Origin of the sequence: Pseudomonas grandcourensis, assembly GCF_039909015.1 — a bacterium.
Taxonomy (GTDB): domain Bacteria; phylum Pseudomonadota; class Gammaproteobacteria; order Pseudomonadales; family Pseudomonadaceae; genus Aquipseudomonas; species Aquipseudomonas grandcourensis.
Map to the genome: position 1 here is coordinate 5,492,007 of NZ_CP150919.1, position 57,671 is coordinate 5,549,677.

The window sequence follows — 57,671 nt, forward strand, 5'->3', positions numbered from 1 at the left end:
GGCATATCGAAGACTGGCAGGCCACCGAGTTTCGTACCAACCAAGTCATCCCTCTGCCCCGCACCGGTGCGGCACCAGGGCACCTATTGTTGGTGGCCACGAGCGAACTGCCAATGGCGTTCTACACCGGGACCCTGACGGCCAGCCTGGGGATTCTGATCTTCAGCGTGCTGCTGTGGCTGATCATTGCCCGCCAGATCAAGCGCCTGATTACCCGGCCGATCCACCAGCTCGAAGAGTTGTCCCGGCAGGTCACCCGTGAAGAAAACTACGCACTGCGTGCTTCGCGCGGAAACCACGATGAAATCGGCAGCCTCGCCGAGGCGTTCAATACCATGCTCTCGCGGATTGAGGCCAGGGAGCAGCAACTCAAGCGGGCCAGGGACGACTCCCAGGCAGCCTACGACCAGGCCCAGGGTCTGGCGGAAGAAACCCGCCACACCAACCGCAAACTGGAGCTCGAAGTCCAGGTGCGCAGCAAGATCGAGAAAAAGCTCACCGGTTTCCAGAACTACCTCAACAGCATCATCGACTCCATGCCGTCGGCGCTGATCGCCCTCGACGAACAACTCTACGTGACGCAATGGAACCAGGAGGCCAGCGCCCTCTCCGGCACGCGCCTCGATGAAGCCTTGAACCAGCCTATCTTCCTCGCCTTCGAACCGCTCAAGCCATTCCTGCCGCAACTGAAGGAAACGGTCGAGCAGCATACGGTGGCCAAGATCGAGCGTGTCACCTGGCTCAAGGATGACGACCCCCGCCACTACGCCCTGACTTTCTACCCGTTGATGGGCGGTGCCGGGCGTGGCGTGGTAATCCGGATCGATGACATCACCCAGCGCCTGTCCCTGGAAGAGATGATGGTGCAGTCGGAGAAAATGCTTTCGGTGGGTGGCCTGGCCGCCGGCATGGCCCACGAGATCAACAACCCGCTGGGCGCGATCCTGCACAACGTGCAAAACATTCGCCGGCGCCTGTCGCCCGATTTGCCGAAGAACCTCGAAGTGGCCGAACAGGCCGGCATCGAACTGGCGACGGTCAATCAGTACCTGCAAATCCGCGAAGTGCCACAGTTGCTCGACGGCATCCAGCAGGCCGGTGCCCGGGCGGCGAAAATCGTCACCCACATGCTCAGCTTCAGCCGTCGCAGTACCCGCCAGATGGCCCCGTGCGACCTACCCGCCCTGATCGACCAGGCAGTGGAGATCGCTGGTAACGATTTCGACCTGGCGATCGGTTTCGACTTCAAGGGCCAGGCCATCATTCGCCAGTTCGATCCGGCCCTGGGACCGGTCCCCGGCACCGCCAACGAACTGGAGCAAGTGCTGCTCAATCTGTTGAAAAACGCCGCGCAAGCCATTCACCAGCGCGAAGACGACAGCGAGCCGGGGCGGATCATCCTGCGCACCAGGCTGAATCCGCCATGGGCGGAAATTCAGGTCGAGGACAACGGCATCGGCATGAGCGAAAACGTGCGCAAACGGACCTTCGAACCCTTCTTCACCACCAAGGAAATCGGCCAGGGCACCGGGCTTGGCCTGTCGGTGTCGTACTTCATCATCACCAATAACCACAAGGGGCAGATGGAAGTGCAATCGACCCTGGGCCAAGGCACTAGCTTCACCTTGCGCCTGCCTCTGGCGAGCACGCCGCCCGTTTCGCAACAACTCAATCTGCTATCGAGGTAACCATGGGCTTTCGTTTGTCGAAGATTTACACCCGCACTGGCGACAAAGGCGAAACCGGGCTGGGCGATGGTCGTCGCGTACCGAAAGATCACCCGCGCATTGAAGCAATTGGCGAGGTCGATACGCTGAACAGCCAGGTTGGGGTGCTTCTGGCCGGGCTGGCGGCCGAAACTGGACAGTTTCCAGGCTTGAACGAAGTGATCGAGGTATTGGCTCCCTGCCAGCATCGGTTATTTGATCTGGGTGGCGAACTGGCGATGCCGGTGTATCAGGCGCTGAATGCAGCGGAAATCGAACGCCTGGAAGCGGCGATCGATGTGTGGAATGAAGAGCTGGGGCCGCTGGAAAACTTCATTTTGCCCGGCGGTTCGACGCTGATTGCCCAAGCCCATGTCTGCCGCAGCCTGGCACGCAGCGCAGAGCGGCGCTGTCAGCAGCTCAATGCGATTGAGCCGTTGGCCGGGGTTGGCCTGGCGTACATCAATCGGTTGTCGGATTTGTTGTTCGTGGTGGCGCGGCTGATTGCCAAGCGTCAGGGTGTGGCGGAGATTCTTTGGCAACCTGCGGCGAAGCCTGAGGTTTAGCCGGCGCCTCTCAGGGCCCCTTCGCGAGCAAGCCCGCTCCCACAATCCACTTTGGGAGCGAGCTTGCTCGCGATGAGGCCATTTGCATCACTGGGAGTCAGGCCAAAACGCCCGAATCCCCGCCACACCCTGCGCACCCGCCGCCCAGGCTTTCTCGACCTCAGCCGGGCCAACACCACCGAGCAGGAACACCGGCTTGCTGAAGCCCTCGATCAAGCTCGATGCCAGCTCCCAACCCAATGGCTCGGCGCCTGGGTGAGTCAGGGTTGGCTGCACCGGCGACAGGGTCACGAAATCCACCCCCATCTGCTCGGCTAGCGCCAGCTCTTCAGCGTTATGGCACGATGCCGCCAGCCAGCGCGATGCCGGTAGCGGTCGGCCCGCCGCTGCGTACTTGCGCAGTTGCGCCGAGGTAATGTGCCAACCGGCGGACGGGAAGTCGCCCAGCCATTCGAACGGCCCCTTGATCATCAATTGCGCCTTGCCGGCACACAGGCCTACCGCATCCACGGCCAGGTCGCGGTACTTCGGGTCGTAACCGTTCGGTGCACGCAGCTGGATCAGCTTGATGCCGCCGGCAATGGCCTTCTGGATGCCGCGCAGCATGGCCGGAGTTTCCAGGTCTTCCGGGGTGATCAGGTACTGGGCAGGTAATTTCGCGGCCGCGACGATCGGCTGATTGGCCGCCGGGAACTCGTAATTCGACAAATCACGCGGCGCAACCCAGGCCAGCGGTTGTCCCTCGGCACCGTGGGGCTCGCCGGTAAACGCCGAGACTTCCCAGACATCCAGCAATACCTGTTTGTCCGGGTAATCGTGCCGGACCTTGATCAGCGGGCGCGCCGCGCCGACCACGATGCCCAGCTCTTCATGAAGTTCACGGGCCAGTGCGGTTTCGACCGACTCATCGGCCTCGACCTTGCCGCCTGGAAACTCCCACAGGCCGCCTTGGTGCTGTGAATCCGCACGACGGGCGATCAGGATTTGGCCACTGCCATCGCGAATGACGGCGGCGGCGACATGGACTCGTTTCACTTTTCCAGCTCCTCCAGTCCAGCCTTCTGCCAGGCCTTGAACGCTGGCCATTGGTAGAGGGTTTCAACATAGGCTTCGTCAGCCACGGACAGTTTCACCCGATAGGTGCGCAGGCGCACGGCGATGGGTGCAAAGAACGCGTCGGCCAACGTGAGACGGCCAAACAGGTACGGACCGCTCTCGGTCGCAGCGGCACGACACTCGGCCCACAACGCTGACATGCGCTCGATGTCCGCCTGGACATCGGCCGGGACCGGCGACAGCGCGGCGTCATGGCTCAGGTCGAACGGCATGTTGCCGCGCATGGCGAAAAAGCCACTGTGCATCTGCGCGCACGCCGAACGCGCCTGGGCACGGGCGGCAGTGTCTTTGGGCCACAGGCTCGCGTCGGGAAACTGCTCTGCCAGGTATTCGGCAATCGCCAGGGAGTCGGCGATGGTGCCGTGTCCGGTTTTCAGCAGCGGGACTTTACAGGTCGGCGAATGCTTGAGCAGACGCTCACGGGTGTCTGGCTGGTTCAGCTTGATCAGTTCTTCGGTGTAGGAAGCGCCAGCCAGATCGAGGGCCAGAGCGCCGCGCAGGGACCAGGAGGAATGCAGTTTGTCGCCGATGATCAGGTGCAGGCTCATGTTCGGGACCTTTAGATTTAGGGACAAGCCAGTCTAGTGGCTGACCGGCAAACCGCCATCGCGAGCAAGCTCGCTCCCACAGTGACCGCGTTGGACACAACATTCGTGTACGCCACTGAACCTGTGGGAGCGAGCCTGCTCGCGATAGGATCGACTCGGTCTTACGTACGGTACTCGGCGTTGATCTTCACGTATTCGTGGGACAGGTCGGTGGTCCAGATGGTTTCGCTGCAATCGCCACGACCCAACTCGATACGGATGGTGATTTCTTCCCGCTGCATAACCGCCGCGCCCTGGGCTTCGGTGTAGGTCGACGCGCGCGCGCCACGGCTGGCGATGCACACGTCGCTGAGGAACACGTCGATCTTGCTCACGTCCAGGTTCGGCACACCGGCACGCCCCACGGCCGCCAGGATACGGCCCCAGTTCGGATCGGAAGCGAACAACGCGGTCTTGATCAGCGGCGAGTGGGCCACGGTGTAACCGACGTCCAGGCATTCCTGGTGATTGCCGCCGCCGTTGACTTCAACGGTGACGAACTTGGTCGCGCCTTCACCGTCGCGAACGATGGCCTGGGCCACGTCCATGCACACTTCGAACACCGCTTGCTTGAGCTTGGCAAACAGCTCGCCTTCGGCACGGGTGATTTCCGGCAGCGCGGCCTGACCCGTGGCGATCAGCATGCAGCAGTCGTTGGTCGAGGTGTCGCCGTCGATGGTGATGCGGTTGAACGACTTGTTGGCGCCGTCCAGCATCAGATTTTGCAGCACATCGCGGGAGACTTTGGCGTCGGTGGCGATGTAGCCGAGCATGGTCGCCATGTTCGGACGGATCATGCCAGCGCCTTTGCTGATGCCGGTCACGGTGACGGTCACACCATCGTGCTGGAACTGGCGACTGGCGCCTTTTGGCAGGGTGTCGGTGGTCATGATGCCGGTGGCGGCAGCTTCCCAGTTGTGGATCGACAGGTCGTCGAGGGCTGCTTGCAGCGCGCCTTCGATTTTCTCGACCGGCAGCGGCTCGCCGATCACACCGGTGGAGTACGGCAGCACCTGGCTGGCATCGACACCGGTCAACTCGGCCAGCTTGGCGCAAGTGCGCTCGGCGGCGGCCAGGCCAGGCTCGCCGGTGCCGGCGTTGGCATTGCCGGTGTTGGTCAGCAGGTAACGCACAGGGCCTTGCACGCGTTGCTTGGCCAGGATCACCGGTGCGGCGCAAAAGGCGTTCAGGGTGAACACGCCGGCAACCGTGGAGCCTTCAACACAGCGCATGACCACAACATCCTTGCGCCCCGGGCGCTTGATGCCGGCCGAGGCGATACCGAGTTCAAAACCGGCAACCGGGTGCAACGTTGGCAAAGGACCAAGACCAACAGCCATGAATGCGCTCCTTTATAAATGATGTCTGCACCGTTTCAGCAGAACGGTGGTTCGAATGGTAAAACGCCGCGACGGCAGAAGCCGGTCGCGGCGCGGGTATTTCAGCGATTGAAACGGGTTTTACTGAATCTGCCCGTGGCAATGCTTGAACTTCTTGCCCGAACCGCAGTAGCACAGCTCATTGCGACCCAGCTTCTGCTCGTTGCGAACCGGTGCGGTGGCGAGGGCAACATCGACCTCTTCACCCAACACTTCCGGGTGCTCAAGGCCTGGAGCCTCTTCATGCAGGAACTGCATGCGAGCGGCCAGTGCCTCGGCTTCCTGACGCAGGCGCTGCTCTTCTTCGATCGGATCTTCGCGGCGAACCTGAACGTGGGACAGCACACGGATCGAATCGCGCTTGATCGAATCCAGCAACTCGGAGAACAGGGTGAACGACTCGCGCTTGTATTCCTGCTTCGGGTTCTTCTGGGCATAGCCACGCAAGTGGATACCGTGGCGCAGGTGGTCCATGGTCGACAGGTGGTCTTTCCACAGGTCGTCCAGCACGCGCAGAACGATTTGCTTCTCGAAGGTGCGCAGCGCTTCGGCGCCCGCCTGGTCTTCTTTCTCGTTGTACGCCGCGATCAGTTCCTGCATCAGTTTCTCGCGCAGGGTTTCTTCGTACAGGTGATCGTCTTCGTCGAGCCATTGCTGGATCGGCAGCGCCACACCGAAGTCGCTCTGCAACGCAGCTTCCAGACCGGCCACGTCCCACTGCTCAGGCAGCGATTGTGGAGGAATGTGCGCGCTGACGGTGGCGTTGAGCACGTCCTGACGGAAGTCAGCGATGGTCTCACCGATGTTGTCGGCGGCCAGCAACGTGTTACGCATGTGATAGATCACTTTACGCTGTTCGTTGTTGACGTCGTCGAACTCGAGCAGTTGCTTGCGAATGTCGAAGTTGCGGCCTTCAACCTTGCGCTGGGCCTTTTCGATGGCGTTGGTCACCATGCGGTGCTCGATCGCTTCGCCAGGCTGCATGCCCAGGGCCTTCATGAAGTTCTTCACCCGGTCAGAGGCGAAGATGCGCATCAGGCTGTCTTCCAGCGACAGATAGAAGCGGCTGGAACCGGCATCGCCCTGACGACCGGCACGACCACGCAGCTGGTTGTCGATACGACGCGATTCGTGACGCTCGGAGGCAATCACCTGCAAACCGCCCGACTCGAGCACTTGCTGGTGACGTTTCTGCCAGTCGGCCTTGATCTGGGCAATCTGCTCAGGGGTCGGGTCTTCCAGGGAAGCGACTTCCACTTCCCAGTTACCGCCCAACAGGATATCGGTACCACGACCGGCCATGTTGGTGGCGATGGTCAGTGCGCCCGGGCGACCGGCCTGGGCAATGATCTCGGCTTCCTTTTCGTGGAACTTGGCGTTCAGGACCTTGTGTTCGATGCCTTCCTTCACGAGCAGGCTGGACATGTGCTCGGAGGTTTCGATGGTGGCGGTACCGACCAGAACCGGACGGCCCGCGGCCATGCTTTCCTTGATGTCGGCCACGATTGCCGCGTATTTCTCGTCGGCGGTCAGGAACACCAGGTCGTTGTAGTCTTTACGGGCCAGCGGCTTGTTCGGCGGAATCACCATGACCTGCAGGCCATAGATCTGGTGGAACTCGAACGCTTCGGTGTCGGCCGTACCGGTCATGCCGGACAGCTTGTTGTACAGACGGAAGTAGTTCTGGAAGGTGGTCGACGCCAGCGTTTGGCTTTCGGCCTGGATGTTCAGGTTTTCCTTGGCTTCGATGGCCTGGTGCAGGCCTTCGGACAAGCGACGGCCCGGCATGGTACGGCCGGTGTGCTCGTCGACCAGTACGACCTGACCGTCCTGCACGATGTATTCGACGTTGCGATGGAACAGCTTGTGTGCGCGCAGACCGGCGTAGACGTGAGTCAGCAGGCTCAGGTTGTGCGCCGAGTACAGGCTCTCGCCTTCAGCCAGCAGGCCGATGCGGGTGAGTGTTTCTTCGACGAACTGGTGACCGGCTTCGTTGAGTTCGACCTGGCGGGTCTTCTCGTCGACGGTGTAGTGGCCGGCCTTGGTGACTTCGCCTTCCACTTCTTCGACGTGCAACTCAAGCGTCGGGATCAGTTTGTTGACCTCGATGTACAGCTTGGAGCTGTCTTCGGCCTGACCGGAAATGATCAGCGGGGTACGGGCTTCGTCGATGAGGATGGAGTCGACTTCGTCGATCACGGCAAAATTGAGTTCACGCTGGAATTTTTCTTCCATGCTGAACGCCATGTTGTCGCGCAGGTAATCGAAACCGAATTCGTTGTTGGTGCCGTAAGTGATGTCGGCAGCGTAGGCCGCGCGCTTCTCTTCCGGTGGCTGGAATGGCGTAACCACGCCGACCGTCATGCCGAGGAATTCATACAGCGGGCGCATCCAGTTGGCGTCACGGCGGGCCAGGTAGTCGTTCACCGTTACAACGTGCACGCCTTTGCCGGACAGCGCGTTGAGGTAAACGCCCAGTGTTGCCACCAGGGTCTTGCCTTCACCGGTACGCATTTCCGCGATCATGCCTTCATGCAAGGTCATGCCGCCGATCAGCTGGACATCGAAGTGGCGCATGCCCATGACACGCTTGCCGGCTTCACGGGCGACCGCGAAGGCTTCTGGCAGCAGTTTGTCGAGGGATTCCCCTTTGGCGATGCGGGCCTTGAACTCGCTGGTCTTGGCACGCAATTGATCGTCCGAAAGGGCCACCATTTGCTCTTCGAAGGCATTGACGAGTTGCACCGTCTTGAGCATGCGTTTGACTTCACGCTCGTTCTTGCTTCCAAAAAGTTTCTTTAACAAAGGCGCAAACATATCGGCAGGATCTTCCACACTAAAGGGATGGAGGGCGGCCCCGTGAGTCGCCCGTGCAGCCCTCATGGCCGCATGCGAACGAGCATTCTACCCGGAAACGATGGAGAGGAAAGTGGCGATATTCCACGATGCTGGCACAGCGCTTTGACGGGGCTCACTTAAAATAAGGGCGTTTTGCTCAACTTCAAGCCGTTCAAGGCAGAAGTTAGTTGTTGATTTAATGGGCAAAGCACCCACAAAAGCAATGGGCGGGTGCATTCGGTGCTTTCTGCTACCATGGCGGCTCTGTTACTTCAGGTGTCTGATCATGGCATTTCGCCCACTTACGGCCAAAGTACCTGCCGTTCTACTACGCGAAGCCAAGCCGCTGAAGGCCATTCTCGGCCACGCTCAACGCCTGGGTCATCTGCAACGTTTGCTCGAAAGCCAATTGCAACCCGCCGCTCGCGAGCATTGCCACGTGGCTTCCTGGCGTGAAGGCAGTTTGTTGCTGATTGTCACCGACGGTCATTGGGCAACCCGCCTGCGCTACCAGCAGAAGCGCCTGCAACGGCAACTGCAGATGTTCGACGAGTTCGCCAATCTGACCCGGATCCTGTTCAAAGTTCAACCGCCGACCGTTCAGCAAGGTGCGGCCGGGCATACCATGGATTTGTCCAACGACGCGGCAGCGACCATCCAGGCCACGGCCGACGGGATCAGCGACCCGAATTTGCGGGCCGCGCTGGAGCGGTTGGCGGCGCACGCCAAAACCAAAACCTGACACAGAACCCATGTGGGAGCGGGCTTGCTCGCGATATCGGTATGACATTCAACATATAGGTTGACTGATATGCCGCCATCGCGAGCAAGCTCGCTCCCACATTTGATTGAGTCCGCTCGCTATCGGCGTTTGCTGCCGCCCAGTAATGAGCCCATCAAGCCGCGCACCAACTGTCGGCCAATCTGGTTCGCCGCCTGTTGCATCGCCGATTTCAGCGCCTTCCCTGCCGCTGTGCCAAGGAACTCTCCGGCCTGCTCGGTGAAACTCGGCTCCTGTTTGCCCTGCTCCGCTTCGGGCTCAGGTGCCAGCCCCTTGCGCCCCATAAGCACCTCATAGGCCGAGTCACGGTCTATCGGCTTGTCATAACGCCCTTTCAAAGGCGATCCGGCAATCAACGCCGTGCGCTCGGCATCGGTCAAAGGCCCGATCCGCGATTGCGGCGGTGCCACCAGAACCCGCTGAACCATTTCCGGCGTACCCTTTTCCTGCAGGGTGCCGACCAGCGCCTCACCGATCCCGAGCTCGGTCAACACCGACAACGCATCTAACGCCGGGTTCGGGCGGAAACCTTCGGCCACTGCGCGCAGGGACTTCTGCTCCTTGGCCGTGAACGCACGCAGACCGTGCTGGATGCGCAAGCCCAACTGCGCCAGCACATCATCCGGCAGGTCACCCGGCGACTGGGTGACGAAATACACGCCCACGCCTTTCGAACGAATCAGCCTCACGACCTGTTCCAGACGATCACGCAATGCCTGGGGCGTGCCGTTGAACAACAGGTGAGCCTCGTCGAAGAACAGCGCCAGCAGCGGTTTGTCGGCATCGCCACGCTCCGGCAACTGTTCGAACAGCTCGGCCAGCAGCCACAGCAGGAACGTCGCGTAGACTTTCGGCGCTTCATGTACCAGGCGGCTGGCATCCAGCAAATGAATGCGCCCACGGCCATCCGCAGTGGGCTGGAGGATGTCTTCGAGTTGCAGCGCCGGCTCGCCGAACAAGGCTTCGGCGCCCTGTTGCTCCAGGGTCGCCAGTCGTCGCAACAGTGCCTGGCTGGAGCCGGTGGTCATCAACGCCGCATCGTCGCCCAGCAACTGGGGGTTGTCCCGCAGGTGATTGAGCAACGCTTTCAGGTCCTTGAGATCGAGCAACAACAGGCCTTCACGGTCCGCCACCTTGAAAGCGGCGTACAGCGCCGACTGCTGACTGTCGCTCAGCTCCAGCAGGCTGCCCAGCAGCAGCGGCCCCATTTCACTCAAGGTTGTGCGTAAAGGATGACCGGACTGACCGTGTACGTCCCACAACGTCACCGGATAAGCCTGAGGCTTGTGGTTGAGCCAGGGCATGCCGGCAATCCGCTCGGCGATCTTGCCCTGGGGGTTGCCGGCGGCGCCAAGGCCGCACAGGTCACCCTTGATGTCGGCAGCGAACACCGCCACACCGGCATCGCTGAAGGCTTCGGCCAGTCGTTGCAAAGTGACGGTCTTGCCGGTGCCGGTCGCGCCCGCGATCAAACCGTGGCGGTTCGCCAGGCGCATGGCCTGGGCAATCGGCTGCCCTTCGAGATCTGCGCCGATAACGAGTTGCAATGAGTCAGGCATTTGGTCACCCATGATTAATCTTTGGTCCTACACGGCCGATAGAAATAACGACAAAGCAGTCAGACACGATCTGGTCGGAAATTTCCCTAAGGAGAGTCGGAAAATTCACTTGCTTTCAACCTTGCCCGTCGTGCGTCCCTTTATAAAAGCACGCGCTGGACATTAAGACCTTAGCGGAACCCCAAGCCATGAACAAAAATCTGCGTTTCAGCCATAAAATCCTGCTTGCCGCCGCCCTCATTGTGATTGCCGCCTTCGCCTCATTCACCCTGTACAACGACTATTTGCAGCGCAATGCCATCCGCGAAGACCTGGAAAATTATCTGCAGGAAATGGGCGGAGTTACCGCTAACAATATCCAGACCTGGTTGAACGGGCGCAGCCTGCTGATTGAAAACCTGTCACAAACTGTCGCGCTCAACCCCGATGCCGACAACGTTTCCAGCCTGCTTGTACAAAAAGCCGTCACCTCGACCTTCATGGGCGCCTACCTCGGCAACAAGGATGGCTCGTTCATCATTCGCCCGGACAGCAAGATGCCCGATGGCTATGACCCGCGTGCACGCCCTTGGTACAAGAGCGCGCAAGGCAGCAGCGGTTCGGCATTGACCGAGCCTTATATTGATCTGGCCTCCGGCCAGCTGGTGATTTCCATTGTCGACAGCGTTATCAAGGACGGCCAGAACATCGGCGTGGTCGGTGGCGACCTGAGCTTGCAGGTGATCGCCGACAGCCTTGGCACGCTGGATTTCGACGGCATGGGTTATGCCTTCCTGGTCAGCTCCGACGGCAAGATCCTGGTACATCCTGACAAAGCGCTGGCGATGAAGTCCCTCAAGGATGTCTACCCGCAAGACACGCCGGCCATCAGCAGCGCAATGAGCGAAATCCAGGTCGACGGCAAAACCCGCATCGTGACTTTCACCCCGATCAAAGGCTTGTCGTCGGTCAACTGGTACATCGGTGTGTCGGTCGACAAGGACAAAGCCTACTCGATGCTCAGCAAATTCCGCGCCTCGGCTGTCGTTGCGACCATCATTGCCGTGGCCATCATCATCGCCCTGCTCGGCATGCTGATTCGCATCCTGATCCAGCCGCTGCACGTCATGACCCGCGCCATGGCCGACATCGCCGACGGCGAAGGCGACCTGACCAAGCGCCTGACCATCCAGAACAATGACGAATTCGGCACCCTCGGTACCGCGTTCAACCGTTTCGTCGAGCGCATTCACGGCTCGATCCGCGAAGTGTCCTCGGCCACCGGGCAAGTCAATGAAGTGGCATTGCGCGTGGTGGCCGCTTCCAACTCGTCGATGTTCAACTCCGACCAGCAAGCCTCGCGCACCAGCAGCGTCGCGGCTGCCATCAACCAACTCGGCGCCGCCGCCCAGGAAATTGCCCGTAATGCCGCTCAGGCTTCGAACCAGGCCAGCGATGCCCGCAACCTGGCCGAAGACGGCCAGCAAGTGGTAGACCGCAGCATCGCGGCGATGAATCAACTGTCGAGCATGCTCAGCGCATCGAGTTCCAACATCGAATCGCTGAACAGCAAAACGGTGAACATCGGGCAGATTCTCGAAGTGATCACCAGCATTTCCCAACAAACCAACTTGCTGGCGCTCAACGCCGCCATTGAAGCCGCCCGCGCCGGTGAAGCCGGTCGTGGATTCGCCGTGGTGGCGGACGAAGTGCGCAACCTGGCACACCGCACGCAGGAATCGGCGCAACAGGTGCAAACCATGATCGAGGAGCTGCAGGTCGGCGCCCGGGAATCGGTCAGCACCATGATCGACAGCCAGCGCCACAGCCAGGACAGCGTGGAAATCGCCAACCTCGCGGGTGAACGCCTGAACAGCGTGACGCTGCGTATTGGTGAAATCGACGGCATGAACCAGTCGGTGGCTACCGCGACCGAAGAACAGACCGCCGTGGTGGAGTCGATCAACGTCGACATCACCGAAATCAACACGCTGAACCAGGAAGGTGTGGAAAACCTGCAATCGACATTGCGCGCGTGCTCGGACCTTGAGCAGCAAGCGGCGCGGTTGAAGCAGTTGGTAGGCAGTTTCCGTATCTAGCGTCTGAACTGGCCCCTTCGCGAGCAGGCTCGCTCCCACAAAGTTGTCACTGAACCTGTGGGAGCGAGCCATGCCGCTGCTGATGAAGTTGATAAAACTCAGGCAGGCTTGGGCTTGTCCTCGGATTCTTGCTGCAACTGTTCCCACAACCGCGCGGCGTCAGGAAACTCCGTACCGGTTTCAGGCCCCATGTCATCCGGGTCGTAGCGGCTCAGGCAACCCTCGCCCAGCGTGGCGGGAGCCTTGGAGGTGGCTTTGTCCAGTGGATCGGCCATGATCATGTCCTCGGTGCAGAAACGGCGAAGGGCCTGAAGCGATTGAACGCCCAGGCCCTTCGAATTTCAACTGTGACGTACGTCTGTCAGAAGACGACGGTCTTGTTGCCGTGCACCAGCACGCGGTCTTCCAGGTGATAACGCAGGCCACGGGCCAGCACCATTTTCTCGACATCGCGGCCGAAACGCACCATGTCTTCGATGCTGTCGCTGTGGCTGACGCGCACCACGTCCTGCTCGATGATCGGGCCGGCATCCAGCTCTTCGGTCACATAGTGGCAAGTCGCGCCGATCAGCTTCACGCCGCGCAGGGAGGCCTGGTGGTACGGCTTGGCACCGACGAACGACGGCAGGAAGCTGTGGTGAATGTTGATGACCTTGTGCGCGTATTCACCGCACAGCTCGGGCGGCAGGATCTGCATGTAGCGGGCCAGCACCACCACTTCGGCGTCGTGCTGTTTGACCAGGCGCGAAACCTCGGCGAAGGCCGGCTGCTTGTCCTGCGGATTGACCGGGACGTGGTAGTACGGAATACCGTGCCACTCCACCATGCTGCGCAAGTCATCATGGTTGGAGATCACACAGGAAATTTCGCAGTCCAGCTCATCGCTGTGCCAGCGGTGCAGCAAGTCGGCCAGGCAGTGCGACTCGCGGCTGGCCATCAGGACCACGCGTTTCTTTTGCTCGGTATCGGTGATGCGCCAGTCCATCGAGAACTCTTCGGCGATCGGGGCGAAGGCTTCACGAAACGCTTCGATACCAAATGGCAGGGAGTCGGCACGGATTTCGTGACGCATGAAGAACCAGCCACTGAGGTTGTCCGAGTGATGGCTCGCTTCAGTGATCCAGCCGTTGTGTGATGCCAGAAAGTTACTGACTTTGGCAACGATGCCAACACGGTCCGGGCAAGAAATCACCAGACGAAAAGTGCGCATGAGGGGGAAACTCCAGAACTTCGCAAAGGCCGCCATTCTAGCGATTGCGCAGCAAAACTGCAGTATTGTTGACGCTTCGCCCTGCCGGAAGGTCGGTGCGGCAGGGTGGGCAGTACCGGTACCGGTTCGCCCGGATGCTCTAGCGGTACAGGTCAATTGTTAATTTATGTATATCTGACAGACCGGGACCACACTAATAACTGCATTACCAATGTGTGCCAAAACCCCGGCAATTAAATTAAATAAACTTGCCTTAAATGTTTACTTGATGAAACACCGTGACTATTATTGCCGCACTGTCACCTGCCATCCAGCGTACAACATAAGGTAGTCACCATGTCCTTGATCAACGAATATCGCGCCACCGAAGAAGCTATCAAAGAGCTGCAAGCCCGTTTGAAGAATCTGTCCCAAGACGACAAACTGCAAACCGAGCTGGAATTCGAAGGCAAACTGCGCACCCTGATGGGTGAATACTCCAAGTCCCTGCGTGACATCATCGCGCTGCTGGATCCAGAATCCAAAACCAAGGCACCACGCGGCGGTGCAGTGAAAACTACCGGCACCAAGCGTGCTCGCAAAGTTAAACAATACAAAAACCCGCACAACGGTGAAGTCATCGAAACCAAAGGTGGCAACCACAAGACTCTGAAAGAGTGGAAAGCCAAGTGGGGCGGTGACGTGGTGGAAGGCTGGGCTACCCTGCTGGGCTAAGCCTCAGAGCTTGTCGCAGATGGATCCGTGACAAAAAATAACGCCAGCAAATGCTGGCGTTTTTTTATGCGTGGCATTTAAGCCCTGGCATGTTCGATTTCAAAGACTCAAACGCTGACGCAGTCCCTGGACATAATCCTGCCACTCGCTGAGCACCCCCTGCTGAAACGCAGTAGCACTAACGCTCAATTGGGCCGCGGCTTCGACAAAACTATCAAGGGTATTTGGCGCCCCCCATTCAGGGTCTGACAAACGTTTCTGACAGAATATTCGCCAGCGCTCTTGCTCTTCGAAATTCAACGTATCGGGAAAGTTGCGTGCGCGATATCGAAACAGCAATTCAGGCAAACGTTCGTCATCGAAAGGCCACTGCTCTTGTGCCAATTGCAGCGGGTCAACGGTTCTGACTTGTTCACACAATCGCCGATCCCGGTCACCGATAAATCCATCGTATAACTGTTGCTCCGGATCCAGGCTCTGGGAAAAATCTTCGCGGGCATAAATCGCCAGGACTTTATCCTGCCAAACTTTCCGGGCGTCATTGAGCTGCGACACCCTTTGCTGATACAGCGCCATATCCAGCCCCAGGCGCTGCTGATCTTCCTGGCGAAGTACCGACAACGGCGCCACTACCGGGCACTTGTTGATGTGAATCAGCTTCAACGGCACCGGCAACTCGCCGTCGGCCAGTTCGTCGCGGCGGGTATACAAGCGCTGGCGCAAACTTTCGGCATCCAGGTCGAGCAGCCCCTGTGGATCGAGGTGCAGGTCACAGACAATCAAGGCGTTCTTGTTGCGCGGGTGCCAGGCCAGCGGCAACACCACCCCCACATAGTTGCGCGCGGCCGAAAAACGTCCGGAAACATGCACCAAAGGTTGCAGCAGACGTATCTGGTCCATGACTTTTTGTTTGCTGCGCAGTTGAAACAGCCAGTCGTACAGCTTTGGCTGTTTTTCCCGTATCAGGCGCGCCAGGGCGATCGTCGCACGTACGTCCGACAGTGCTTCGTGGGCATTGCCATGATCGATGCCATTGGCGGCGGTCAGGCGTTCGAGCTTGAGCGTGACCCGCCCCTCGTCATCGGTCGGCCAGACCAGGCCATCGGGGCGCAAGGCATAGGCGGCGCGCACCACATCGATCAGGTCCCAGCGGCTGTTGCCGCCCTGCCACTCCCGAGCATAGGGGTCGAAAAAGTTTCGGTACAGGCTGTAGCGGGTCATCTCGTCATCGAAACGCAAGGTGTTATACCCCGCGCCACAGGTGCCGGGCGCCGCGAGCTGGGCGTGCACCCGGGTCATGAAATCGGCTTCGCTCAAGCCTTGCGCCTGAAGCTGCCCGGGGGTGATCCCCGTAATCGTGCACGCAGCCGGATGCGGCAGGATGTCTTCACTGGGCCGGCAGTAAAGATTGACCGGCTCGTCGATTTCATTGAGATCGAAGTCAGTGCGCAGGCCGGCCATTTGCAACGGACGGTCGCAACGGGGGTTGATGCCAGTGGTTTCGTAGTCGTACCAGAAGATGGAGGTCACGGGCGATTCCTGAACTGAAGATCGGCAAAGTCTAGGCGCTCACCTGCCGCCCCGGCCAGTAGTCTTGTCATTCAAGCACCTTGCGCGACTCACCATGCAATACATAGTTATGTCGTTTCCCCCCGCCCCCGCCCCTCGAATAGGCTGCTAGCATCGAATGGATACACAATCCCGAATAAGGCCACATCATCAGGTTGCCCATGCTCGAGACCACAGCACTGCCAGGGAGTGCGCCGCTGTCACCGCCGCTGGATACGCGGTACCAGGTCGAAACGCCGGAGGGCGTCGACCTGCCACTGCGCCCGGCCGGGTTGATGGTCCGTGCGTTGGCATTCTCCATCGATCTTGGTTTGCGCGGCCTGATCCTGGGCGTGCTGTTCATTGTGCTGGCGATGCTCGGCAAACTGGGTGCCGGGCTCGGCTCGATCCTGCTGTTCGTGGTGAGCTGGTGGTACATGGTGCTGTTCGAGGTGCTGAACCACGGCCGCTCGCCGGGCAAGCAATGGATGGGCTTGCGGGTGGTGCACGACGATGGCACCCCGGTCGGCTGGTCCGCGTCGCTGCTGCGCAACCTGCTGCGCGTTGTCGACCTGCTGCCGTTCGGTTACTTCCTCGGGGCCGTCAGTTGCCTGCAACACCCGCACTTCAAGCGCCTCGGCGATATCGCCGCCGGGACCCTGGTGATCTACCGCGAACGACCGCATACACGCCCCCAACTCCCCGAAGCCCGGCCCCGCCGCCCGGCCTTTGTCCTGACACTCACCGAGCAACGGGCCATCCTCGGGTTTGCCGAGCGTCAGGGTGAACTCTCCCAAGCGCGGGTCAATGAACTGGCTTCGATTCTCGCCCACACCTTGCAAGTCCAGCCTCCGCAGGCGGTGGCCGAGCTCAACGGCATCGCCCGTGGCTTGTTGGGGCCGACATGAAGCAAAGCCTTTTTGAAAGCCGGCACAAGGCCGAATGGGAGCATTTCGCCCACCTGCTCGAGCAGTTGGAACGGGACGGTAAAGCCACCGACGCCGGCAGTTTTCCGAAGGACTATCGACGCCTCTGCCAACACCTGGCACTGGCGCGGGAGCGCGGCTACAGCAGCTTTTTGATCGATACCTTGCAGCAACAAGTGCTGCGCGGACACCAACAGCTTTACCGTCATCGCAGCCGTTTTGGGGCCAACGTGCTTGCATTCATCCTGGCCGACTTTCCGCGACTGGTGCGCGAACAGTGGCGTTTCGTCCTCGCCGCCAGCCTGATGTTCTTTGGCAGCCTGGCCGGTTTCGCGCTGCTGGTGTACCTGTACCCGGAGCTGATCTACAACCTGATCCCCGCCGAACAGGTCAGCGAGATGCAAAGCATGTACGACCCCGTTGCCGGTCACCTCGGGCGCACGGCAGAGCGAGCCGCCAGTGAGGACTGGGCAATGTTCGGCTACTACATCATGCACAACATCGGCATTGCCTTTCAGACCTTCGCCAGCGGTTTGCTGTTTGGGTTGGGCAGTGTGTTTTTCCTGATATTCAACGGCCTGATGATCGGGGCGGTGGCCGGGCACCTGACCTACGTCGGCTACGGGCAAACCTTCTGGTCATTCGTGATCGGCCATGGCGCTTTCGAACTCAGCGCCATTGCCCTGGCCGGTGCCGCCGGTCTGAAGCTGGGCTGGGCCCTGGTCGCTCCGGGGCCCCTGCCACGGGCCGAGGCCATGCGATTGGCGGCGCACAAGAGCGTGCTGCTGATTTGCGGGGTCATGCTGTTTCTATTGATTGCGGCGTTTATCGAAGCCTATTGGTCGTCAATGACCGGCCTTTCGCACCAGACCAAATATCTGGTCGGTGCGGCGCTCTGGCTGCTGGTGGTGGTTTATCTCGTGTTTGCCGGACGTTATCGCCATGCGCCTGAGTGACGCCACGGTGGTGATTCGCCCGCGCTCGACCTGGGAAGCCATGGACCTCGGGGTACTCCTGAGCCAACGCCATCGACGCCTGTTGATGACCAGTTGGGCCTTGGTCACCTTGCCGGTTTTCGCGCTGCTCAGTTGGGGGTTCTGGGATTCGCCCTCTCTCGCCGTGTTCATTTTCTGGTGGCTGAAGCCTGCGTTCGAACGCCTGCCCTTGTACATCCTGTCCCAGGCCATGTTCGGTGAAACGCCCACGCTCAAGCAGGCCCTGCGCCAAATGCCACACCTGCTCAAACCGCAATTGCTGGCCAGCCTGACCTGGCGACGCCTGAGTTTGCCCCGCAGTTTCGTAATGCCGGTGGTGCAACTCGAAGGACTCCACGGGCAGCAACGGCAACAGCGTCTACAGGTACTGTTGCAGCGAGACGCCGGCGCCGCACGCTGGCTGACGATCATCGGCGCGCACCTGGAAGGCGCATTGTGGATCGGCTTGATGGTGCTGTTCTATCTGTTGCTGCCACAACAGGTCGCGCTCGACTGGAGCTGGCAGTCGCTGATCTCGGCGGCCACCCAGGACTGGCGTTGGCTGGAACACCTGACCAACGCCTTCTATGCACTGGTGCTGGTGGTGTGGGAGCCGATCTATGTCGCCTGCGGCTTCAGCCTTTACCTGAACCGGCGCACCGTACTGGAGGCCTGGGATATCGAACTGGTGTTCCGCCGAATGCGCCAGCGTCTGGTCAGTGCAGGCGCTGTGCTGTTGATGGCCGTGATTGTGCTGATGCCGACCACACACAACCTGTGGGCCGCCGAATCGCCGATTTCACCCGACAGCCCGCGCCTGCTGGGCCAGCCCCTGACCAGCCAGGCTTCCAGGGACAGCATCAAGTCGATCCTCGAACAGCCGCCCTTCAAGAACCGGGAATCGGTCACGCGCTACCGCTTTGGCGAAGAGCAACCGAGTGTTGAAGCCGCGGACGACGGCAAGACACCGCAATGGTTGAAGGCGCTGCTGAAACTGTTTGAGGGGCAAAGTTTCGGGGCATTGGCGAGACTGATTGAAATCGTGCTGTGGGGCATTGTCATTGGGGCTGTCGGCCTGTTGATCTGGCGCTATCGCGACTGGTTGCAGGCCTTCGTCAGCCGCCGACCGATTCCCGTCAACAAAGCCACGGGACCATTACCGCAGCAGGCGTTCGGCATGGATCTCAAGCCCGAGTCCCTGCCCGCCGACATCGCCGCCCACGCCGAGAGTCTTTGGCAGACTCATCCACGCGAAGCGCTCGGCTTGCTTTATCGCGCCCTGCTCAGCCGTCTGTTGCACGACTTCAAGATCGCGCTCAAATCCGCCGACACCGAAGGCCAGGTGCTTCAGCGTGTCGAGCTACTGCAGCAGCCGGCCTTGCTGGCCTACAGCCAAAAGCTGACCGGGCACTGGCAAAACATGGCCTACGGGCATCGCCTGCCGCCCGCTCAGGTGCAACAGGATCTGTGTAACGGTTGGCGTGTTCTGTTCGGCCCGGAGGCTGCCCGTTGAGTCGGCGCTGGGGCTCGATAGCCGGTGCGTTGATTGCCGTGTTGCTGGCTGCGCTGAGCGTTTATCTGTACCTCAAGGCTACTCCCTACCAGACCGAAATCGACCACGGCCCCTCCCCCGAAGCCAATGCCAACCCTTATCTGGCGGCAGAGTTGTTCCTGCGCAAACAAGGCCTTGGCGTCGGCCACGCCAACGGCCTCGACATCCTGCCCAGCCTCGACCCGCATCAACACAGCCTGCTGCTGCTCGGGGAACGCGGCAACATGACCCCACGGCAGATCGACCAGGTGATGAACTGGACCCGGGCCGGCGGGCGGCTTCTGTTCGTCGCCGAGTCGCTGTGGAATGAAAAACTCGGCCATAGCAATGACCTGCTGCTCGACCGGGTGCAACTGCACCAATCCCTGAGCAAAGACCTCAAGGACCCACCGCCGGGTATCGGCGATGATCCGTACCCGCTACTGACCAAGCTCTATCTCGAAGACGAAGACGCCCCGGCCTATGCCGGTTTCGATACCGCATTCCATCTCGAAGACCCGAAAAACCTCGCCCTGGCCTGGGCCAACAGCGCCAGGGCCACCCACATGATGCAACTCGACCACGGGCTCGGTTCGATCATCGTGGTCACCGATGCCGACCTGTGGAAAACCCCGGCCATCGACCGGTACGACAACGCCTGGCTGCTCTGGTACCTGACCGCCGACACCCGCGTGACCCTGATCTTCAACACCGATCACGACAGCCTGCCGACCTTGCTGCTGCGTTATTTCCCCCAGGCGCTGGTCGCATTGTTCGCCTTGATCGGCCTGGGCTTCTGGCACTTTGGCGTGCGTCAGGGGCCACTGTTGGAACCAACGCCGAAAGCGCGCCGGCAATTGCAGGAGCACCTGCGCGCCAGTGCCGACTTCCTGTTGCGCCGCAACGGTCAGGCCGGCCTGCTGCAAGCCTTGCAGCAAGACATCCTGCGACGCGTGCGACGTCGCCATCCCGGTTTTGAACAGCTCGGCGTTGCCGAACAATGGCTGGTGCTCGCGCGCCTGACCGGCCAACCCACACGCGCCATCAGCCAGGCCATGAGCCCGCGACCGAAACAACGGCTTTCCAGCGTTGAATTCAGCCGTCAGGTCGCCCACCTGCAAACCTTGAGGAATGCCCTGTGATCCGGTACTTGGAAAGCGTTAGATGTCTGCCATATTAGAAACAAACCCATGGAAGCCAGGCATCGTTCAAGAGACGTTTGATGACTTTAATCGCTGTCGAAGTAGACAAAGGGGATTGGATTTCTGATTAGTACAGAGGAAGGAAGATCGAGCTTGTGTGAGCGACTGAGGAATTGGTGATCGCTGGGCAACCCTGTCCGGGGTTTCCCATTCTGCTTTGGAACTCGATGGAAAGCTGCATCCCGGCCAATCAGTTCTTTCACCACCGCCAGCGCCTGACTTACATCTGCAAGTTCTACGAATACGTGCTGAAGGAGGGTTGGGTGAAACGCCTGCCTTTTGCCAATGAAGAACGCACTGACGGGGGCGGCCTGATGGGCAAGCGCTAATCACACTAGCAACTCGAGCTCAAATTCAGCAGGACTCGGGGTGTTAACCGCCGACAAAAGCAGCCGAGACTGCCATTTCTGATGCGCACGCCACATCAGCCCACGCGCTGCACCTTGTTCGATACAGACTTGTTTGACCACATCCCAAGTGCGGTACACGTACCGCACCAACTCTTTCAGATCCTTCTCCGGCCACTGGCAACCATGCTTTCTCATCAGGATCAGCATACTGTCGAGCTGAAGAGCTTCATGCTCGACTTCCAGATCACGTAACGCCGGAATCACATCCATGGCCTGCCAGAGCGCGCCATAGCCGGAAAACTCCTGCTCGACCAAGTCGACCATGTCATCCAGCGCGCTCCACGTTTCAATCAGGCCTGACTCGCCCTCAAAAATCGCCGTTTCCCGACTGCGGATAGCATCCAGCCATTGCTGTGCCAGGCGATACACAATCGCCTCTTTGTTCGGAAAAAAACGATAGAGCGAACTGATGTCGATGCCGGAGCGCTCAGCAATGGCATTGGTGTTGAGCAGGGTAATACCACCCTCCTTGAGTAACTCCAGCGTCGCCTGCTCGATCTTCTTGATGATTTCAAGGGTCCGTTGCTGGCGCGGCTCTCGGCGCATTTTCAAGTCTTGCGGAATCATCAAGTGCCCAGCCTTATCTTTCATTGGTGCGCATTTCACATCGACTTGTCCGGCAGAGTCAAACCGTAGCAATTGACGCCTCAGAGTAACGCTGGTAAAAACAAAAACTACAGTAATTACTGTAATTTATCTGGAGATTTTATGCGGCTCAAAACAAAACAACACCTGGCGCCTTCCTCCCTCGTATTGCTCTCTGCTCTCGCTGGATGCAGTCAGACACCAGCCCCGGTCGTCGACAACAGTAACAACACGGTGTACGTCAACGGCCAGATTTATACTCAGGATGCCCAACGCCGCAAGGTCGAAGCCATCGCCGTTTCGAATGACAAGTTCGTCTACTCCGGTAACCGGGAAGGTGCAGAAAGCTTCATCAGCCAGGGTTATCGCGTGGTTGACCTAGGCGGCAAGATGGTTCTACCAGGGCTCCACGACAACCACATCCACGTACTCGGCACGGTCCCGCTGGATGTCTGCGACCTCGAAGGCAAGGGTGTGAATCTTGATCAACTGGCCAGCAAGGTAAAGGAATGCTTGCCCCGCTACGCCAGTGAACCCGGCGCCTGGCTGAAAATCGATCAGTGGGTTCCCTATGAGAACAATGAACCAACCGGCAATTACAAAACCATCCGCCAAACGCTGGATGCAGTCGCTGATGGCCATCCGATCATCCTTTCCGGCGTAGACGGCCACGCAAGTGCCTACAATTCGAAAGCCTTGAGCATGGCTCAGGACGATAACGGCAATACCGTTGGCTTCAATGCAAAGACCCTGAAAAAGGGTGGTGTATTTGCCGACCTGGCGCCCTACGTTAGCCTGGACAGCGGTGTGGTCCGCGACGCGGCCAAGGAAAAAATTCCGGTCGGTAACTTCGACATGTTTGCCCAAGAGGTCGGCGATCCACGCGGCGAAGCCATTTATGGTGCCATCCTGCCGAAAGTCGCACGAGTCATGGCGCAAAGCGGCATCACCAGTATTCAAGATGCCTGCGCCAACGATTTCATCCGCGAACAGTTTGTGAAGATGCAACAGCAAAACTTGCTGAACATGCGGATAACTGCCGCCACCTGCTTCATTGCCGACGACTACAAGGGCAAAGTAGATATCGCCGGACACCTGAAAAAGGCTCAAGAAGTGCGCGCCGCATTTGCCGACAACCCGCTGATCAAAGCGGATGCGGTGAAAATCTTTGCCGACGGCGTGCTGGAAGGCGACCCCTTTAGCAAACCGCCGTTCTCACCCAACGCCGGCATGCTGCACAACTATCAGACGCCACACCTCAAGCAGAACGAAGAGACGGGCGCCGTCACGGTCACGAAGAACAGTGATGACTCGAAGAAAAACGGCATCGTCAATTACAAGGCGCAAGACCTCAAGAATTACGCCATCGCACTCGATGCCGACGGCTTCAGCATCCATATCCACAGCGTCGGCGACCGAGCCTCCCGCGTTTCGATTGATGCACTGGAAGCAGCTCGTCAGCGCAATGGCGATCAACATATTCCGCACACCATTGCCCACTTGCAAATGGTCCACCCGGACGACCAAAAGCGGCTCGGCGAACTGGGTGTGTATCTCACTTACACCTACGCCTGGATCAACGTGCAACCTGAATATGACATGCTGATCACCCCGTTCCTTGAGCAAAGTAAAAAGGGCCAGGACATCAACGACGTGCTCTACAACCCAAAAAGTTACACATGGGGAGCCGTCTACCCGGTTGGTAGCACAGCTAAAGCCGGCGCTGTACTGGTGGCGGGCAGCGATGCACCCGTCGACTCTCGCGATCCGCGGCCGTTCATGAACATCGCGGCGGGCATCACTCGCGCCCTCCCCGGAAAACCTGCCTACAACGCCAAGCAGAGCGCTACGCTAGAACAGATGTTGGACGCCTACACAATCAATGGCGCCCGCGCAGTGCGTCAGGAGAAAATCATCGGTTCGATTGAGCCGGGCAAGTCAGCCGACTTTATTGTCCTGGACCGAAACCTGTTCGACTTGGTCCAACAGAATAAACCTGAACAAATCGCCGAAACCCAAGTGATGCAGACTGTGTTTCGTGGCAAAACGGTCTATAGCCAATAAATCAATTCTGCCTAAGATAAAAAGAGTCTTTTGCGGCTAATGCCAGCCCGTCAAGGCGTCATGCCTGGCCTTTTGCCGCAAGCATAAAAAATCCGATGTCTGAACCGGCATCGGATTTTTTTGCGCCTCCCTCGGGCACTGGAACTGACCTGCTGAATCGCCCCTGATTTCGTCGACACCGTGATCGACCGGTTGAATCCACAGCCAGAAGTGGTCACGCAGAAACTCAACCGCGCACCAGGTAAGCTCCTGACGGAACCCGATGTCGTAGCTTCTTGCATTTGCCGGGTGCAGGCTGATGCCCCGGCGGACGATCAGGAAACCAGATTCGGCATTTGCCCGGAGGCGGCATCTGGCCGCGAGGAATCTCAACCTCAGCGTACGCCCGCTCTGGCTCGTCATTAGCCATTTGCAATCTTCCTTCGGACCCGGCTCTGGCAGCCGTCGGCGCATCCGATACCCGATCTGTCTCTGCGCGAGCGAAGTTGCCAGCGTCGCGCCCAGTGTCCGGAGTGGATTGCTCAACAACGGCCATTTCCGCTTCACGGCGCCTTTGGGTCTCCTGTTCCAGGCCTTTCTGTACAGCGACCAGGTCCTCTTTGGCAATGGGTGGGGTACCCGAAGCTTGGGCCTGCTGCGCCGCCTGGATCAATTGGAAGTTGCGGTTGCGCAACTCGACGTTGCGACCAACCCGCATGTTCGAGCGCGCAGCCAAGGTTTCGGCCTGCTGGTATTGCCCCTGCTGAAGACGCAACACACCGAGGTAATGCAGCGTCGCGGGATTGTTTGGCTGGATATGCAGGGCACGCTCCAGCGTCGCAGCGGCCTGGTCCAGTTGGCCATTTTCATACTGCCGCGAGGCGGTTTCGATCAGGGTGGTTGATGCGCTGTTGCTTTGCGCGGGCACTCTTCGCTCGGCAGCGACAGAATAAAACGACGCGACTGCGCAGAACACCAGGATGAGTCCCGGCAGAAAACTCTTGGTTGGCATGAGGGGGCGGACTCGACTGAACTCGGACGGCAGTGCCATAAAACAGACCACAGCGCTGCTCGGCATTTCCGATACAGGGCCGCTATTGACCTGGCCAATACCCCGAAGTTCCTGCTGCAACGGCCGTTGCACCAGTATCATTTTTTACCACCCCAACATCTAAGCATTATCTGTTGCGGTCCTTCACGCAGGGCAGAAAACGGCCATGTGTAGTCATTAACAGTTGCCATGTAACCAGCATAAAAAGGGACAGACCACGGCTTCAGGTAAATGCCGAGACGTCGTGATCTGTTCCCTGCTTCCGCGCGGCCGTTTTCTATGTCCGGCACAACTACCCTGACATCGGTGGGCCTATACTTTAAGGATCGGCACACTCGATGTGGCATGCAGTCGTGTTTGATATATGGGGGACGCGTCGAGCGACCGTTCACGCAGGCCACGGCCTGCCTTCGTCGTTGGGAGGAAAACATTCATGGCGCGTAAATACATCGACTGCCGCGAGTTTCCGAGCGATTCCCACTGCTCAATCGCACTGTCCGCAGACTCTGAACACGAACTGCTCGAGGCCGCCGCGCAGCACGCGGTCAGTGTTCACAAGCACACCGACTCACCAGAACTACGTGCTCAACTGAAGATGATGTTTCACGACGGAACCCCGCCTGTTGAAGCACCGCGTCCTGCTTAGCACCCAAGGGTTCAGAGGAGTGATTGTCATCGATAACTACCTACGGGGCTCATTTCAATGAGTTCCGCAGGCCTGTGAACAATTTTTTAGCCTGGCACAAACTGAATTTTCCGGGCTTCGCTCGACCATTTACCTTATGACGATTGCCACCCTGTTTTTCGTCGAGCGCTGGTCTTTTTGTGCGAGGTCTTGGAAGCGCGTGGGCACTTGATGGACAAGCATCTTTGATTCAACTGCCGAACGACTGCTCCTGGTTGTTCTCTGCCGATCATGGCGACAAAGCCCCCTACTCAAATTCGATGCAAACAGCTGGTCAAATCAGTGCAGTTACCCAACGAAAGCTCTACCACCCAAACTGGATTTTCTTCGGTTATGTAATCGATTCTGAAATCGCGTGCCCGCAGACCGTCATAGACTAACCTCCACCTCTGACGAACGCTCGGATGAGGGGTTGCCACAGGATTGCAATGAGGCAGATTGGCAGTCACTCACTCATTCCACGCAAAAAAAACGCGAAAAAGTTAGATTAGGTAAGTGACTGAATTATGGAAGATAAAACACATGTAACTGATAGCAAGGCTCCAGACCCCATGAGTCAACCGATCGAACCGGACGCACCGAGCCATGCCGCTCAACAGCGCCGGCGTGCCGGCAATCTGGCCCGGGCCGTACGCAAGGAACTGCAAAAGGCAGTGATTGGCCAGGACAGCGTGATCGACGACGTCCTGACGGCACTGATCGCCGGCGGCCACGTGTTGCTCGAAGGCGTGCCGGGGCTGGGCAAGACCCTGTTGGTTCGCGCCCTCGCCCGCTGCTTCGGCGGTGAGTTCGCCCGCATCCAGTTCACCCCCGACCTGATGCCCAGCGACGTCACCGGGCATGCCGTGTATGACTTGCAGACCGAGAAATTCAAACTGCGCAAGGGGCCATTGTTCACCAACCTGCTACTGGCCGACGAGATCAACCGTGCCCCGGCGAAAACCCAGGCCGCGCTGCTCGAAGCCATGCAGGAACGGCAAGTCACCCTCGAAGGCCAGCCATTGCCGATTGCGCAACCGTTCATGGTGCTCGCCACGCAAAACCCGATCGAACAGGAAGGCACTTACCCCTTGCCGGAGGCTGAACTGGACCGCTTCATGCTCAAGGTGCGCATGGATTACCCCGACGCCGGGCAAGAGCTGGACATGGTGCGTCAGGTCAGCCGCTCGACCCGGGCCGACATGCTCGATGTCCAACCGATGCGTACGTTGCTCCAGGCCAGGGATGTACTGGCCCTGCAACGCATCGCCAGCGATCTGGTCCTGGACGATCAGGTGCTCGATTACGCCGTGCGGCTAGCCCGCTCCACCCGCAACTGGCCCGGTTTGATCCTCGGTGCCGGCCCACGCGCATCCATCGCGCTGGTGCGCTGTGCCCGGGCTCGTGCGCTGCTGCGCGGCGGTGAGTTCGTGATTCCGGATGACATCAAAGGCTGCGCCCTGGCCGTGCTGCGCCATCGCGTGCGCATCGCCCCGGAGCTGGACATCGAGGGCCTGGATGTCGATCAGGTGCTCCAGCAGATGCTCGACCAAGTGTCGGCGCCGCGTCTGTGAAACCCTCGCGCCTGATGCTCGCCTGGCTGTTGATCCTGCTGGCCTGCACCATTGTGTCGGGCACATTGCGGGCATTGGAGTTCGCGGTTCCGGCAAATCTCATGGCGATCAACTGGGGGTTGCTCCTGGCGCTGCTGGCCCTGGCCATCCTCGATGTCATTCGCCTCAAGCGCCTGCCTTCGCCCCGACTGAAACGCCAGATACCCGGCAGCCTTGCGCTGGGTCGATGGAGCGAGGTGCAACTGACGGTCGAACACGACTTTGCACAACCGATGAACGTACAAGTCTTCGACCATGTGCCGCAGGGCCTTAGCTTCGAAAACCTGCCGCTGACGGTCGAGCTGCAACCCGGCCAGCACAGCCTGGCCGGTTATCGCCTGCGCCCGCTCAAGCGCGGCCACTTCAGCTTCGAACGCTGCGAAATCGACCTGCCAAGCCCCTTGGGGCTCTGGACGGACAGGCGCTTGCTCGACCTGCCCGACGCCACCCGCGTCTATCCTGACTTCGCCCGTTTATATGAAGGGCAATTGCTGGCGGTGGACAACTGGCTCAGCCAGCTTGGCGTCCGCCAGAAACAACGAAGGGGCCTGGGCCTGGAATTCCATCAATTGCGCGAATTTCGCGAGGGCGACAGCCTGCGCCAGATCGACTGGAAAGCCACCGCCCGCCAGCGCACGCCGATTGCCCGGGAGTATCAGGACGAACGCGATCAGCAGATCATCTTCATGCTCGACTGCGGCCGGCACATGCGCAGCCAGGATGATGAGCTGTCGCACTTCGATCACGCCCTCAACGCCTGCCTGTTGCTCAGCTACGTGGCGCTACGTCAGGGCGACGCGGTGGGCCTGAGTACCTTTGCCAGCGAACAGCCGCGCTACCTCGCGCCGGTAAAAGGCACCAGCCATCTCAACACCCTGCTCAATACCGTTTATGACTTGAACAGCAGCCAACGCAGCGCCGACTATCAAGCCGCGGCCACGCAACTGCTGGCACGGCAAAAACGCCGGGCTCTGGTGGTGTTGGTGACCAACCTGCGCGAAGAGGACGACGATGAACTGCTTCCGGCCGTCCACCGTTTGAGCCGGCAGCATCAGGTGCTGGTCGCGAGCCTGCGCGAAGACGTGCTTGATACCCTGCGTCAGTCACCGGTGCAGACTTTGCCCGAAGCGCTGGCCTATTGCGGGACCGTGGATTACCTGAATGCACGCGCTGAGCTCCATGAGCGTTTGAACGCTCATGGAGTGTTGGTGATGGACGCGCGGCCCGGCGAGTTGGGGGCAGAGTTGGTGACTCGGTACCTGGGCTGGAAAAGAACCGGACCCTGAGCCTGGGCAATCACTCACAGTCGGTTTCCCGGTGACCTCAAGCCGAAGCCGGCAGCGGCAGAAAACTGAAGTACTGCTTCAACGCCTCCACCAGTTGCCCATATTCCGGTGGTGCCCGTTGCAGGCTGAACCCGGCGTCGTAATGTTGGGGGGTCGCGTCTTCGTGGCACCACAGGCAACAGGCCTGCAGGTCGATGTTCCGCTGGCCACCTTCGCTGGCGGGAATTTTCAGGCGCAGGTTGAAGTCCGCGCCGATCATCATCGGTAGCTGGCTGATCAGCATCAGCCCGTCTTCGGAGACATTGCCCAGGTAGCCGATGGGTTTACCGGTGATGCCGTTGAACACTTTCAGGAAGTACGGCAGTTGATGCCGCTCGATTCGGCGGTCGGTGAACATGTGCAATTTCGCTATGCAAGGCTCTTAAGCAGAGCCGCACTACTGCTTCGGAACGGGTACGCATAAGTCTTGCCCGCTCTCCCCGCTTCCGGTGCGCCAGTCCTTGTAGCGCTGAGTCCTGCTTGTGCCGGTCACAGGTGTTGCCCCGGTTCAGAGGCAAGGCTCTAAAACCGGTTCATTGGACTATAGCTCACCACCGCCGGGGAGCCAGCGACCGGAGGGTTACGGCCGTCAGAACTGCGTCGGTTTTGCCGCGGCGGCACTGCGCGTCGGGTAGTGGCCAAGGCTCTGCAGGGTTTCGATGCGGGCACGGGAGCGGTAGGCATATTCGCTTTGTGGATAAGACGCCATGATGAACTGATACGTTTGAACCGCATCGACGTACATCTTCTGCCGCTCCAGGCACAGGCCGCGCATCATCGACACTTCTGGCCACACATAAGGGCGCGCCCGGCTGTCGCGCTCGACCTTGGACAGCTCGAGCATCACCTGCTCGCAATTGCCCCGGTCATAGGCGCTGTAGGCATTGTTCAAATGATGGTTCATCGCCCAACGGGTACAACCGGTGACGCTGAGGGCGCTGATGGCAAGGGCGGCAATGAGAACGAAACGCATGGGGAAATCTCCTGTCTTGAACGCTGTATCGACCCATGGTCGGAAATCTTCAGGCTGCCGGGACGCAAAGTTGCAGGGTTCAATAAAGAAAGAAATAAGTAGTGCAAACGAACAATGACTACAACTTCGGAGCATAGTAGCCTCACTCAGCGCTTGAACTCAGGAGTCTTTGCATGTCCGTCCGTCGTACCAAAATCGTCGCCACCCTTGGCCCGGCCAGTAACTCGCCGGAAGTTCTCGAACAGCTGATTCTGGCTGGCCTGGACGTCGCCCGCCTGAACTTCTCCCACGGCACTCCCGACGAGCACAAGGCTCGCGCGAAGCTGGTCCGTGACCTCGCTGCCAAGCACGGTCGCTTCGTCGCCCTGCTGGGTGACCTGCAAGGCCCGAAAATCCGTATCGCCAAATTCGCCAACAAGAAGATCGAGCTGAAGATCGGTGATCAATTCACTTTCTCCACCAGCCATCCTCTGACCGAAGGCAACCAGCAAGTGGTCGGCATCGACTACCCGGACCTGGTCAAGGACTGCGGCGTGGGCGACGAACTGCTGCTCGACGACGGTCGCGTGGTGATGCGCGTCGATACCGCCACGGCCACCGAACTGAACTGCACCGTGATCATCGGCGGCCCGCTGTCCGATCACAAAGGCATCAACCGTCGCGGTGGCGGCCTGACCGCTCCGGCCCTGACTGAAAAAGACAAGGCTGACATCAAGCTCGCCGCGGAAATGGAAGTCGACTACCTCGCGGTCTCCTTCCCGCGTGACGCCGCCGACATGGAATACGCCCGTCAACTGCGCGACGAAGCCGGCGGCACTGCCTGGCTGGTGGCGAAGATCGAACGCGCCGAAGCCGTGGCCGACGACGAAACCCTCGACGGCCTGATCAAGGCGTCCGACGCGGTGATGGTTGCCCGTGGTGACCTGGGTGTGGAAATCGGCGACGCCGAGCTGGTGGGCATCCAGAAGAAAATCATTCTGCACGCACGACGCCACAACAAGGCGGTGATCGTCGCGACCCAGATGATGGAGTCGATGATCCAGAACCCGATGCCGACCCGCGCCGAAGTGTCCGACGTAGCCAACGCCGTACTCGACTACACCGACGCCGTGATGCTTTCGGCCGAAAGTGCTGCTGGCCTGTACCCGCTGGAAGCCGTTCAGGCCATGGCGCGCATCTGCATCGGTGCCGAAAAGCACCCGACCAGCAAGACCTCCAGCCACCGCATCGGCAAAGAGTTCGAGCGCTGCGACGAAAGCATCGCACTGGCGACCATGTACACCGCCAACCACTTCCCGGGCGTGAAGGCGATCATCGCCCTGACCGAAAGTGGCTACACCCCGCTGATCATGTCGCGCATCCGCTCCTCGGTGCCGATCTACGCGTTCACCCCACACCGCGAAGCCCAGGCTCGCGCGGCAATGTTCCGTGGCGTGTACACCATCCCGTTCGACCCGGCTTCGCTGGCGCCGAACGAAGTCAGCCAGAAGGCTATCGACGAGCTGGTCAAGCGCGGCGTAGTACAGAAAGGCGACTGGGTCATCCTGACCAAGGGCGACAGCTACCACACCACCGGCGGCACTAACGGCATGAAGATCCTGCACGTTGGCGATCCGATGGTCTGAGTGACCGGTTGTTCGAAAAACAAAAGCCCCGCCATGTGAATGGCGGGGCTTTTTGCTTCCTGCGCTCCGACCGTTGGTCGAACCTGTAATTTCTGACAGTAGCCAATCTGCCCTCATTGCCTGCTAATTCGACCTGGCAACACCTACCCATTCAACTCCGATCGCAGGCTGAGCGTAAATTGCAGTTGGCTTGGCATTGGGTCGTTAAACGGCGGTGCAGACATGAATAGTCAAACGATTGAAATACCTAACCCTGGTAAATTTGATCCGGAATTCGGAACTAATGGAGGGCTGATATACCTGAAACATCCCAGCCGCCCTCTTCAAGGGATCTCCGGCCGTGGTCTCGACACCGACACCAACGGCAACGCTTATATTGTCGGAAACATTGAAAATGATTCATTTCGAAACGAATACTTTTGCGTCAGGCTAACAACAAAAGGTGAAATTGATAAAACATTCGGAAACGAGGGTTATGTGAGCGGCCACTTCGGCAGTGATTCTGAAGCAGCGGAATCGATCGCTACCGAAGTCAGAATTCTCCGAGACCAAAAGATTCTAGTGATCGGCCAATATCAAATTCTCGGGACTGGCAAGCTTAGCAAGGCACTCGTCCGCTTACTGCCCGACGGGAGCCTGGACCTCGACTTCGGAATTAAAGGTAAGGTCATCCTTGACTTGGGTGACCGCAGTCTTCATAAAGGGCCTGTACCCGACGATTCGGGCACCACATCAAATGATCTACACGCCAGCAATAGCACGACGATCATACTTGACGAAAAAATACTGTTGGTCGGCCAGTTTTACAGGGAAGTAGGCGTAGTCGAGTCCCTGCTTATTCGACTCATGCCCAACGGCATGCTCGATACAAGCTTCAATGAAAAAGGTTTCGTCATAATTGCTCATCCCGACTTCACCGGGACAACTGCGCTGGACAGTCTATTGATCACGGAGAGTGGAAAGTTTGTACTCTCGGGTACGGTTGGACTTCTCAACGACCGTGAACCATTGATTACACAACTCCACGATACAGGTGAGTTGGACACATCATTTGCCAGCAATGGTTATCTGGTAATTGAATCGCCTCCCGAAAGAAATTTCAGAATCATGAGTTTAGTCCGGCAAACGAACCGACGTATTCTAGCGGTTGGCTATGCAGGCTTTTACGCTCCTGATGGGCTTTTGATCAGCCGGGAACCCGATGGCACAGAGAACATACAATTCAATGGTGGCAAACCTGTGCTGGAAAATCTGGGAGGTCTTGGACTCACCGCCTGGGGAACTGCCTCTATTATTCTGAGCAATGGAAAAATTCTGGTGCTCGGCTCTGTCAAACACCCTGTCTATAGCCACACTACGACTGCTTTAGTACGTTTCACTGGCGCAGGCTCTCTCGATTTGACCTATGGAAACGGTACTGGCTGGTATTCATTTGGTCACGCTAGACAAACCAGAGGAGCTGTCGCTTTCATGCCCGGAAAAGTACTGTTCTTGGGGATGGACGTAATTGACGGGAATGAATTTAACTACATAGCACGTGCCCTGATTGAGTGAGTGTTTGTTTGATTAAACGAATGTTGTGTCCGGGCTGATACCTTCGCTGGCAAGCCCGCTCCTACAAAAGCGCTGGTATCCCTGTAGGAGCTGGTTTGCCAGCGATTGGGCCCGCCTTGTCACCGCACAACTCAATGCCGCTTGATAAATCCGGTCAAGGCCGCCAACGCCTCCGGCGAACGCAGCCGTTGAGTAAACAACGCCCCCTCCTCTTCAATCACCTTGCGCAACAGCTCCCTGTCCGGCGCCTTCATCAATTGCTTGCTGATGCGCACCGCTTCCGGCGGCAGCGACTCGAAGCGCAGCGCCATCTCCCGCGCCTTGGCCAAAGCTTCTTCGCCACTGCCCAATGCTTCGGACGCAATGCCCCACGCGGCCGCCTGCTCTCCATTGAACCCTTCACCGAGCAGCAACAACTCTGCCGCCTTGGCCTGCCCGAGCAGGCGCGGCAGGATCAGGCTGGAGCCGAACTCCGGGCATAGGCCAAGGTTGACGAACGGCATGCGCAGACGGGCGTCGCGGCTGACGTAGACCAGGTCGCAATGCAGCAACATGGTCGTGCCAATGCCCACCGCCGCTCCGGCCACGGCGGCGACCACCGGTTTGCGGCATTCGAGCAGGTTGAGCATGAACTGGAACACCGGGCTGTCGAGGCCGCTCGGCGGTTGCTGGATGAAATCGGCGATGTCGTTGCCGGCGGTGAAGCATTCGGCAGAACCGGTGATCAGCACGGCGTTGATCTCGGGGTCGCTGTCGGCCTGTTTCAGCGCCTCGGCCAAGTGGCTGTACATGGCACGGGTCAGGGCGTTTTTCTTGTCCGGGCGATTCAGTCGCAGGGTCAACAGGCCGCGTTCGCGTTCAACTTGGATGGCATCGGTCATGGCAGGTCTCGCGTCTGAAAAGTCAGCGCTCAACCACGGGGCAGGAACACATCGGCCAGCAGTTGATTGCGCGGCAATCCCGCCAGGTACAGGCGCCGGGCAAAGGCGTCGACACTGTCGGGGGCTCCGCAGAGTAAGGCCAGGGTTTGCCGGGAAACAAGCCGCAGTTGCGCCAAAGCCGCGGGTAACTCGGCCGGGGTCCACAGCTCGACCGTCAGGTTCGGACGGCTGGCGGCCATGGCTTGCAGGGGTTTGGCCAGGTAGTGCTCATCGGCATCATGGGCCAGGTGAATGACGCGAATGGCGCCCTGATGATCCTGGCGTAGTGCTTCGCGCAAGACACCAAACAACGGCCCCAACCCGGTTCCGGCCGCCATCAACCACAACGGCCGGGCATGCCAGTCAGGGTCGTAATGCAAGGCACCGCCGCGCAGTTCACCGAGACGGATCGGATCGCCGATGCGCAATTGCCTGGCGGCATCGCTGAATTCCCCGGGCTTGCGGCAATCGAGATGAAACTCGAGAAAACGGTCCTCCTGCGGCAGGCTGGCGAGAGAATACGGCCGCGCCACACTGCCCGCCCACAACACCAGGTGCTGGCCGGCGCTGTAGCGCAACGGCCGCTGGGGGATTACCCGCAAGCGCAGCACCGTGGCACTCAGCCAATCGATAGCCGCGACTTCGGCCGGATGTCCATCGGTTTGCGGGTCGAAGGCGTGCACCTGCAAGTCCTCGACCACCTGGCACTGGCACGCCAGCCGCCAGCCCTGTTCACGCTGCTGTGCACTCAAGGCATCGGGGCGGCTGTCGCTCGGCAGGCCCCGCACACACTGCACCAGGCAGGCATGGCAACTGCCGGCGCGGCAACTGTAAGGCACTGGCACGCCGTTCTGGTTCAGCGCGTCGAGCAGATTGCTGCCCGCCGCCACCGACCAATGGCGCTCGCCAACCCGCAGCTCAGGCATCGATGTTCTCCCACGCTGCCGCGCACCGGTTGCGGCCGTCACGTTTGGCGCAATAGAGCGCCTGATCGGCCCGTTGCAGGGCGTCATCGAGGTCGTCGCCCAGTTCCAGCAGGGTCATGCCGGCGGACAGGCTGAGGCTGCGTACATTCAGACCAATCAACTCGACATCGGTGAACGCGATGCGAAGCCGTTCGCAGCACGAAGTCAGACTGTCGGCATCGCAATCGGGCAGCAGCACCACGAACTCTTCGCCGCCGTAGCGGGCCAGCACGTCTCCGTCGCGCAAGCACGCGCTGGCAACGCCGGCAAAGGCTTGCAGCACCTGATCGCCAGCGGCATGGCCGTGCAGGTCGTTGATGCGTTTGAAATGGTCGAGGTCGATCAGCGCCAGGCCATGCATGACACCGGCGTCCATGGCGTTCAATTCGCGGGAAGCCAGGCGCAGGAAATGCCGGCGATTGAACAGGCCCGTGAGCTCATCGGTGGCCACCAGGCCTTCGAGCTGGCGCATCATCCCGCGCAACGTGTCCTGGTGTGCCTGCAAGGCAAAACGCCGCTGGCGCATACGCTGTCGCGAAGCCTGCACATAGCGGGCATACAGCACCAGCCACACCAGCACGATGAACAGCACACAGACCTGCAACACCGCCATGGCCGGGTCGGGTAGCTGGAAGTGGTAGCCCTCCCACAGCGTGATCGCACTGAAACTGAAAAACACCAGCACTGCGCATCGTACTAAAGACCGGCGTGACAGATGGAACAGGCCGAACAGCAGGATCAGCACGTAAAACACCAGGAACGCGCCCCGGGCTTCGTCCAGATGGGCGATCAGCCAGGTTTGCCAGCCCAGTCCCAGCAACACTTGTGCCTCGGTCAGGCTGGGGTCGGCGAAGCGCAGGTTGCAGCCGCTGTAGAACACCGCGAACAGGGTGGCCTGGCTGATCACCACCAGTACGCTGCCGATGGCGACACTGGAAAGCGGTGCATCATAGTGACCGGTAAAAAACGCCAGCCACAGCAACAGCAATGCCAGGGCATAGGTGCCGGCCGCAAGGGCGAAACGTTTGAGCAACAGGCGCTGGATGGCGTTATGGGTCAATCGTTGACTCACCAGATGAAAGGAGACTGACAGAGCGTCCTACTCTACAGACCGCATGTCACTTTAGTGGCGTGACCGATAAATGACCATTCAATTTTCGGGATGGCCTATGCGACCAACGATTGACTACCGGCGCGTGTGCCTATCCGCGAGGCGCGGTATACTGCCGCGCCTTTTTAGCGTCGCGCCAGCTTGCCCGGCGTGCCTTGAAAGGTGCTTGCAACCGACCGATGCACCCAAGCTGCAAGCACCTTATTGTATGTTCCCGTCTTTTAGAGGAGCGCGACTCATGACCGTGATCAAGCAAGACGACCTGATTCAGAGCGTTGCCGACGCCCTGCAGTTCATTTCCTACTACCACCCCGTGGATTTCATCCAGGCGATGCACGAGGCCTACCTGCGCGAAGAATCGCCAGCGGCCCGCGACTCGATGGCACAGATCCTGATCAACTCGCGCATGTGCGCCACCGGCCATCGTCCGATCTGCCAGGACACCGGCATCGTGACCGTGTTTGTCCGCGTGGGCATGGACGTGCGTTGGGATGGCGCCACCATGAGCGTGGACGACATGATCAACGAGGGCGTACGTCGCGCCTACAACCTGCCGGAAAACGTCCTGCGCGCTTCGATCCTCGCCGACCCGGCGGGCGCTCGCAAGAACACCAAGGACAACACCCCGGCCGTTATCCACTACTCCATCGTTCCGGGTAACACCGTGGAAGTGGACGTGGCGGCCAAGGGCGGCGGTTCCGAGAACAAGTCGAAAATGGCCATGCTCAACCCGTCCGACTCGATCGTCGACTGGGTGCTGAAAACCGTTCCGGAAATGGGCGCCGGCTGGTGCCCACCGGGCATGCTCGGCATTGGCATCGGCGGCACCGCCGAGAAAGCCGCGGTCATGGCCAAGGAAGTGTTGATGGAGTCCATCGACATTCACGAGCTCAAAGCCCGTGGCCCGCAGAACCGCATTGAAGAAATGCGCCTGGAACTGTTCGAGAAGGTCAACCAACTGGGCATCGGCGCCCAGGGCCTCGGTGGCCTGACCACCGTGCTCGACGTGAAGATCATGGATTACCCGACCCACGCCGCTTCGCTGCCGGTGTGCATGATCCCGAACTGCGCCGCCACCCGTCACACGCACTTCGTGCTCGACGGTTCCGGCCCGGTTGCCCAGGAAGCGCCACCGTTGGACGCCTACCCGGAAATCGTCTGGGAAGCTGGTCCGTCGGCCCGTCGCGTCAACCTCGACACCCTGACCCCGGAAGAAGTGCAGAGCTGGAAGCCGGGCGAAACCGTCCTGCTCAACGGCAAGATGCTCACCGGTCGCGACGCTGCGCACAAGCGCATGGTCGAGATGCTGAACAAGGGCGAAACCCTGCCGGTGGACCTCAAGGGTCGCTTCATCTACTACGTCGGCCCGGTTGATCCGGTGCGCGAAGAAGTGGTTGGCCCGGCTGGCCCGACCACCGCGACGCGGATGGACAAGTTCACCCGTCAGATCCTCGAGCAGACTGGCCTGCTGGGCATGATCGGCAAATCCGAGCGCGGCCCGACCGCGATCGAAGCGATCAAGGACCACAAAGCCGTTTATCTGATGGCTGTCGGTGGCGCGGCTTACCTGGTGGCGCAAGCGATCAAGAAATCCCGCGTTGTCGCTTTCGCCGAGCTGGGCATGGAAGCGATCTACGAGTTCGACGTAAAAGACATGCCCGTGACCGTTGCGGTCGACAGCAAGGGCGAGTCGGTACACATCACCGGTCCTGCCATCTGGCAGAAAAAGATCAGTGAAAGCCTGGCGGTGGAAGTGCAATAAACGGCACTCAGGTCCGCTGAAAAAACCGGTTTGTCGGCAACGACAGGCCGGTTTTTTTTCGGCTGGATAACGGTACTCCGGCGAGAGCAGAGCGCCCTTCGCATGCTATGGTGCCTTCCCCCATTTTGGCCTGTTGCTCACTGCATGTTGCCGACCTCCCGAACCCTGCGCCTGGCGCTCTACACCCTGCTGATCGTCGCCGGTGCCGCCATCGCCGCCACCCTGGCCATGCGCCACACCGTGCGCCAGTCAATGGTCGAAGACGCGGCTCGCGCCAATCAGCAACTGGCGCTGTATGCCACGTCGCTGCATACCCTGATCGAACGTTACCGCGCCCTGCCCGCGGTGCTGGCGCTGGACCCGGAGCTGCGCTCGGCGCTCAAGGGGGCGGTGAGTCCCGAGCAACAGGATGCGCTGAACCGCAAACTGGAAAAGATCAACGGCGCCGCCCAATCCTCGACCCTGGAACTGCTCGATCGCACCGGTCTGGCCGTGGCGGCGAGCAACTGGCGCTTGCCCAGCAGTTATGTCGGCCACAACTACGGTTTCCGTCCCTATTTCAACCAGACCCGCACCCAGGGCACCGGGCGCTTTTATGCCGTGGGGGTGACCAGCGGCATTCCCGGTTACTTCCTCTCCAGCGCGGTCAGCGATGACGATGGCCAGTTCCTCGGCGCCATGGTGGTGAAACTGGAGTTCCCCGAACTGGAACGCGAGTGGCGTCAGGGCAGCGACACCCTGCTGGTCAGCGACGCACGTGGAATCATCTTCATTGCCAACCAGCCGGGTTGGCGCTATCGCCTGCTCAAGGCGCTGAGCGACAGCGATCATGCCGAACTCAAGGCCACCCGCCAGTACGACAAGCAGCCGCTGACGCCGCTTGGGTTTCAATCGTTGCGGCGCTTCGACGACAACAGTGACCTGGCTCGGGTCGACGGTCCCGACGGCAAGTCGGATTACCTGTGGGAATCCCTGCCGTTGACTACTGAAGGCTGGACCTTGCACCTGCTGCGTCGACCGCAGGTCGCCTTCGAAGACAGCCGCAACGCCGCCCTCGCCGCGGCCGGGCTTTGGCTGACCCTGGTGTTCCTGCTGCTGTTTCTCAACCAGCGCTGGCGCCTGGCCAAACTGCGTCAACGCAGTCGCGAAGAACTCGAACAGCTTGTAGAAGAGCGTACCCGCGACCTGCGCACTGCCCAGGAAGGCCTGGTGCAATCGGCCAAACTCGCGGCGCTGGGGCAGATGTCCGCCGCCCTCGCCCATGAGATCAACCAACCGCTCACCGCCCAGCGCATGCAGCTGGCGACCTTGCGCCTGCTGCTTGACCATGGTCGCGTCGACGACGCCTACAAGGCGCTCAAACCGGTGGATGAAATGCTCACGCGCATGGCCGCCCTCACCGGCCATCTGAAAACCTTCGCTCGCAAAAGCCCCAGCGGTTTGCGCGAACGCCTGGACCTGGCGGCGGTGGTGGACCAGTCGTTGCAACTGCTCGACACCCGGCTGCGCGACGAACAGGTCAGCACCGTGCTGCACCTGACCCGTCCGGCCTGGGTGCGTGGCGATGCGATTCGCCTGGAACAGGTGCTGATCAATCTGCTGCGCAATGCCCTCGATGCGATGCAGGATAAACCCTGCAAACGCCTGGAAATCCGCCTCGAAGCCGACGAACAATTGTGGCGCCTGAGCGTGATCGACAACGGTGGCGGTATCGCCGAAGAGAACCTGCCCAAGGTCTTCGATCCGTTCTTCACCACCAAACCGGTGGGCGAAGGCTTGGGGATCGGGCTGGCCGTGTCCTTTGCCATCGTTCATGAATCCGGCGGGCGCCTGAGTGCCGACAATCATGACAAAGGCGCCGTGTTTACCGTGACCTTGCCCATCGACCTGGAGGTGCATGAACCATGCTGAACTCAGTGATCGTGGTCGACGACGAAAGCAGCATCCGCAGCGCCGTCGAGCAATGGTTGAGCCTGTCGGGTTTCGAGGTGCAGTTGTTCAGCCGCGCCGATGAATGCCTGGCGCAGTTACCCAGGCATTTTGCCGGGGTGATTCTCAGCGACGTGCGCATGCCCGGCATGACCGGCCTGGAACTATTGGCCGAGGTGCAACGCCGGGATGCCGATTTGCCGGTGATCCTGCTGACCGGCCACGGCGATGTGCCGATGGCCGTCGAGGCCATGCGCGACGGTGCCTATGATTTCCTCGAAAAACCCTTCAGCCCGGAAACCCTGCTCGGCAGCCTGCGCCGCGCCCTCGACAAGCGCCGGCTGGTGCTGGAAAACCGCGCGCTGCACGAGCAGGCGGACAACCGCGCCAAACTGGATGCCACGCTGCTCGGCGTGTCCCGGGGTTTACAGACTCTGCGCCGGCAGGTGCTGGACCTGGCAACCCTGCCGGTCAACGTACTGATTCGCGGGGAAACCGGTAGCGGCAAGGAGCTGGTCGCGCGTTGTCTGCACGACTTCGGGCCGCGGGCCGACAAGCCGTTTGTCGCGCTCAACTGCGCGGCCATCCCCGAACAACTGTTCGAGGCCGAGCTGTTCGGTCACGAGAGCGGCGCGTTCACCGGGGCGTCCGGCAAGCGCATCGGCAAGCTCGAATACGCCGACGGCGGCACGCTGTTTCTCGATGAAATCGAAAGCATGCCGCTGGCCCAGCAGGTGAAGCTGCTGCGGGTGTTGCAAGAGCAAAAGCTTGAACGATTGGGCTCGAACCAGAGCATCCGCGTGGATTTGCGCATCATTGCCGCGACCAAGCCGGACCTGCTCGACGAAGCGCGGGCCGGGCGTTTTCGCGAAGACCTGGCCTATCGCTTGAACGTCGCTGAACTACGCCTGCCGCCCTTGCGCGAACGCCGTGAAGACATCCCCCTGCTGTTCGAATCCTTTGCCCAAAACGCCGCCGAACGCCTGGGACGCAAATTTCCACCGTTGAGCGGCGCACAGTTGAGTCACCTGCTGAACCACGACTGGCCGGGCAACGTGCGCGAACTGGCGAACGTCGCAGAGCGTCAGGTATTGGGACTCGGTGAGCCGGAGCCCTTGGGCATCGAGCCCGGCCAGTCACTGGCGGCTCAGCAGGAAGCGTTCGAGGCGCAATGCCTGCGTGCGGCACTGACCCGGCACAAGGGCGATGTGAAAGCGGTGCTCGAAGAACTGCAACTGCCGCGCCGGACCTTCAATGAAAAGATGCAGCGGCATGGGTTGAGCAGAGAGATGTTTGTGTAGCGTCTGAACCGGCCTCATCGCGAGCAGGCTCGCTCCTACAGTTATTTGATGTACACCGGACCATTGTGGGAGTGAGCCTGCTCGCGATGGGGCCGGTTCAAGCAAAGAAAATCCCCGGCATGAATAAGCAATTTTCCGCTCACACCCAACGAAACATGAGCGGATTTCCGCTCACCGAAACGCCCTCCCCCCTCTAAACCGGCCCTCTCCCCGTTGGCACAGCTCCTGCTATAGCCCCTGCAGGCTGCGTTTAATCGCGCTCCACAAAAACAATTAAATGAAGGATCCTTCAATGGATAACTCCAACTCCCTGCCGCTTGGGTCGGCTGCCGTGCCGGCCAAAGAAAGAACCACGTCCAGCCGCATCAAATCGATCTTCAGCGGTTCCGTCGGCAACATGGTCGAGTGGTACGACTGGTACGTCTACGCCGCCTTCTCCCTGTACTTCGCCAAGACCTTCTTCCCCAAAGGCGACACTACCGCCCAACTGCTCAACACCGCCGCAATCTTCGCCGTGGGCTTCCTGATGCGCCCGATCGGTGGCTGGCTGATGGGCCTGTATGCCGACAAGGTCGGGCGCAAAAAGGCCCTGATGGCCTCGGTGTACCTGATGTGCTTCGGCTCGCTGCTGATCGCCCTGAGCCCGAGTTATGAAGTCATCGGCATCGGCGCGCCGATCCTGCTGGTGTTCGCGCGCTTGCTGCAAGGCCTGTCGGTGGGTGGCGAATACGGCACCTCCGCCACTTACCTCAGCGAGATGGCGACCAAGGAGCGTCGCGGTTTCTATTCCAGCTTCCAGTACGTGACCCTGATCTCCGGCCAGCTCATCGCTTTGGCGGTGCTGATTGTCCTGCAGAACTTCCTGACCACCGAAGAGCTCTACGCCTGGGGCTGGCGCATCCCGTTCGCCATCGGCGCGCTGTGTGCCGTGGTTGCGCTGTACCTGCGTCGCGGCATGGAAGAGACCGAGTCCTTCACCAAGAAAGAAAAAGCCAAGGAAAGCGCCATGCGCACCTTGATGCGTCACCCCAAGGAACTGATGACCGTGGTCGGCCTGACCATGGGCGGTACCCTGGCGTTCTACACCTACACCACCTACATGCAGAAATACCTGGTGAACACCGTCGGCATGAGCATCTCCGACTCCACCACCATTTCCGCCGCCACGCTGTTCCTGTTCATGTGCCTGCAACCGATCATCGGCGGGCTGTCGGATAAAATCGGTCGCCGGCCGATCCTGATTGCCTTCGGCATTCTGGGTACGCTGTTCACCGTGCCGATCCTCACCACCCTGCACACCATCCAGACCTGGTGGGGCGCGTTCTTCCTGATCATGGCGGCGCTGATCATCGTCAGCGGCTACACCTCGATCAACGCCGTGGTGAAAGCTGAACTGTTCCCGACCGAAATCCGCGCCTTGGGCGTGGGCCTGCCGTACGCACTGACCGTCTCGATCTTCGGCGGCACCGCTGAATACATCGCGCTGTGGTTCAAGAGCATCGGCATGGAGACGGGTTACTACTGGTACGTCACGGCGTGCATTGCCGTGTCGTTGCTGGTGTACGTCACCATGAAGGACACCCGCAAGCATTCGCGGATTGTCACGGACTGATCGCCAATCGACGCTCACTGCAACGGTGAGCGCCAAGGCCCTTCGCGAACGAACTCGCGAAGGGCACCATTCGTCTCCCCCTCCACCCGGATAATCATCGGTTAATGCACCGGCACCAGCCTGCAGCTGAGTGCATCCATATCGACAGGACGCACGTATATCCGTTACAGGCCTCGAAAGAGTGCCTGAACGTACCCATAGCGAACGTACCTGGAGTACCTGTCATGAAAACCCGATTGATCCTTGCCTTGACCCTTTCCGTGCTGGCTGCCAATACCTTTGCAGCCGATGGCTACGACAAAACCGGCTCGGCCTCTTACGGCTCCGGTGCCAGCGCCGCCATCGAACGCAGCCACTCGGGCACCTATGCTTCTGACGGCTTCGATAAAACCGGCACTGCGGGCGCTGTCGCTGCCGACGGTTTCGACAAAACCGGTAGCGCTGAAGCTATCGGCTGATCGTGGAGGGAAACTCACAGCCCGGCTTCAAAACCTGTAGGAGCGAGCTCGCTCCTACAGTGATCTACATCCGACTGGAAATCCGTGGCGCGTGCTTGCACCATGAGCGTCTCCCGCAAGTTCTGGAAATCCCCATGCCCGACGACATCCACTTCTACGAACCCGCCAACGGCCACGGCCTGCCCCACGATCCGTTCAACGCCATCGTCGGCCCGCGCCCCATCGGCTGGATCTCTTCACAGGATGCCGAGGGCCGCTTGAACCTGGCGCCCTACAGCTTCTTCAACGCCTTCAACTACATTCCGCCGATCATTGGTTTTTCCAGCGTCGGGCGCAAAGACAGCCTGAACAACATCGAACAGACCGGCGAGTTCGCCTGGAACCTGGCCACGCGGCCGCTGGCCGAGCAGATGAACCAGAGCAGCGCCATGGCCAAGCCTGAGGTCAACGAGTTCGAACTGGCCGGGCTGACGACCGCTGCCTCAAGAGTCATTCAGGTGCCACGGGTGGCCGAGAGCCCGGTGTCCTTCGAATGCAAGGTCACGCAGATCATCCAGTTGCAACGGGCGGACGGCAATGTAGTGCCGAGCTGGCTGATCCTCGGCGAAGTGGTCGCCGTGCATATCGCCAAATGGCTGTTGAAGGATGGGGTGTACGACACCGCCGCGGCAGAACCGATTCTGCGCGGCGGCGGGCCAGCGGATTACTTCCAGCTGGGGCCTGAGGCGTTATTCAAGATGTACCGCCCGGGGCGGTGAGAATCACCAGAGCAGGTCGGTGTTTTCCTTGACGTCCTTGAGGCGGGTCAGCTCCTTGGCGGCCGCATCATCGGCCTCGTGGGCGGTCTTGAAGGTCTGGCCTTCCAGCACTTTGTGAAAACGCGGGGCGCCGGAACCACCCAGCGCCTTGACGGCGATAGCGGCGTGGTAACCACCCTCGCCCGGTACTACAGCGGAAACAGCTTCGAAGTGATCAAAGGCTTTACGTGCCATGTCGCGCATCCTGGCTGGTTGAGAATGCCGTCATTAAACCCTCAACCGGCCAGTTTGTGTACCGCCGCTGCGGACTGCCCCAAGGCCTGCGCCGCCGAGACATCCTTGAAGGTGTGGAAATCCAGACTGTTGACCACCAGCTCCTGCACCAGCTCGGCAAAAATCTCCATCGCCGGTGTGCTGAAGTACGCGGTCATGGCCTGTTGATTGCTCCAGAAACCGGACACCAGCCACAACTCCGGATCGCATTGCGAATGCTGCAAGGCAAAGCTCAGGCAGCCTGGCGCTGCACGGGACGGTTCGATCAGGGCGCTGAGGCGCACACCGAGTTCCGCCGAACGCCCGGCGCGCGCTCGAACGAAGGCCATATGACTGACGGGGATCTGCGTGGACATGTTCAACCCTCCCGGGGAGTCGCGTGGCAGCCGGGGGACGGGCTGCGACAGGATCAAAGGTTAAGGGCCGCGACGCCTGTCTCGTTAGTCGATTCCTGCCGGTGCGTTGCACAATCCTGCGAAACTGCATGACAAGCCTGTAACAATCACTAAAACCCTGTCACGGTTCTGCCATACGAGTTTCAAGCAATTTCTTGCGGCACAAGGCTCTAGTGGCTACACCGCCGGTCGCCACCATGCAGAATCAGGCAAGCATCCGGCAGGATGTGTCTACCGCTGTCGCTTGCACAAACTTATGCTCTGCTCCATTCCTTCCATGCCTTGCCTTGCCGAGGATGCCTCGCATGTCGTCGCTCGATCACTTTCAAGTCCCGCTGGACACCGACATGGAAAAGCAGCGCGCGGAACTGGCGGCGATCATTCGCCGCAACACCGCCGAAGATGGCAGTTATGCCACGGCCATCGGCTCGCTGTTCATGTCCCGCCACAGCCAGTCCCACGAGTTCGCCCCGGTACTGGCGCAACCGGCGCTGTGCATCATGGCCCAGGGGCGCAAGGAAGTTCAGTTGGCTAACGAGTACTTCAACTACGACCCGTTGAACTACCTGGTGGTCTCGGTCTCGATGCCGCTCAGTGGACGGGTGGTGAATGTCTCGGCCGAAGAACCGATCCTGGCCTTGCGCCTGGACATCGACCCGGCGGAAATCACTGCGCTGATCGCCGACGCCGGGCCCCTCGGCGTGCCCACCCGGCCGACCGGGCGCGGGCTGTATGTCGAAAAACTCGACACCGCGATGCTCGACGCCGTGCTGCGCCTGGCACGGTTGCTGGACACGCCGAAAGACATCGCCATGCTCGCGCCGTTGATTCGCCGGGAGATTCTCTATCGCCTGTTGCGCAGTAAGCAGGGCCATCGGTTGTACGAAATCGCCATCGCCAACAGCCAGAGCCATCGCATCAGCCAGGCGATCAAATGGCTCAACGGCAATTTTGAACAGCCGTTGCGCATCGATGATCTGGCGAAGGAAGTGAACCTGAGCGTGTCGACGCTGCATCACCGCTTCAAGGCGATGACGGCGATGAGTCCGTTGCAGTATCAGAAGCAATTGCGCCTGCAGGAAGCACGGCGGTTGATGCTGGCCGAAGGGTTGGAGGCTTCGGCGGCGGGGTATAGGGTCGGGTATGAAAGCCCTTCGCAGTTCAGCCGTGAGTACAGCCGATTGTTCGGGGCTCCGCCGTTAAGGGATCTGGCGCGGTTGCGCTTGTCAGTCTGATCCAACTTTTTTGCAATCAGTACCGGCCTCATCGCGAGCAGGCTCGCTCCCACATTGGATCTCCTGTGAACACAATACTTGTGAACACTTCAGATCAACTGTAGGAGCGAGCCTGCTCGCGATGGGGCCAGTGAGGCCAACATCAAATCCGGATCAGGCGCCGAGTACCCGGCAAGCCTCCACCGGCAAGGTCACCGACACCGGATGACCAACGCTCAGGCCAAAGCCCTGGCAAGGCGTGCTCAGCGCAGTAAACGACACCCCGGAACACTCCACCGTGGTCTCGATGGTCGCGCCGATATCGCGTACGAAGGTCACCTTGCCCAGCAAACGGTTGCCCGCGGTCGCCTGCGGAGCCGACAGTTGCAGGTCTTCCGGGCGAATCAGCATCTTCACCTTTTCGCCGACCACAATGCTGCTGCAGATCGGCACTTGCAGCGCATCGCCGCCCGGCAGGATGACCTTGCCGTTGCCCAGCACCGTGGCCGGGAAGATGTTGCCCGAGCCGATGAAGTCCGCGACGAATTCGTTGGCCGGATGGCGGTAGATCTCGATCGGCGTGCCCACCTGCTGCACCTTGTGCTCACCCAATACGACCACGATATCGGCCATGGTCATGGCCTCGCGCTGGTCGTGGGTCACCATGATGGTGGTGATGTTCAGGCGCTGTTGCAGTTGACGGATTTCCACCTGCATCGACTCGCGCAGCTTGGCGTCCAGTGCCGACAACGGCTCGTCGAGCAGGAGGATTTTCGGGTGCGAGGCAATCGCCCGGGCAATCGCCACGCGCTGGCGCTGGCCGCCGGACAGCTTGGCCACAGGGCGATTGATCATCGCTTGCAGCTGGATCAGTTCCAGCAATTCCACCACCCGCGCCTGCTGGTCGGCCTTGCTGACCCCGCGCAGTTTCAGCGGATAGGCGATGTTCTCGCCCACGGTCATATGCGGGAACAGCGCCAGGGACTGGAACACCATGCCGAAGTTGCGCAGGTGCGCCGGGGTGTTGCCGATGTCTTCACCGTCCAGGCGGATCTCGCCGCCGGTCAGGGTTTCCAGGCCGGCAATCATGCGCAGCAGCGTGGTCTTGCCGCAGCCCGACGGGCCGAGGAAACACACCAGTTTGCCCTCGGGCAAATGCAGGTTCACATCCTTTACCGCGCAGGCCGAGCCGTAATGTTTCTCGACGTTTTCCAGAATCAGACCAGACATGTGAATCACCTCAAGAAATCAGAACGAAACGCCACCTTCACCAACCAGCTTCTCCAGCGCCCAGATCAGGACGAAGTCGATCAGCACGATCAGCACGGCAAACGAAAATACGGTTGGGTCGAGCGAAGACACGGTGCGGCTGTACATCCAGATCGGCACGGTCATGACGTCGATGGTGTAGAGGAAGTAGGTCACGGTGAATTCGTTGAACGAGACGATGAACGCCAGCAGCATGCCCGCCAGGATCCCCGACTTCATCAACGGCACCACCACATCGACAATCGCCCGCAGCGGTGAAGCGCCGAGCATTTGCGCGGCCTCTTCGACTTCGCTGCCGATGGAGAGCATCGCCGCCGTGCAGTTCTTCACCACGAACGGCAACGCGAGGATCACGTGGGCGATCACCAGGCGCGAGGTGGTCATCTGAAACGGCAGGCTGTCGAACACCAGCAGCAACGCCAGCCCCAATACCACCATCGGGAACACCAGTGGCAACGACATCAATTGCAGGGCCACGGCCTTGCCACGGAACTCGCAACGGGTCAGGGCATACGCCGCCGGCACTGCGATGATGGTCGCGAAGACCATGGTCAGGCAGGACACCATCAGGCTGGTGGTCATGGCTTTGCCCAGGCTCAGCACATCGCTGGCGTCCGGCGATACAAAGGTGTGCCAGGCGGCCTTGTACCATTGCAGGCTGTAGCTGCTCGGCGGGAAGTCGAGGTTCGACGCGCCGCTGAACGACATCACGATCATGGTCAGGATCGGCAACACCGCCAACAGCAGGATGAAGCCCGACAGGATACCGGCAAACTTGCCGGTTTCACCCGGCAACAGTGACTGGCGCTTCTTGATCAGGGTACTCATTGCGAAGCCTCCAGCATGCGGCGACGACGGCCAGTGATGTATTCGGACAGGGTCATGATCGCGAGAGTAGTGACGATCAGCACCACACCGGCAGCGGATGCAGCGGGCCAGTTCATCAGCGGGGCGATCTGGTCATGCACCATCACCGCCAGCATCGGCACGCGCCGGCCACCGAGCAGCAACGGCACCACAAAACTGCTGGCGTTGTAGGCGAACACCAGGGTCGCACCGGTAATGATCCCCGGCAGACTCATCGGCAATACCACCTGGCGGAACACCTGGAAGCGACTGGCGCCGAGGGTGGCGGCGGCTTCTTCGTAGCTGCGGGCGACGCCGCGCATGGCGCTGGCAATCGGCAGCACGGCCAGCGGGAAGGCGGTTTGCACCAGGCCCATCAGCACGCCATTCTGGTTGTAGAGCAGCATGATCGGGCGCTTGATCAGGCCCAGGCCCATCAGTGCCTGGTTGAGCATCCCGGCGGGGCCGAGAATCACCAGCCAGCCGTAGCTTTGCAGCAGCAGGTTGACCAGCAATGGCAGCAACACCGCCGCAAGGAAGATCCGTCGCACGAACGGCGAGGTCAGGCGCGACATGGTGTAGGCCACCGGGATCGCCAGAATCACTGCGATCACCGCGCTGATCAGCGCCAGGCGCAGGGTCAGCATCAGCGACTTGAGATAATAGGGTTCCAGCAATTGGGCGTAACTGGCCAGGCTGAACCCGGACCATTCCGCGCCCTTGGTGCCCACGCTCATGCGCAGTACCAAGAGGCTCGCGGCAATCAGTACGCCAAGAAACAGCATCGACGGCGAGAGGAAAAGCCAGGCGCGCGTCGTTGGCGAAACACCCCGAGCGGCGCGCACGGGGGCGGCACTCACCGGATGAGTCAGAGGTTGGTGTTCCATAGCAAAGGGTCTCGTCAATGGAAGATCAGAAATATCAGCCGGTACGGCCCCCTGTAGGAGCTGCCGCTGGCTGCGATCTTTTGATCTTTTTCAGAGCCACCGAAGAGCAGGATCAAAAGATCGCAGCCTTCGGCAGCTCCTACGGATCAGGAAGAAAAGATTTCCGTGTAACGACGAATCCATTGGTCATGCACAGTCGCCAGGAAGGCGTTGTCGTGCATGATCGCCTTCTCGGCAATCTGCTCCGGCGTGAGGATGTACGGGCTCTTGCGTGCTTCGGCGGAGATGATCGCCTTGGCGTTGACCGGGCCGTTGTAGATGTCTTCAGCCATCTTGCCCTGCACCAGCGGGTCCAGGGAGTGGTTGATGAAGGCGTAGGCCATGTCGGTATCGCCCGGACGGTTCTTCGGCATCACCGACAGCATCAGGTCGGTGTAGAAACCTTCCTTCATGCCGAAGGTAGCGCCCAGGCCGTAGTTCGGATCGCGGATCTGTTTCGGGAAGAACGCTGGTGCGTACAGGCCGCCCATGTCCAGGGAACCGGTGCGGAACAGTTCGGCGATCTGGTTCGGGTTTTCACCCAAGGTCACCACACGATCTTTCAGCTCGGCGAGTTTCTTGAAGCCAGGTTCGATGTTGTGCTCGTCACCACCGGCCAGTTTGGCGGCGATGATGATCAGGTCCATGGCCTCGGTCCAGTTCGGCGGCGGCAGGAAGATGTTCGGGGCCAGTTCTGGATCCCACAGGGCCGCGTAGCTGTCCGGCGCTTGTTTCTGGGTGCGGGTGCTGTAGACCAGGCTGTTGCACCACAGCAGGTAACCGATACCGTGGCCATTGGCGCCAGTGCGGTATTTCTCCGGTACATCGACGAGGTTGGGAATGCGGTTGAGGTCGGGTTTTTCCAGCAGGTTGGCGGCGGCCAGACCTTCGGCGCCGACGCCTGCCAGGGTGATGATGTCGTACTGCGGACGATCACCGCCGGCCTTGAGCTTGGCGACCATTTCCGAGGTACTGCCGGTACGGTCGGCGATGACCTTGCAGCCGTACTTGTCTTCGAAGGTCGCGGCGATGTTGCGCAGTGCAGCCAGGCCGGTGTCATCGGACCAGGTCAGCAAACGCAGGGTCTTGCCGGCAAAACGTGTGTCGCTGGCATTGGCCTTGATGAACGGCATGCTCATTGCCGCTGCTGCAACCGAGGCTACGCCCACGGTCTTGATAAATTGACGTCTGTTCAGATCATGCTCGCCCATTACGGACTCCCTTTGTTTTTGTAGGTATGAGGCAGGTCGAAACTGTTGCATCCGCGCGACTGGATCAGCGTTGGCCCCTCTATTTTCGGGGGGTTGGTTGAACCAGCGAGTTCATCCTGAGGTCGTGTAAAACACCTGACTATCGATAAAAACTCATTGAAGCCATGACGCCAGCGCATGCCTCAATGCGAGGCATGCACTCACCTTTTTCGTGCCTTCAGACGGCCCGGATCACGTGTTTGATTTCCTGGAAAGCCTGCAAGCCCCACGGCCCCAGTTCGCGGCCGATGCTGCTCTGTTTGTAGCCGCCCCAGGCGGTCTGCGGGAAGATCACCTGCGGCGCGTTGATCCACACAAGCCCCGCCTGCAAAGCGTTGGCGACGCGGTCAGCGGTCTGTGCATTGCGCGTCACCACACTGGCGACCAGGCCAAACTGGCTGTCGTTGGCCAGGGCAATCGCTTCGGCCTCGCAGGCGAAACGGCGCACGCAGATCACCGGGCCGAAAATCTCTTCATTCCACAACGCACTGTCGAGGGGCACTTCGGTGAAAACCGTCGGCTGCAAAAAATATCCGCGCGGCAGGTCGGCCGGGCGATTGCCACCGCAAACCAGCTTGGCGCCGGCACTCAAACCGCGATCGATGTGACCGAGCACGCGCTGGTATTGCGCCTGATTGACCAGCGCGCCCATTTCCACGTTCGGGTCGAACGGGTCAGCCACGCGAATGGCTTCGGCACGGGCCTTCACACGGGTCAGAAATTCATCGGCCAGTTCATCGGCGACCAGTACGCGGCTGGTGGCGGAGCACATCTGCCCGGCGTTGAAGAAACCGCCGCCACAGGCCACGTCCACCGCCAGGTCGAGATCGGCATCGGCCAGCACCAGCAGCGAGGATTTGCCGCCCAGTTCCAGGCTCACGCCCTTGACGGTTTCCGCCGCCCGTTGCATGACCTGCACGCCGACCGCGTTGCTGCCGGTGAAGGAAATTTTCGCGATGCGCGAGTCAGCCGACAGCGGAGCGCCAACCGCGAGGCCAGTGCCGCACACCAGGTTGAACACGCCCGCAGGCAACCCGGCTTCAGCAATGATCGCCGCCAGTTCCAGCTCCGGCAGCGGCGTCACTTCCGAAGGCTTGAGCACCACGCAGCAACCAGCGGCCAGGGCCGGGGCGAGTTTCCACGCAGTGGTGACCATCGGGAAATTCCACGGCACGATCAGGCCGACCACACCGCACGGCTCGCGACGCAAACGCGCGCTGAAGTCGTCGGTCGGCAGTTCGATGGCGCTGTCTTGTTTGGCATCCAGCCCTTCAGCCAGACCGGCGTAATACTCGAATGTGGCGATCACGTCATCGACGTCGATCGCGGCTTCGAATTGCGGCTTGCCGTTGTTGCTCGACTGCAAGTGCATCAGTTTTTCGCGATTGGCCTGCACGCCCGCGGCGATTTTGCGCAGGATCGCACCGCGTTCGGCGCCCGTGGTTTTCGACCAGTCGGCGAACGCCTGGGTCGCCGCGCTCACGGCTTGATCAACGGCGCGCTCATCGCCGCCATTCACGGTGGTCAACAGGGCTTCGGTCGCCGGATTGATCACGCGCAGGTGTTCGTTGCCGGCCGACCATTGGCCGTTGATGTACAGGCCATCCAGGGTCGTAGGGAAAGTCATTTCGACACCGCCTGCATCCACTGGGTCTGGTCGATTTCAATCAGGGTCGGACCCTGGCGATCGCTGGCCACACGCAATGCGCCGCGCAGTTGCTCGACACTGCTGACCGCTTCGGCGGCGCAACCCAATGCCTTGGCCACACCGATGAAGTCCGGGGTGTAGATGTCCACGCCCACCGGCTCGATGGCGCGGTTGACCATGTATTTCTTGATCTCTTCGTAGCCCTGGTTATTCCACAGCAGCACGATCACCGGGGTGCGCGCTTCAACGGCGCTGGCCAGCTCCGGCAGGGTGAACTGCAGGCCACCGTCGCCGATCAGGCACACCACCGGAGGACGCGCGCCACCTTCGACGCTGCCACCCAGCCAGGCGCCAATCGCCGCCGGCAAAGCGTAGCCGAGGGTGCCGTAACCGGTGGACGAGTTGAACCAGCGACGCGGACGCTCCGGGTTGAACGTCAGGTTGCCGGTGTACACCGGTTGGGTCGAATCGCCGACGAACACTGCGTCTGGCAATTCCTGCAGAACGGTTTCGAGGAAGCGGGTCTGGGCCAGGGTCGGTGCGTCCCAGGTCGCGGCCAGGTCTTCACGCAGACGGGCGGCACGTACCTGGCCCCAATCGTTGCGGCGCTCGGCCAGGGGTTTGTGCGACAGGGCGCTGAGCAAAGCCTGGGCGGCGTTGCGCGAGTCGGCCACCAGTGCCACGTGCGGCGGGTAGTTGCGCACGGTCTGGTCCGGGTCGATATCGACGCGCAGCAACTTGCCAGGAATTTCGAAGCCACCGGCGAAGGTCACGTCGTAGTCGGTCTCGGCCAGTTCGGTGCCGATGGCCAGTACCACGTCAGCCTCGGCGACCAGCGCTCGGGTGGCGACCAGGCTCTGGGTCGAGCCGATCAGCAGCGGGTGGCCGGAGGCGAGCATGCCCTTGGCATTGATGGTCAGGGCGACCGGCGCGTCCAGCAGTTCGGCCAGTTCAGTCAGCTCGGACGCTGCGTCGATGGCACCGCCACCGGCGAGAATCAGCGGACGCTTGGCACCGGCCAGCAAATCGGTCATGCGCGACACAGCGCTCGGCGAAGCACCGGCGCGGTCGATATTGACCGGCAGGCTGGCGAGCAAGTCGTCGGCTTCTTCAACCAGGACATCCAGCGGAATTTCAATGTGCACCGGACGCGGACGGCCAGCCTGGAACAGCGCGAAGGCGCGAGCCAGCACGCCCGGCAATTCCGACGCCGACATCAGGGTGTGGGAGAACGCCGCGACACCGGCACACAGTGCGCCCTGGTTCGGCAGCTCATGCAGCTTGCCGCGACCGCCGCCCAACTGGCTGCGCGATTGCACGCTGGAGATCACCAGCATCGGGATCGAATCGGCATAGGCCTGGCCCATGGCGGTGGTGATGTTGGTCATGCCTGGGCCGGTGATGATGAAGCACACACCCGGTTTGCCGCTGGTGCGGGCGTAGCCGTCGGCCATGAAGCCGGCACCCTGTTCGTGGCGCGGCGTGACGTGGTTGATGCTCGAACGGGCCAGCCCGCGATACAGCTCCACGGTATGCACCCCCGGAATGCCGAACACCTGCTCGACTCCGTAGTTTTCGAGTAACTTGACCAATACTTCGCCGCACGTCGCCATGTGAATTGCCCTTCTTGTTCGATTTGAGACGCCGGGCATGCGCTGTGTCTATGATGGATTCGCAGGCCCGGGAATGGCCTCATTGGAACGGGCGACAGGTAGCCGCAACAATGGATAAAAAGTCATACTAGCCATGTCCTCACGTCATACCTTGGATCCCAATGAAACGACTGCCTCCCCTGCCGGCGCTGCACACCTTTCTGATTACCGCGCAGTGCTGCAATTTCACCCGGGCCGCCGAACAGCTGCACATCACCCAGGGCGCGGTGAGTCGGCAGATCGCCGGGCTGGAAGATCATCTGGGTTATGAGCTGTTCATCCGCCTGGCCCGAGGCCTGGACCTGACAGCCGAGGGACGGGAGTGGCTGCCACGGGTCCAGCAGATTTTCGGCCTGATCGACGAGGCCGTTGAACAGATCGGCGAAAAGCGCGAAACCCTGCAGCTCAAGGCTCCGACCTGCGTCATGCGCTGGTTGCTGCCGCGTCTGCTGCAATGGCAAAGGGAGCGCCCGGACGTGCCGGTGGAACTGACCACCACGGTCAAGCACGGGGTAGATTTTCATCGCGAGCAGTTCGATGCCGCGGTGATGTACGGCGCACCGCCGGACGACTCATTGATGTCGCAAAAACTCTTCGACGAACAACTCACGCCGGTGTGTTCCAGGCCGATGCTCGAAGGCCCCATGCCCCTGCAGGCCCCGGCAGATCTGCAACAGCACCTGTTGCTGCACCCGACCCGCGACGAGCGGGACTGGAAAGCCTGGTTGAAAGCCGCGGATGTGCATTTGACCAATGTTGGCAAGGGCCAGCATTTCGAAACACTGGACCTGGCGATGTCGATGGCGTCCCAGGGAACGGGTGTGGCGATTGGCGATTGGTCGCTGATCGGCGATGACCTGAACGCCGGGCGACTGGTCATGCCATTCGAATTGAAGGTGACAACAGGACTGGCGTATTACCTGGTATTCCCCGAAAAACCCGGGCCTTCGCCGAAGTTGCGTGAATTGATGGGCTGGTTGGTGGAGCAGGCGCAGTCGCGGTAAAACCGCAAAAACCTGGTGCACCACCCTGTAGGAGTGAGCCTGCTCGCGATGACGGCTTCACATTCAAAATCAATGTTGACTGCTCCGCTGCTATCGCGAGCAGGCTCACTCCTACAGGTGATCAGTGAACTCAGTACCCGACCGCAAAGCGCTGCCGCGAATGCTTCGGCACTTCCACTTCGTCGAGCATTGCAATCGCATAGTCGGCAAAAGTAATCCAGCTGCGCCCTTCGCTGCTCACCAGCAAATCATCCTGACCGAGGCGGAATTTCCCGGTGCGCTCGCCTTCGACAAATTCGGCCGATGGCGAGAGGAAGGTCCAGTCCAGATCCCGCTCTTCACGCAAGTTTGCGAGGAATTCGGCACCGGCACTGGCCTCTGCCTTGTAAGCCTCAGGGAAACCTGCGCTATCGATCACTCGAGTACCATCGGGCAATAGAAGCGAACCTGCCCCGCCCACCACCAGCAGACGTTTGACCCCGGCTTTTTTCACCGGGCCAACGACTGCGCTGGCAGGTAGCGTGGCGAAATGCGCCGCGCTGATCACCACGTCATGCCCCGCAATTGCAGCTTGCAACGCAGCGGCATCAAGGGCATCGACGGCCTTGCTGACCACACCTTCACGCGGGTCGATTTTCGATGTGTCGCGGGCAATGGCGGTAACGCTGTGACCGCGACGCAGGGCTTCTTCCAGCAGTTGGCTACCGGCACGACCGGTGGCACCGATGATTGCGATTTTGCTCATGACGTACTCCAGTGGGTTGAGCTTCTTGGATATCAGTTGAGGCGGGTTACCACTTCATCTCGCCCTTGGCGACCTTGGCGCTCAGCTCCAGGGAGCTTTCATCACCCAGGGTCGGGAAGCGCTTTTTCATCGCCGCGATCAGCGCGGCAGAATCCTTGGCCTTGGCGGTTTCCTCGTCGAAGGCCTTGATGTAAGCGGCGGTGAACTGCACGGCGGCCAGGGAGTGATCGCTCTCACCGAGGTAATGACCCGGCACCACGGTCTGCGGCTTCAGGGTTTCAATGGAATGCAGCGTAGCCAACCAATCGGCATGGGACTGTGGCGTTTGCGTGTCAGCCATCCACACGTGGATGTTTTTCGCCACCACGACACCACCGACCACCGCCTTGATCGACGGAATCCACACAAAACTGCGATCAGGCTGCGGGCCCTTAAGACCAACCACCTGCAACTTCTGCCCTTCAAGGATCAGGCTGTCGCCCTTGAGCACGCCTGGCACGATGGTTTTGGCCGGCACGTCGGCCCCCATTTTCGGCCCCCAGAACGCCAGTTTGCCGTCGACGGTTCGCTTGATGTGGTCGACGGTCGGCTGCGAAGCGAGGACCTTGGCCTTGGGGAACGCCGCCGTCAGGGTATCGAGGCCGAAGTAGTAATCCGGATCGCCATGGCTGATGTAAATGGTGGTCAGTTGCTTGCCGCTGGCGCGGATTTTTTCCACCACCTGTTCAGCTTGGGATTTGCCGAATTGCGCATCCACCAGGATCGCTTCTTTCTCGCCACTGACCAGCACCGAGGTCACCGGGAAGATGGCTTTTTCGCCGGGATTGTAGACATCCAGCGTCAGGGTCGAGGCGGCTGCATGGTTGGCGAAACCGAGGGCGGCGCCTGCCAGCAAAATGCGCTTTAAAGTGGTGAAACCGATCATCTGTTGCTCCGTTGTCCGAATGCCTTGCTTGGCGATGGAACAGAGCTTAGTTGCCTGACTCAGTACAAAAAATGCGATGCTTGAACATAGTTTGTTTCTGAAAGCGGGCAAATCATGGATCGTCTTCAAGCAATGCGTGTATTCGTTACGGTGGTCGACCTCGGCAGCCAGTCGGCCGCAGCCGATCATCTGGAGCTGTCACGGCCGGTGGTGTCGCGGTATCTGGCGGAACTGGAAGACTGGGTCGGCGCACGCCTGATGCATCGCACCACGCGCAAGTTGAGCCTGACCGCCGCTGGCAACGAGATCCTGCCCCGCTGTCGGCAGATGCTCGACTTGTCCACCGACATGCAGGCTGCCGTCAGCGAACCGGATGACGCACCGCGCGGCCTGCTGCGAATCAGCGTCAGCACCTCCTTCGGCCAGGCGCAACTGGCCGATGCCATGGCTGCGTACGTGCGACGCTACCCCGGCGTCAGCATCGACATGCAGATGCTCGACCGCACCGTGAACCTGGTAGATGAGCGCATCGACCTGGCGATCCGCACCAGCAACGACCTGGACCCGAACCTGATCGCCCGCCGCCTGACGGTTTGCCGCTCGGTGATCTGCGCGTCCCCCGCTTACTTGCGCGAGCACCCGGCGCCGCAACGGGTCGAGGACCTGAGCCGGCACAATTGCCTGACCCACTCCTACTTCGGCAAAAGCCTGTGGCATTTCGAGCAGGACGGCGAGCAGGTTTCAGTACCGGTGCAAGGCAACATCAGCGCCAACGAGGCCAGCACGCTGCTGCGCGCAACGATCGCCGGCGCCGGGGTGGCGATGCTGCCCACGTACCAGGCTGGGGTGCACATTCACAGCGGCGAGTTGATTCGCCTGCTGCCAGCGGCTGAACCCCGGCAAATGAACGTATATGCGGTGTATGCCTCGCGCAAACACATGCCGGCGGCGTTGCGCAGCTTGCTCGATTTTCTGGTGGTGAGGTTTCCGGAGGAACCGGAGTGGGATATCGGGTTGTAAATGGAAACTCTGTGGGAGCGAGCTTGCTCGCGATGGCTGCAGAACATTCACCAATGATGTCGACTGATCCACCGCTATCGCGAGCAAGCTCGCTCCCACAGGAGGCATCAGCGTTCTGAATGTCGCGGTACTTCCATAACGTGCTTTGCTGGTAACTCACCCGCGTTGACCTATGCTCAAAGTAATACCGAAAGGTATTGGTTCAGAGGTCAACGCCATGAACATCAGAACAAGAAGATACCTCGCGATTTTCATCACCTGCGCGGTCACGCTCGGGCTATACGGAGCTGCCGCCTGGCGCGTCGAGCAACTGCGCAACCTGCCCCGTGAATACGCGAGCTGCAACTTCGAGCGCTGCATCCCCCACAACGCCACCCTCAACGCCCTCCGGTAACGAAGGGGGTCAGGCTTCGTTGTCCTGATCGGCCTTCAAGCGGTCGCGGAACGCCTTGGGCGAAATGCCCACTCGACGCCGGAACAGACGCGTGAAGTTGGTCGGATCGGAAAACCCCAACACGTCGGACATTTCATAAATGGTCATGCTGGTGTAGGTCAGCAAACGCTTGGCCTCCAGCAATTGCCGCTCGTGCATGATCTGCAACGCCGGTTGCCCCGCCAGCTCACGGCAGGTGCCGTTGAGGTGCGACACGGAAATCCCCAGCCGGTGCGCCAGGTCCTCGACCTTGACGTGCTGGCGATAGGTCTCTTCCACCAGCTGAATAAACCCGTTGAGGTATTCTCGGGCCCGCTGCGGTCGCGCCATGGCGGTGCGACGCTGGATGACCTGGCGGCTGACCCACACCACGATCACACTGACCAGCGAATGCATGAGCATTTCCCGCGCCGGTTGATGGCTGGTGTATTCGTTCTGCAAGGCGCTGAACAGGCTGTTGAGGTACTCGGCGTCTTTGCCCGCCGGGTAGCTTTCGGACTGGGCCAGGGCATTGAGCGACTGCCCCAACTGCATCTGCAGGTGGGCGATCAGCGGCGCGGCCAGGGTCACGACAAACCCTTCCACGTCCTCGGAAAAGCGAAAGCCGTGCACCGACAGCGGTGGCAGGATCTGGATGGCCGGCTCCACCAGTTGCGTACGCTTGCCTTCGATTTCAAGCTCTGCCTGACCTTTGAAC

52 protein-coding genes (2 of these 52 cut by a window edge) are annotated in these 57,671 nt (G+C 60.3%); 26 read left to right on the forward strand and 26 right to left on the reverse strand.

Annotated features, from left to right (window positions below; genetic code table 11):
• On the forward strand, nt 1–1,688 hold the 3' portion of the coding sequence (locus tag AABM52_RS24585) for an ATP-binding protein (RefSeq protein ID WP_347908650.1). It extends 349 nt beyond the left edge of the window; only the last 1,688 of its 2,037 coding nucleotides appear in the window; its start codon lies off the left edge, out of view; its stop codon occupies nt 1,686–1,688.
• Between the two features lie 2 nt (nt 1,689–1,690).
• Nucleotides 1,691–2,272 (forward strand): cob(I)yrinic acid a,c-diamide adenosyltransferase, encoded by a 582-nt coding sequence (locus AABM52_RS24590; RefSeq protein ID WP_347908652.1) that lies wholly within the window; start codon nt 1,691–1,693, stop codon nt 2,270–2,272.
• An 87-nt stretch (nt 2,273–2,359) separates the two neighbouring features.
• Here the strand turns inward: AABM52_RS24590 and AABM52_RS24595 are convergent, their stop codons facing one another.
• From AABM52_RS24595 to secA, 4 genes are all read right to left on the reverse strand, one after another.
• Nucleotides 2,360–3,307 (reverse strand): Nudix family hydrolase, encoded by a 948-nt coding sequence (locus AABM52_RS24595; protein ID WP_347908654.1) that lies wholly within the window; start codon nt 3,305–3,307, stop codon nt 2,360–2,362.
• Nucleotides 3,304–3,936, reverse strand: coding sequence for a glutathione S-transferase family protein (locus AABM52_RS24600; protein WP_347908656.1), 633 nt, complete (start codon nt 3,934–3,936; stop codon nt 3,304–3,306). The genes AABM52_RS24595 and AABM52_RS24600 overlap by 4 nt, the downstream gene beginning before the upstream one ends.
• Nucleotides 3,937–4,097: 161 nt before the next feature.
• Nucleotides 4,098–5,315, reverse strand: coding sequence for a bifunctional glutamate N-acetyltransferase/amino-acid acetyltransferase ArgJ (argJ, locus tag AABM52_RS24605; RefSeq protein WP_347908658.1), 1,218 nt, complete (start codon nt 5,313–5,315; stop codon nt 4,098–4,100).
• Between the two features lie 120 nt (nt 5,316–5,435).
• The gene (gene secA / locus AABM52_RS24610) at nt 5,436–8,171 is read right to left on the reverse strand and encodes a preprotein translocase subunit SecA (RefSeq protein WP_347908660.1); all 2,736 of its coding nucleotides are present in this window, start codon (nt 8,169–8,171) and stop codon (nt 5,436–5,438) included.
• A gap of 307 nt (nt 8,172–8,478) precedes the next feature.
• Between secA and AABM52_RS24615 the strand changes: the two genes are divergently transcribed.
• On the forward strand, nt 8,479–8,934 hold the full coding sequence (locus AABM52_RS24615; RefSeq protein WP_347908661.1) for a DciA family protein: 456 nt from the start codon (nt 8,479–8,481) through the stop codon (nt 8,932–8,934).
• A gap of 119 nt (nt 8,935–9,053) precedes the next feature.
• Here the strand turns inward: AABM52_RS24615 and AABM52_RS24620 are convergent, their stop codons facing one another.
• Nucleotides 9,054–10,532, reverse strand: coding sequence for a helicase HerA-like domain-containing protein (locus tag AABM52_RS24620; RefSeq protein ID WP_347908663.1), 1,479 nt, complete (start codon nt 10,530–10,532; stop codon nt 9,054–9,056).
• Between the two features lie 188 nt (nt 10,533–10,720).
• Between AABM52_RS24620 and AABM52_RS24625 the strand changes: the two genes are divergently transcribed.
• Nucleotides 10,721–12,610, forward strand: a complete 1,890-nt coding sequence (locus AABM52_RS24625; RefSeq protein WP_347908664.1) for a methyl-accepting chemotaxis protein — start codon at nt 10,721–10,723, stop codon at nt 12,608–12,610.
• 98 nt (nt 12,611–12,708) lie between these two features.
• On the opposite strand, the gene AABM52_RS24630 is transcribed toward AABM52_RS24625, so the two are convergent.
• Both AABM52_RS24630 and purU read right to left on the reverse strand, forming a co-directional pair.
• Nucleotides 12,709–12,885, reverse strand: a complete 177-nt coding sequence (locus AABM52_RS24630; RefSeq protein WP_347908666.1) for a hypothetical protein — start codon at nt 12,883–12,885, stop codon at nt 12,709–12,711.
• A gap of 86 nt (nt 12,886–12,971) precedes the next feature.
• Complete coding sequence (gene purU / locus AABM52_RS24635) at nt 12,972–13,820, reverse strand: formyltetrahydrofolate deformylase (protein WP_347908668.1); 849 nt, start codon at nt 13,818–13,820, stop codon at nt 12,972–12,974.
• Between the two features lie 336 nt (nt 13,821–14,156).
• Between purU and mvaT the strand changes: the two genes are divergently transcribed.
• Nucleotides 14,157–14,534 (forward strand): histone-like nucleoid-structuring protein MvaT, encoded by a 378-nt coding sequence (gene mvaT, locus AABM52_RS24640; protein WP_007933316.1) that lies wholly within the window; start codon nt 14,157–14,159, stop codon nt 14,532–14,534.
• A 99-nt stretch (nt 14,535–14,633) separates the two neighbouring features.
• Here the strand turns inward: mvaT and sbcB are convergent, their stop codons facing one another.
• The gene (gene sbcB, locus AABM52_RS24645) at nt 14,634–16,064 is read right to left on the reverse strand and encodes an exodeoxyribonuclease I (RefSeq protein ID WP_347908670.1); all 1,431 of its coding nucleotides are present in this window, start codon (nt 16,062–16,064) and stop codon (nt 14,634–14,636) included.
• A gap of 200 nt (nt 16,065–16,264) precedes the next feature.
• On the opposite strand from sbcB, the gene AABM52_RS24650 reads away from it, so the two are divergent.
• The 5 genes from AABM52_RS24650 (at nt 16,265) to AABM52_RS24670 (ending at nt 21,044) form a co-directional block, all read left to right on the forward strand.
• Nucleotides 16,265–16,990 (forward strand): RDD family protein, encoded by a 726-nt coding sequence (locus AABM52_RS24650; RefSeq protein ID WP_347908672.1) that lies wholly within the window; start codon nt 16,265–16,267, stop codon nt 16,988–16,990.
• Entirely contained in the window at nt 16,987–17,964 is a 978-nt protein-coding gene (locus tag AABM52_RS24655) for a stage II sporulation protein M (protein WP_347908674.1), read from the forward strand. Before AABM52_RS24650 ends, AABM52_RS24655 begins: the two co-directional genes overlap by 4 nt.
• Nucleotides 17,951–19,495 (forward strand): DUF4129 domain-containing protein, encoded by a 1,545-nt coding sequence (locus tag AABM52_RS24660; protein WP_347908675.1) that lies wholly within the window; start codon nt 17,951–17,953, stop codon nt 19,493–19,495. Before AABM52_RS24655 ends, AABM52_RS24660 begins: the two co-directional genes overlap by 14 nt.
• Nucleotides 19,492–20,655, forward strand: a complete 1,164-nt coding sequence (locus tag AABM52_RS24665; RefSeq protein ID WP_347908677.1) for a DUF4350 domain-containing protein — start codon at nt 19,492–19,494, stop codon at nt 20,653–20,655. Before AABM52_RS24660 ends, AABM52_RS24665 begins: the two co-directional genes overlap by 4 nt.
• 227 nt (nt 20,656–20,882) lie before the next feature.
• Nucleotides 20,883–21,044, forward strand: a complete 162-nt coding sequence (locus AABM52_RS24670) for a hypothetical protein (protein WP_347908679.1) — start codon at nt 20,883–20,885, stop codon at nt 21,042–21,044.
• Here the strand turns inward: AABM52_RS24670 and AABM52_RS24675 are convergent, their stop codons facing one another.
• A complete protein-coding gene (locus AABM52_RS24675; RefSeq protein ID WP_347908681.1) occupies nt 21,045–21,692 on the reverse strand; it encodes a TetR/AcrR family transcriptional regulator in 648 nt (215 codons plus the stop codon). It lies immediately after the preceding gene.
• A gap of 141 nt (nt 21,693–21,833) precedes the next feature.
• Between AABM52_RS24675 and AABM52_RS24680 the strand changes: the two genes are divergently transcribed.
• A complete protein-coding gene (locus AABM52_RS24680) occupies nt 21,834–23,774 on the forward strand; it encodes an amidohydrolase family protein (protein WP_347908682.1) in 1,941 nt (646 codons plus the stop codon).
• A 226-nt stretch (nt 23,775–24,000) separates the two neighbouring features.
• Here the strand turns inward: AABM52_RS24680 and AABM52_RS24685 are convergent, their stop codons facing one another.
• Nucleotides 24,001–24,765 (reverse strand): tetratricopeptide repeat protein, encoded by a 765-nt coding sequence (locus tag AABM52_RS24685; protein ID WP_347912683.1) that lies wholly within the window; start codon nt 24,763–24,765, stop codon nt 24,001–24,003.
• 472 nt (nt 24,766–25,237) lie between these two features.
• Between AABM52_RS24685 and AABM52_RS24690 the strand changes: the two genes are divergently transcribed.
• The 3 genes from AABM52_RS24690 (at nt 25,238) to AABM52_RS24700 (ending at nt 28,367) form a co-directional block, all read left to right on the forward strand.
• Nucleotides 25,238–25,450, forward strand: coding sequence for a DUF1059 domain-containing protein (locus AABM52_RS24690; protein WP_347908683.1), 213 nt, complete (start codon nt 25,238–25,240; stop codon nt 25,448–25,450).
• Nucleotides 25,451–26,040: 590 nt separating this feature from the next.
• The gene (locus AABM52_RS24695; RefSeq protein WP_347908684.1) at nt 26,041–27,042 is read left to right on the forward strand and encodes a MoxR family ATPase; all 1,002 of its coding nucleotides are present in this window, start codon (nt 26,041–26,043) and stop codon (nt 27,040–27,042) included.
• Nucleotides 27,039–28,367, forward strand: a complete 1,329-nt coding sequence (locus AABM52_RS24700; protein WP_347908686.1) for a DUF58 domain-containing protein — start codon at nt 27,039–27,041, stop codon at nt 28,365–28,367. The genes AABM52_RS24695 and AABM52_RS24700 overlap by 4 nt, the downstream gene beginning before the upstream one ends.
• Before the next feature lie 37 nt (nt 28,368–28,404).
• Here AABM52_RS24700 and AABM52_RS24705 read toward each other — a convergent pair whose 3' ends face one another.
• Nucleotides 28,405–28,764 (reverse strand): PilZ domain-containing protein, encoded by a 360-nt coding sequence (locus AABM52_RS24705; RefSeq protein WP_347908688.1) that lies wholly within the window; start codon nt 28,762–28,764, stop codon nt 28,405–28,407.
• A 231-nt stretch (nt 28,765–28,995) separates the two neighbouring features.
• On the reverse strand, nt 28,996–29,379 hold the full coding sequence (locus tag AABM52_RS24710) for a tetratricopeptide repeat protein (protein ID WP_347908690.1): 384 nt from the start codon (nt 29,377–29,379) through the stop codon (nt 28,996–28,998).
• 173 nt (nt 29,380–29,552) lie between these two features.
• Here AABM52_RS24710 and pyk point away from each other — a divergent pair, with 173 nt between their 5' ends.
• Together pyk and AABM52_RS24720 are read left to right on the forward strand one after the other, a co-directional pair.
• Nucleotides 29,553–31,004 (forward strand): pyruvate kinase, encoded by a 1,452-nt coding sequence (pyk, locus tag AABM52_RS24715; protein WP_347908692.1) that lies wholly within the window; start codon nt 29,553–29,555, stop codon nt 31,002–31,004.
• A gap of 222 nt (nt 31,005–31,226) precedes the next feature.
• Nucleotides 31,227–32,558, forward strand: coding sequence for an SBBP repeat-containing protein (locus tag AABM52_RS24720; protein WP_347908693.1), 1,332 nt, complete (start codon nt 31,227–31,229; stop codon nt 32,556–32,558).
• A gap of 131 nt (nt 32,559–32,689) precedes the next feature.
• Here the strand turns inward: AABM52_RS24720 and AABM52_RS24725 are convergent, their stop codons facing one another.
• Genes AABM52_RS24725 through AABM52_RS24735 form a run of 3 tightly spaced genes read right to left on the reverse strand, consistent with a single transcriptional unit; the run spans nt 32,690 to nt 35,503 of the window.
• Nucleotides 32,690–33,439, reverse strand: coding sequence for an enoyl-CoA hydratase-related protein (locus AABM52_RS24725; protein ID WP_347908695.1), 750 nt, complete (start codon nt 33,437–33,439; stop codon nt 32,690–32,692).
• Nucleotides 33,440–33,468: 29 nt separating this feature from the next.
• Nucleotides 33,469–34,404, reverse strand: coding sequence for an iron-sulfur-binding ferredoxin reductase (locus tag AABM52_RS24730; protein ID WP_347908696.1), 936 nt, complete (start codon nt 34,402–34,404; stop codon nt 33,469–33,471).
• Nucleotides 34,397–35,503, reverse strand: a complete 1,107-nt coding sequence (locus AABM52_RS24735) for a GGDEF domain-containing protein (protein ID WP_347908698.1) — start codon at nt 35,501–35,503, stop codon at nt 34,397–34,399. The genes AABM52_RS24730 and AABM52_RS24735 overlap by 8 nt, the downstream gene beginning before the upstream one ends.
• Nucleotides 35,504–35,792: 289 nt before the next feature.
• Between AABM52_RS24735 and AABM52_RS24740 the strand changes: the two genes are divergently transcribed.
• From AABM52_RS24740 to AABM52_RS24765, 6 genes are all read left to right on the forward strand, one after another.
• A complete protein-coding gene (locus AABM52_RS24740; RefSeq protein ID WP_046042171.1) occupies nt 35,793–37,316 on the forward strand; it encodes a fumarate hydratase in 1,524 nt (507 codons plus the stop codon).
• Nucleotides 37,317–37,460: 144 nt separating this feature from the next.
• Complete coding sequence (locus AABM52_RS24745) at nt 37,461–39,227, forward strand: ATP-binding protein (protein ID WP_347908700.1); 1,767 nt, start codon at nt 37,461–37,463, stop codon at nt 39,225–39,227.
• A complete protein-coding gene (locus AABM52_RS24750; RefSeq protein WP_347908702.1) occupies nt 39,221–40,546 on the forward strand; it encodes a sigma-54 dependent transcriptional regulator in 1,326 nt (441 codons plus the stop codon). Before AABM52_RS24745 ends, AABM52_RS24750 begins: the two co-directional genes overlap by 7 nt.
• Nucleotides 40,547–40,838: 292 nt before the next feature.
• Nucleotides 40,839–42,158 carry an MFS transporter gene (locus tag AABM52_RS24755; protein ID WP_223532179.1) on the forward strand — a complete coding sequence of 440 codons (1,320 nt, stop codon included), beginning with the start codon at nt 40,839–40,841 and terminating at the stop codon, nt 42,156–42,158.
• A 224-nt stretch (nt 42,159–42,382) separates the two neighbouring features.
• Nucleotides 42,383–42,616, forward strand: coding sequence for a hypothetical protein (locus AABM52_RS24760; RefSeq protein WP_347908703.1), 234 nt, complete (start codon nt 42,383–42,385; stop codon nt 42,614–42,616).
• A 134-nt stretch (nt 42,617–42,750) separates the two neighbouring features.
• Entirely contained in the window at nt 42,751–43,374 is a 624-nt protein-coding gene (locus AABM52_RS24765; protein WP_347908705.1) for a flavin reductase family protein, read from the forward strand.
• 3 nt (nt 43,375–43,377) lie between these two features.
• On the opposite strand, the gene AABM52_RS24770 is transcribed toward AABM52_RS24765, so the two are convergent.
• Together AABM52_RS24770 and AABM52_RS24775 are read right to left on the reverse strand one after the other, a co-directional pair.
• On the reverse strand, nt 43,378–43,608 hold the full coding sequence (locus AABM52_RS24770) for a hypothetical protein (RefSeq protein WP_110661890.1): 231 nt from the start codon (nt 43,606–43,608) through the stop codon (nt 43,378–43,380).
• 41 nt (nt 43,609–43,649) lie between these two features.
• A complete protein-coding gene (locus AABM52_RS24775; RefSeq protein ID WP_150728062.1) occupies nt 43,650–44,003 on the reverse strand; it encodes a putative quinol monooxygenase in 354 nt (117 codons plus the stop codon).
• Between the two features lie 344 nt (nt 44,004–44,347).
• On the opposite strand from AABM52_RS24775, the gene AABM52_RS24780 reads away from it, so the two are divergent.
• Entirely contained in the window at nt 44,348–45,277 is a 930-nt protein-coding gene (locus tag AABM52_RS24780; protein ID WP_347908706.1) for an AraC family transcriptional regulator, read from the forward strand.
• Between the two features lie 153 nt (nt 45,278–45,430).
• Here AABM52_RS24780 and AABM52_RS24785 read toward each other — a convergent pair whose 3' ends face one another.
• From AABM52_RS24785 to AABM52_RS24810, 6 genes are all read right to left on the reverse strand, one after another.
• On the reverse strand, nt 45,431–46,486 hold the full coding sequence (locus AABM52_RS24785) for an ABC transporter ATP-binding protein (RefSeq protein ID WP_347908708.1): 1,056 nt from the start codon (nt 46,484–46,486) through the stop codon (nt 45,431–45,433).
• Between the two features lie 18 nt (nt 46,487–46,504).
• A complete protein-coding gene (locus AABM52_RS24790; protein ID WP_347908709.1) occupies nt 46,505–47,353 on the reverse strand; it encodes an ABC transporter permease in 849 nt (282 codons plus the stop codon).
• Nucleotides 47,350–48,258, reverse strand: coding sequence for an ABC transporter permease (locus tag AABM52_RS24795; protein ID WP_347908711.1), 909 nt, complete (start codon nt 48,256–48,258; stop codon nt 47,350–47,352). Before AABM52_RS24795 ends, AABM52_RS24790 begins: the two co-directional genes overlap by 4 nt.
• A gap of 146 nt (nt 48,259–48,404) precedes the next feature.
• A complete protein-coding gene (locus AABM52_RS24800) occupies nt 48,405–49,508 on the reverse strand; it encodes an ABC transporter substrate-binding protein (protein ID WP_007986100.1) in 1,104 nt (367 codons plus the stop codon).
• Between the two features lie 217 nt (nt 49,509–49,725).
• A complete protein-coding gene (locus AABM52_RS24805; protein ID WP_347908713.1) occupies nt 49,726–51,174 on the reverse strand; it encodes an aldehyde dehydrogenase family protein in 1,449 nt (482 codons plus the stop codon).
• Nucleotides 51,171–52,808, reverse strand: coding sequence for a 5-guanidino-2-oxopentanoate decarboxylase (locus AABM52_RS24810; RefSeq protein ID WP_347908715.1), 1,638 nt, complete (start codon nt 52,806–52,808; stop codon nt 51,171–51,173). The genes AABM52_RS24805 and AABM52_RS24810 overlap by 4 nt, the downstream gene beginning before the upstream one ends.
• Nucleotides 52,809–52,969: 161 nt before the next feature.
• On the opposite strand from AABM52_RS24810, the gene AABM52_RS24815 reads away from it, so the two are divergent.
• Nucleotides 52,970–53,851: a LysR substrate-binding domain-containing protein gene (locus AABM52_RS24815; RefSeq protein ID WP_347908717.1), complete on the forward strand. Its 882-nt coding sequence runs from the start codon at nt 52,970–52,972 to the stop codon at nt 53,849–53,851.
• A 130-nt stretch (nt 53,852–53,981) separates the two neighbouring features.
• Here AABM52_RS24815 and AABM52_RS24820 read toward each other — a convergent pair whose 3' ends face one another.
• Both AABM52_RS24820 and AABM52_RS24825 read right to left on the reverse strand, forming a co-directional pair.
• The gene (locus AABM52_RS24820) at nt 53,982–54,596 is read right to left on the reverse strand and encodes an NAD(P)-dependent oxidoreductase (protein ID WP_347908718.1); all 615 of its coding nucleotides are present in this window, start codon (nt 54,594–54,596) and stop codon (nt 53,982–53,984) included.
• A 46-nt stretch (nt 54,597–54,642) separates the two neighbouring features.
• Nucleotides 54,643–55,521: an MBL fold metallo-hydrolase gene (locus AABM52_RS24825; RefSeq protein WP_347908720.1), complete on the reverse strand. Its 879-nt coding sequence runs from the start codon at nt 55,519–55,521 to the stop codon at nt 54,643–54,645.
• Nucleotides 55,522–55,635: 114 nt separating this feature from the next.
• On the opposite strand from AABM52_RS24825, the gene AABM52_RS24830 reads away from it, so the two are divergent.
• Together AABM52_RS24830 and AABM52_RS24835 are read left to right on the forward strand one after the other, a co-directional pair.
• Complete coding sequence (locus AABM52_RS24830; protein ID WP_347908721.1) at nt 55,636–56,541, forward strand: LysR family transcriptional regulator; 906 nt, start codon at nt 55,636–55,638, stop codon at nt 56,539–56,541.
• Nucleotides 56,542–56,758: 217 nt separating this feature from the next.
• Nucleotides 56,759–56,935: a hypothetical protein gene (locus AABM52_RS24835; protein WP_007986083.1), complete on the forward strand. Its 177-nt coding sequence runs from the start codon at nt 56,759–56,761 to the stop codon at nt 56,933–56,935.
• 9 nt (nt 56,936–56,944) lie between these two features.
• Here AABM52_RS24835 and AABM52_RS24840 read toward each other — a convergent pair whose 3' ends face one another.
• On the reverse strand, nt 56,945–57,671 hold the 3' portion of the coding sequence (locus AABM52_RS24840; protein WP_347908722.1) for a helix-turn-helix domain-containing protein. It continues 170 nt past the right edge of the window; only the last 727 of its 897 coding nucleotides appear in the window; the start codon falls outside the window, past its right edge; it ends in the stop codon at nt 56,945–56,947.

Coding starts and splice junctions, on each gene's coding strand:
- AABM52_RS24590 (WP_347908652.1), top strand. CDS start 1,691: ATGGGCTTTCGTTTGTCGAAGATTTACACCCGCACTGGCGACAAAGGC.
- AABM52_RS24600 (WP_347908656.1), bottom strand. CDS start 3,936: ATGAGCCTGCACCTGATCATCGGCGACAAACTGCATTCCTCCTGGTCC.
- argJ (WP_347908658.1), bottom strand. CDS start 5,315: ATGGCTGTTGGTCTTGGTCCTTTGCCAACGTTGCACCCGGTTGCCGGT.
- secA (WP_347908660.1), bottom strand. CDS start 8,171: ATGTTTGCGCCTTTGTTAAAGAAACTTTTTGGAAGCAAGAACGAGCGT.
- AABM52_RS24615 (WP_347908661.1), top strand. CDS start 8,479: ATGGCATTTCGCCCACTTACGGCCAAAGTACCTGCCGTTCTACTACGC.
- AABM52_RS24620 (WP_347908663.1), bottom strand. CDS start 10,532: ATGCCTGACTCATTGCAACTCGTTATCGGCGCAGATCTCGAAGGGCAG.
- AABM52_RS24625 (WP_347908664.1), top strand. CDS start 10,721: ATGAACAAAAATCTGCGTTTCAGCCATAAAATCCTGCTTGCCGCCGCC.
- AABM52_RS24630 (WP_347908666.1), bottom strand. CDS start 12,885: ATGGCCGATCCACTGGACAAAGCCACCTCCAAGGCTCCCGCCACGCTG.
- purU (WP_347908668.1), bottom strand. CDS start 13,820: ATGCGCACTTTTCGTCTGGTGATTTCTTGCCCGGACCGTGTTGGCATC.
- mvaT (WP_007933316.1), top strand. CDS start 14,157: ATGTCCTTGATCAACGAATATCGCGCCACCGAAGAAGCTATCAAAGAG.
- AABM52_RS24650 (WP_347908672.1), top strand. CDS start 16,265: ATGCTCGAGACCACAGCACTGCCAGGGAGTGCGCCGCTGTCACCGCCG.
- AABM52_RS24655 (WP_347908674.1), top strand. CDS start 16,987: ATGAAGCAAAGCCTTTTTGAAAGCCGGCACAAGGCCGAATGGGAGCAT.
- AABM52_RS24660 (WP_347908675.1), top strand. CDS start 17,951: ATGCGCCTGAGTGACGCCACGGTGGTGATTCGCCCGCGCTCGACCTGG.
- AABM52_RS24670 (WP_347908679.1), top strand. CDS start 20,883: ATGGAAAGCTGCATCCCGGCCAATCAGTTCTTTCACCACCGCCAGCGC.
- AABM52_RS24675 (WP_347908681.1), bottom strand. CDS start 21,692: ATGATTCCGCAAGACTTGAAAATGCGCCGAGAGCCGCGCCAGCAACGG.
- AABM52_RS24680 (WP_347908682.1), top strand. CDS start 21,834: ATGCGGCTCAAAACAAAACAACACCTGGCGCCTTCCTCCCTCGTATTG.
- AABM52_RS24685 (WP_347912683.1), bottom strand. CDS start 24,765: ATGCCAACCAAGAGTTTTCTGCCGGGACTCATCCTGGTGTTCTGCGCA.
- AABM52_RS24690 (WP_347908683.1), top strand. CDS start 25,238: ATGGCGCGTAAATACATCGACTGCCGCGAGTTTCCGAGCGATTCCCAC.
- AABM52_RS24695 (WP_347908684.1), top strand. CDS start 26,041: ATGAGTCAACCGATCGAACCGGACGCACCGAGCCATGCCGCTCAACAG.
- AABM52_RS24705 (WP_347908688.1), bottom strand. CDS start 28,764: ATGTTCACCGACCGCCGAATCGAGCGGCATCAACTGCCGTACTTCCTG.
- AABM52_RS24710 (WP_347908690.1), bottom strand. CDS start 29,379: ATGCGTTTCGTTCTCATTGCCGCCCTTGCCATCAGCGCCCTCAGCGTC.
- pyk (WP_347908692.1), top strand. CDS start 29,553: ATGTCCGTCCGTCGTACCAAAATCGTCGCCACCCTTGGCCCGGCCAGT.
- AABM52_RS24720 (WP_347908693.1), top strand. CDS start 31,227: ATGAATAGTCAAACGATTGAAATACCTAACCCTGGTAAATTTGATCCG.
- AABM52_RS24725 (WP_347908695.1), bottom strand. CDS start 33,439: ATGACCGATGCCATCCAAGTTGAACGCGAACGCGGCCTGTTGACCCTG.
- AABM52_RS24730 (WP_347908696.1), bottom strand. CDS start 34,404: ATGCCTGAGCTGCGGGTTGGCGAGCGCCATTGGTCGGTGGCGGCGGGC.
- AABM52_RS24740 (WP_046042171.1), top strand. CDS start 35,793: ATGACCGTGATCAAGCAAGACGACCTGATTCAGAGCGTTGCCGACGCC.
- AABM52_RS24745 (WP_347908700.1), top strand. CDS start 37,461: ATGTTGCCGACCTCCCGAACCCTGCGCCTGGCGCTCTACACCCTGCTG.
- AABM52_RS24750 (WP_347908702.1), top strand. CDS start 39,221: ATGCTGAACTCAGTGATCGTGGTCGACGACGAAAGCAGCATCCGCAGC.
- AABM52_RS24755 (WP_223532179.1), top strand. CDS start 40,839: ATGGATAACTCCAACTCCCTGCCGCTTGGGTCGGCTGCCGTGCCGGCC.
- AABM52_RS24760 (WP_347908703.1), top strand. CDS start 42,383: ATGAAAACCCGATTGATCCTTGCCTTGACCCTTTCCGTGCTGGCTGCC.
- AABM52_RS24765 (WP_347908705.1), top strand. CDS start 42,751: ATGCCCGACGACATCCACTTCTACGAACCCGCCAACGGCCACGGCCTG.
- AABM52_RS24770 (WP_110661890.1), bottom strand. CDS start 43,608: ATGGCACGTAAAGCCTTTGATCACTTCGAAGCTGTTTCCGCTGTAGTA.
- AABM52_RS24775 (WP_150728062.1), bottom strand. CDS start 44,003: ATGTCCACGCAGATCCCCGTCAGTCATATGGCCTTCGTTCGAGCGCGC.
- AABM52_RS24780 (WP_347908706.1), top strand. CDS start 44,348: ATGTCGTCGCTCGATCACTTTCAAGTCCCGCTGGACACCGACATGGAA.
- AABM52_RS24785 (WP_347908708.1), bottom strand. CDS start 46,486: ATGTCTGGTCTGATTCTGGAAAACGTCGAGAAACATTACGGCTCGGCC.
- AABM52_RS24790 (WP_347908709.1), bottom strand. CDS start 47,353: ATGAGTACCCTGATCAAGAAGCGCCAGTCACTGTTGCCGGGTGAAACC.
- AABM52_RS24795 (WP_347908711.1), bottom strand. CDS start 48,258: ATGGAACACCAACCTCTGACTCATCCGGTGAGTGCCGCCCCCGTGCGC.
- AABM52_RS24800 (WP_007986100.1), bottom strand. CDS start 49,508: ATGGGCGAGCATGATCTGAACAGACGTCAATTTATCAAGACCGTGGGC.
- AABM52_RS24805 (WP_347908713.1), bottom strand. CDS start 51,174: ATGACTTTCCCTACGACCCTGGATGGCCTGTACATCAACGGCCAATGG.
- AABM52_RS24810 (WP_347908715.1), bottom strand. CDS start 52,808: ATGGCGACGTGCGGCGAAGTATTGGTCAAGTTACTCGAAAACTACGGA.
- AABM52_RS24815 (WP_347908717.1), top strand. CDS start 52,970: ATGAAACGACTGCCTCCCCTGCCGGCGCTGCACACCTTTCTGATTACC.
- AABM52_RS24820 (WP_347908718.1), bottom strand. CDS start 54,596: ATGAGCAAAATCGCAATCATCGGTGCCACCGGTCGTGCCGGTAGCCAA.
- AABM52_RS24825 (WP_347908720.1), bottom strand. CDS start 55,521: ATGATCGGTTTCACCACTTTAAAGCGCATTTTGCTGGCAGGCGCCGCC.
- AABM52_RS24830 (WP_347908721.1), top strand. CDS start 55,636: ATGGATCGTCTTCAAGCAATGCGTGTATTCGTTACGGTGGTCGACCTC.
- AABM52_RS24835 (WP_007986083.1), top strand. CDS start 56,759: ATGAACATCAGAACAAGAAGATACCTCGCGATTTTCATCACCTGCGCG.